The following is a 57,671-nucleotide window of genomic DNA, read 5'->3' as shown; positions in this document are numbered from 1 at the left end:
TTCTTACTGTGAAAGTTTCTCTGGTGCTTCCACCCTGTCTTTTAAGAACTGTTCCCTCGAAGATCTGAATTCTCTCGCGGTTTCCTTCTTTAATCAGTGCGTGTACTCTTACTGTGTCACCTACACGGAATTCCGGTACTTCTGCTTTTAACTGAGCAGACTCGATGTTTTTAATGATGTCGTTCATTTTATTTTCTCCTATTCTTATCTGGATGTTCTTAATACATTGAACTGTAACAGAGGACCATCTTTTTTTACAACGCTATTGATTATACTATACATTCTGGTCCATTGCAAGCAGTTTTTTAGTTGTTTTCCGTGTTTTCTGCAGTCGTTGTATCCGTAGATGCGCTGTTATCCGCAGTAGTATCATCATTACTGCTAAGAAGCTGATTCAGTTCATCGATCATTTCTTCATCTTTCAGCCGGAATTTAACCTCCACTCGTCTGGAAGCATCCTTATCTACATTTCCGTTTGCATCAAGAACCGGATTTGCCATGGAATGCCCATTGACTGTGAGATATTTTTCCAGATTCTGTGACTGCGTGGCATCCAGAAAGTTTCCCTGAATGTCAAGAAGGTACTGAGCCACTGCCAGTGATCTCTGCTGGGAAAGCTGCAGGTTATAGCTGTAGTCACCATCTGTATCTGTATATCCATCAATGATGATCTCTGCAAGATATTTCATATAATCATCCTGAAGAAGTACCTTACAGTAAATCGGAAGGATCTGCTCCAGAGCCTGTTTACCGGCATCTGTCAGTTCTGCCTGATCATAGTCAAACATAACACTTGCTTCCAGTGTCAGCGCGCCAGTCTGTGCATCAATATCTACATTAATATTATTTTTGGAAAATTCATTTTTCAGTGCCTCAATTACGTCTGCCTTCACACCGATGATCTGGTCGATCTGCGCCTGCTGATCTTTTAACTGCGCGGTCTTTTCGTCCAATGCCGACTGCTGTGCATTCAGTGTAGATTCCTGCTCTTTCAGTTTGGCAGCGAGTGCTGCAAGCTGTTGTTCCTGCTCTGCAAGTTTTTCATCCTGGGTTTTTAACTGAGCATCCTGATTCTGCAGTGTCTCATCTTTTTTGTCCAGCGCATTCTGTTTATCCAGCAGTTCCTGTGTGTATTCTTCCTGAAGAGCGATTTTTTCATCTCTTTCCTGAAGACTTTCATTATAGCTTTTCTGCGCCTGAAAAAGAGTCACACACATAATCAGCACAAAAAGCAGAAGCACACCTGCCATCATATCGGAATAAGAACGCCAGACATTAAATCCATTGTTCTCTGATTTTTTCTTTCTGCGCATCTGTTTCTCCTCTTACCTAAACAAACCGAATTTGCCTTTCTGAACTCCTTTGGAAAGTTCTCTGATGTTTTTGGAGATTTCTTCCAGAAGTTCCTGCTGCATCTCGCTCTGTGTCTGCATGGTTTCCTGAAGCTTCTCAAGTGATTCTTTCTGTAAATTGCGTCCTGCTGTCAGCTGAACCCGGTCACTGCTTCCCGCTGCTGAAATGTCCGTCAGAAGACGACGAACCTGTTCCATTGTCTTACAGGATAACTTCTGATACTGAGCAAACTCCTGAAGTTTCTGATCAAATTCTTCTACTACCTGACGGTTTGCAGCCGCAACATCTGCATTGCTCTTTCCGGACGCAGAAATACGTTCCATTCCCTGTGCCGCAGCTTCAACATATTTCTGCATGGTCTGGTTACATGCAACCCAGAACTTGGCAGATGACATCTCTGCTTCTTTGAGATAATCTGCAAGATGCTGATAATCTGCCTGCTGCTGTTTCTGAATCGTCTGGTTGTCCAGCAGGATACGGTTCGCAGCCGTAATGTATTCTTTCTGAAGGCCAGTGGATTCTTCGATCATTTTTTTCATTGTCTGCTCATGCTCCACATATGCGTCACTGAGCTGTTTACTCATCGCCTGATACAGATTTGTCGTATAATTGGTATTATCTGTCTGTGCATCTTTCAGCTGTGTAAGTGCCTTTCCAAAATCTGCGAACTGTATTTCAAAAGATGTGTTCATCTCTTTCAGAAAAGCATCCAGAATTTCTTTAACTGCATCTTCCTGACATTTCGTCACAGAAGAGACCAGTGTATCCAAAGAGTCATTCATCTTCTTGAACGTCGGAGTAATGACTTTTTCAAAACTGTCTGCCATTTTTACAGAAAACTGTTCTGCCATCTGGTTCATGGCAGCAGTCTGATTCTTCTGACTTGCAACCAGAAGATTCATGGATTCTGTCTCTGCACTTGGCATCACATATGTATGGAATTTATCCAGAAACAGTTGAAGATTCTCTGTAAGAGCGGAATATTCGCTCTTCATTCCCGAAGTATAAACAATAGAAAATGCAATACCATAGATCGAAGTAAGGAACGCAACCTTAATACCATCTACCAGCGAAGAAACTGAACTGGTCATTGCTTCGTAGTTTGCCGGCTGAAAATCTTTGAGTCCCCATACCAGTCCCACGAATGTGCCAAGAATACCGATACTGGTAAAAAGGTCCGGTGCCATTTCCAGAAGTTTCTTGTGGATATGAAGATCCAGGTCTTCTTCATTGATATATTCCTCGATGTCCACAATTCCTTCCTGGCTCTTGGCAATCCCATCTGTAAATGCCTTCATTTTTGCATCCAGATAGTGGTTATGGAAAATCCCGTTCATGGATTCAATCTTGTCCGGAGCAACTCTTCCCGGCATCTTGAACATATCTTCCAGTTCCTGTGCCGCATCTCCAAGCGACTGTGCAAGTCTGTTCATCCGGAACATTCCTCCGAACAGTCCGACAACATAAACCACTGCTATAATACCAAGAAAAATAAAGTTATAGAGCAATACGCTCATCGCATTGTTTCCTACATAAAAAGTCATTCCAAGTGCTGCCGCAAGCACAGCCAGAAACAATACAACATTCACGATTTTTTTCTTCATAGCCGACCTCCTTAGAGTATTTTTGCCTGTTTTTATGATATCATATCATATTTTTGCGAACAAGCTGTTTTCTCCACTTTACCCGCCCTTCACAAAGAATTCATAAACACAAAAACAGACAGCTCCTGTAAAGGAACTGCCTGTCATCTGTTTCTTATGCATATACTTTATCATCTTCCAGAAGAACGGCCTGTCCGTCTGTCACCTCAACCACATTCACACTGCAGTTCGGGGGTACAAAACCATGCCAGAAATCCTCATGGTCTTTGTACACATTATGAAGGAGTGCCCTTACTGCACATCCATGAGATGCGATCAGGATCGTCTTGTCCTGAAGTTTTGGGTTATGGATGAGTTCCTCCCAGAACTCTTTTGTCCGTGCAAGAACATCCCTAATACTTTCACCATCCTTTGGGCGGTCAAAATTCCATGGATCTGTAAAAAACTTCTTCATCTGCGGATCCAGATATTCGCGTGCATCGTTCATGCACACAACGCCTTCCAGCACACCGAAATTAATTTCCCGGATCCTTATATCCTCTTTTACAGGTACTTTATGCGCCTGTTTTGCAAGAATTAATTCTGCAGTCTTTCTGGCTCTCACCAGCGGACTGGTAATGCAGAGATCAAAGAAAACATTTTTTAATGCTTCCCCTGTCTTCTCTGCAAGAAGGATTCCATTTTCAGCAAGCGGGATATCCGCCACGCCCTGTACCTTATGATGCCTATTCCACACGGTCTCGCCGTGTCTCACAATATATAATTTCATCAGCTTCTCAGCTCGATTCCCAGTGCTGTCAGACCATTCAGGATTTTCTTCATGGTCGCTGTGATTTCAGCCTCTTCCAGAGTTTTTTCATGATCACGGAATACAACAGAATAAGCCATGGATTTGTATCCTGGTTTGATCTGAGCACCCTCATAGATATCAAAGAGCTGATAAGACTCCAGGATCTTGCCGCCTCTCTGCTCCAGAACATCTTCGATCTGTCCTGCAAGAATATGTTTCGGAACAACCATACTTAAGTCACGGGTAACTGCCGGATATTTTGCAATTCCTGTAAATTTATGGTTGAATCCGCAGAATTCAAGGATATCCTGAATATCAATCACTGCAACATAAGTTCTCTCTCCGATTCCATAATTATCCGCAACAAGTGGATGCACTTCCCCGAGATATCCGACTACTTTGCCTTCATAGCTGATATTCGCCTGTCTGCCCGGGTGCAGATAAGTTTTGTTGCTGTCTGGTGTATAGTGAACTTTTTTCTTCATTCCGGATTTTTCGAAAAATTCTTCGATCACACCCTTCATATCAAAGAAATCGCCTGCTCCGTACATACCAAGTGTAAAGTGTGTTCTCTCATCTGGAAGCTCTGTCAGCGGAAGTGCCTTTGGCAGATATACTTTACCGATTTCATACAGACGGACTGCTTTATTTCTTCTGTTATAGTTTGTTGCCAGAGAAGAAAGCATACCATTCAGAGTCGTTGTACGCATGATACTGTAATCCTCGCCAAGCGGGTTACTGATCGTGATCACTTTACGGAGATCACTGTTCTCTGGAATGCGAAGTTTATCAAACACCTTCGGGCTTTCGAAAGAATATGTCATTCCTTCTGAGAATCCACAGTATTCAGCAATATCTCTTGCCACGTTCTCAATACGAAGTTTGAATGGAAGTTTACCTGTCGTAGCTTCTCCATTCGGAAGTGTGGTAGGAATCTTGTCATATCCAAAGAATCTTGCAACTTCCTCTGCAACATCTGCCATGCAATGGATATCCTGGCGGAAAGTAGGAGCTACGATCTCATTTGTTTCCGGATCAAGAGTAAGCTCTACTTTTGCAAGGTATGCAAGCATTTCTTCTTTTGTAAGATCTGTTCCCAGAAGTGCATTGATGCGTTCCGGCTCAAATGGTACTCTGGAAGGTTCTCTTACTTCATTGCAGATATCTACACATCCTCCTACAACTTCACCTGCTCCCAGTTCTTCCATCAGCTGGCATGCACGGTCAATTGCTGCTTTTGCATTATTCGGATCAAGCCCTTTTTCAAATTTACCGGATGCATCTGTACGAAGTCCGATTCTCTTGGAAGAAAGGCGAATGTTCGTTCCGTTGAAGCATGCTGCTTCAAAAAGTACTGTGTGTACATTATCAGTGATCATGGAGTTTTCTCCACCCATGATCCCGGCGATGCCGACTGCTTTCTTTCCGTCACAGATCATCAGAACCTGATCATCCATTTCACGTTCCTGGCCATCCAGTGTTACAAATTTTTCTCCGGCTTTTGCACGACGTACAACAATTTCTCTTCCTTCGATAGTATCCAGATCATATGCGTGCATTGGCTGACCGTATTCTTCCATAACATAGTTTGTGATATCAACAAGGTTGTTGATCGGGCGGATTCCGTTGGAAGCCAGACATCTCTGCATCCATTTCGGGGATGGTCCGATCTTGACGTTTTTGACAACTCTTGCTGTGTATCTCGGACAAAGTTCCGGATCTTCTACGGTTACTTTGACATAATCGGATGCTTTTTCATCATTTCCTGTCTCTTTGATTACAGGAGGAACGAATTTCTTATCAAAAGTAGCTGCTGCTTCTCTCGCGATTCCCAGCACACCATAGCAGTCTACACGGTTGGATGTGATCTCATATTCGATCACAACATCATCAAGACCGAGTGCTTTGATCGCACTCTCTCCTACAACCGCATCTTCCGGGAAAATATAGATACCGTATTCTGGTGCTTCCGGGTACATTTCTCTTGTGCTTCCAAGTTCTTCGATGGAGCACATCATACCGAAGGATTCTACACCTCTGAGTTTTCCTTTTTTGATTTTGATCCCACCAGGAGTCTTCTGTCCGTCATGTCCTCCGGCAACACGTCCGCCGTCCAGAACGACCGGTACTTTATCTCCTTCTTTGACATTCGGCGCACCTGTGACGATCTGTACAGTTTCTGTTCCGATGTTTACCTGGCAAATGATAAGTTTATCTGCATCAGGATGTTTTTCTATTTTTTCAATCTGTCCAATTACGATCTTGTCGAGATCTGCGTCCAGTTTTTCGAAGCCTTCCACTTTTGTTCCTGACAGTGTCATGGCATCTGTGTATTCCTGGGCTGTTACATCCAGATCCGGCACATACATTTTAATCCAGGACATTGATGTATTCATGTTTTATATCCACCTTTCGAATAAAGTTCATTTAAATTAATCAACCTGCACAGAAAGTAAATGCTCACTTCGTTCGCGCATCCTTTCTGCTGTGCAGAAATTTCGGAAATTCCCCGATATTCTATCAGGGAAGCTGTTCAATTCTGTTGAATTGAACTAGAATTGTTTCAAAAATCTGACGTCGTTCTCATAAAGAAGTCTCATATCATCGATCTCATATTTGAGAAGTGCAATACGCTCAAGGCCAACACCAAATGCGAATCCTGTGTATTCATCCGGATCGATACCGCACATTCTCAGTACGTTTGGATGCACCGTACCACATCCGAGGATTTCTATCCAACCAGAACCTTTACAGAAACGACATCCTTTACCACCACATTTGAAACAGGAAACATCTACCTCTGCACTTGGTTCTGTAAACGGGAAGTGATGCGGTCTGAATTTTGTCTTTGTCTCAGGTCCGAACAGTTCCTGTGCAAACTCCTGAAGAGTTCCTTTAAGATCTGCGAAAGTAATATTTTTATCGATGACCAGACCTTCGATCTGATGGAAGGACGGAGAATGTGTCGCATCTACTTCGTCTGAACGGAATACACGTCCCGGTGCGATCATACGGATCGGCAGATTGCCTTTTTCCATGGTACGTGCCTGTACCGGAGAAGTCTGAGAACGAAGAAGGATAGAATCATTGATAAAGAAAGTATCCTGTTCATCTCTTGCTGGATGATCTTCCGGAATATTCAGTTTTGTAAAGTTATAATCTGCATATTCTACTTCCGGACCTTCTACTACTTCATAGCCCATTCCGATAAAGATACGCTCTACTTCTTCCAGTGCAATGCTGTTCGGATGACGATGTCCGATCTTTGCTTTCTTTGCCGGAAGTGTAACATCGATCACTTCTGATTTCATTTTTTCTTCACGAAGAGCTTCTTCCAGTTTCTTTCTGGTCGCTTCCAGATGTTCTTCGATCTTTGCTCTTGTCTCATTTACCATCTGACCGACTTTTGGACGGTCTTCCGGAGCAACATCTTTCATACTTTTTAAGATTGCTGTCAATTCACCTTTTTTTCCAAGGTACGCAACTTTTACTTCGTTCAGTTTATCCGGACCATCTGATTCCTCGATCCGTTTTCTGGCTGCTTCTGCCAGTTCCTGAAGTCTTTCCTTCATATCCATGGTTTTACTCTCCTTTTTTTAACATAAAAAATCCGCCCCTGAAAAGGGACGGAATAATAACCGCGGTACCACCCTGTTTCCCGTGAACACTGATTCACAGGCACTTGAGTCATGCTTAACGCGCATCAACGTCACTTCCTACTGTATACTTTCAGAAATGAAGCTCTGGCGGGAAATTAAGATAATGTCTGAACTTAAGGGGGCTTACAGCCGATGACTCCCTCTCTCTGTAAGAAAACATTCTCCTGAAACGCCTTCACAGCTTATACCTTATAGTATCCACTCATTCTGCTGAGCAGTCACTTTCTTCTATTTACTATGCCACAGTGCCAAAAAACTGTCAAGAAGTTTTTTTATTCCCTGCCACAAAGACATCTGCGCCTGACGGAATTCTTTCTCGAAATATGCATTGATCTCAGCTCCATACAGAAGCAAATTCATACACACATACAGCCACAGCATAACCATGATCAATGCAGACAGACTGCCATACATATTGCTGAAATTCGGAAAGAATGTAAAATACAATGAAAAGAAATAGGAAAACAATGACCATGCAACTGCGATAATAAATGCCCCCGGTACCTGACTTTTCAGTGATGCCTTTCTGTTTGGAAGATATCTGTACAAAACGAGAAATACCAGAAACAACACAACAAACACCAGAAAGGTCTTTGCACTCAGCAGTCGTCCAAGCATTCTTCCAAGAAGAGGCGCATGAATGACGAGTGCCGCATGGATACGGTTACCCATAACCAGAAGAAGAAGGCTTATGATGATTGCGAGCACAAACAGAAACATATACAGCATAGAATACAATCTGTTTGTCAGCCAGTTTCGGGTTTCTTTTACATGATAGATCACATTGAGCCCCGCGATCAGTGACTGCATGCCTTTTCCCGATGACCACAATGCAAACAATCCGGAAATCGGTACAACTGCAGCGCTTTTGGTAAATACTTCTGCAATGATCTTAAGAACAAAATCCTGTAAATTCAATGGAACAAATCCCAGGATTGCCTGTCTGAGCATACGATATGTCAATGGTGTATACTGAACCAGTGCCGTAAGCACCAGCACAAAAGGAATAAACGACATGATCAAAAAATATGCCGCCTGTGCAGCGTAAGCACCAATATGGTCTTCCTGCATTCGTTTTACAAATCCCAGGATCAGGCCAACCGTACTTTTATCTGTTTTTTTTCCCATATTTTTTCTCCCGATAGTTACTACATTTCTGTCTATTTTACCATGAAATGTGTTCTGTGTCATCCCAGATTTTCTACCGTAATATTTCTGAAAAAATAGTCCAGTATTTCTCTGTAATCATACCCCTGCTCTGCCATCTTATCTGCTCCGGTCTGACTCATTCCGACACCATGTCCATATCCTTTTCCTCTGACCTGGAGATTTCCATTCTGCGTTCTCTCCAGTTCAAAATAAGCACTTGGAAGAAGACTTCCTCCTGCTGTTTCTGTTCCATCTTTTTCCGTGATCATACAATTTACAGGTGCCAGAAATTTACGAATCTCATATTCATTTTCTATTATGCAGGAATCTTTGTCTGACACAGCCTCGAGTGCTGTAGCTGCCCCGCTCTCACTGCGTCTGGTTACAGTAACCGATCTGAGTACTGTACCTTCCCCTTTCTCACGTATCCTGTCCTCCAGCATCTTCCACGGAAGTTCTACTATCCAGCTGCTCCATGGTTCTTCTTCATCAAATTTACACGGAACGCTCCTGAGATAAGGAGCTGCTTCATCGCTTCCCCATATCTCGTCTGTACTGGTCACACCTGCCGATGTGGAAAAATAATATGCCTCCACAGCTTCTCCATTCTGACACAGAATCTGTCCTTCCGTTTCTCTCACCGCTTCTGTCGCAGCTTTCTGTGGCTCCATATTCCCATATACCTGGAAGTCCACAGTATCATCTACGTCTGCTTCCAGTTCATGAAGACGTTGTTCCTGAATCTGTTTCCAGGCATATGTTCTTGCACACACAGCCTGTGCTTTCAGTGCCTCTTTTTCATAAGTTGCCGGCATCTCACTCGGGACTACTCTGGTCAGATATTTTTCAAGAAAAAGTTCATTTACTATTATCAGTCCTTCTTCTTTCGGAATAATTTCAATACTTCCGTCGTAGACCGGAGTTCCGGACTGCCTTTGTATGGACAGAATCCTGATTCCATCTTTTTGTGCAGGAATGCGGACCTTATCCCCCTGTTTTTTCACTTCTTCCGCCGTATATGTAATCTCTTTTCCATCATAAGATACTGTGATCTCCTGATGATATCTGGAGTTGAAATCCGTTGTTGTCAAAATGACACGTATCACCGGGTCTGCTGCTGATGCTTTCTCAGGCTGCATGCACCACATACCTGCCATCATTATGACGATCAGCACTTTCATCATCCGTTGCCTGCGACAATCATTATTCTTTTCTTCAAAACAAAAAAATCCGACTCTCTTCATACTGCATTATATGAAAAGAATCGGATTCATAACCACATTATTTATTTCTTCACAGAGAAACGATAGATTGTTTCGGAGTAATAACGCTCGCCCGCCTCCAGAATAGGAGAATGGAAATTTTCAACATTCACTGCATTCGGCTCAACCTGCGTCTCCAGACAGAATGCCTCACGTTTATTATAAACATGACCGTTTTTGCCATGTTCCTGATCAACAAAATTAGCAGCATAAAACTGTACACAAGGACAGTCGGTAAGTACATTCATCTGGATTCCAGTCTTCTCAGACCATGCCTCTGCGATTTCACGGATACTTGCTTTATTGTATCCATCCGTCACATAGTTATGGTCATATCCACCTGTGATCCTGAGCTGTTCAAAATCAGCCTCAATCTCATCCCCGATCTTGTGGGCCTTACGGAAATCCATCGGAGTTCCCTCTACCGCTGCATTCTCTCCCAGAGGAATAGATCCTTCACCAACCGGTGTATACTGTTCTGCATGAATCGTTAAATACTGATCCATCGCACTGCCGCTTCCTTCTCCTGCAAGGTTGAAATATGAATGATTTGTCATATTTGCTATTGTTGTCTGATCACAGACACCACCATAGACAATACGCAATTCGTTTTCTTCCGTCATTTCATATGTAACAGAAACATTAAATTCTCCCGGAAAACCATTCTCTCCATCCGGGCTGATCCTTGAAAAAGTAACTGCATTCTTGTCTTCGGAAATCTCTGAAGCTGTCCACATTTTTTTCTCAAATCCATCCGGACCGCTGTGAAGATTGTTCGCCCCCTCATTCGGTGTCAGGACTATTTCCTTACCGTCAAGTGTAAATCTGGACTGTGCAATGCGGTTTCCGCTTCTTCCGATCGTTGCCCCGAAAAAGCATCCATTGACCTCATATCCAGCCAGATCATCATATCCCAAAACAACGTCTGTAAGTCTGCCGTCTCTGTCCGGCACGCAAAGCTTTACAAGAATTGCACCAAACTGCAGAACCTCTGCGAACGCCCCTGATTTGTTTTCCAGATGATAGATCTGAACTTCTTCCCCCGATGGCAATGTACCAAATGTTCTCTGTGTTACCATGTTTCTTCCTCCAATACCTGAACTCTTATATTCCTTCAAAAAAAGAGCCATATCTCTATGACTCATTTCTTTTTTTACAGGTCCCGGAATGCCGTTCCCTTCCATTTGACGCCTAGCCGCAGCCAGGTTGGGTATCCGCAACTACAGATCTGCCTACCACAACGAGAGGTCTGACATCACTGCAGCGATGATAGGATTCCCTATTTGTCAATGTAGGTTCAAATTATGAAGGGGCCTCGCACATTCCAGGAGTTATCCCGTACGTTTTTTCTATCTTTATTTTACTCTATTGTATGTGATTTTTCAATACATAATACTGGAAAAAATATCAAGTTACTGTTCACTTCGTTCACAGCAACTTGGTCAAAATCCATTTCAAATCACCTGTGGTGATGGGATTTTGCCTCGCATGTCTCGGGATTTTGTCATTACTCATGACAAAACGCCTCGCGGGATACTACCTGTAAACAGTAACTGCAAATTTACGGTTACTGTTTATAAATCATTTGATTCCGAGGATTTTCTTTACAGTGTCCGGCATATCCGGGGCATCAACAACCGTATCATGCAGTACCGGTGCTGTACGGATTTCTTCTACTGCCTTCGGCACTTTAACACCGGAAATTTCTGAAAGTCTGTCTGCCAGTGCAAAATCATCCATATCTTCTGTATTTTCTGCAACTGCATCCATGACACTTCTCGTAAATTTGTACGGACTTGCTGTAGATGCAATTACGGTTGGCGTATGGTCATCCGTATCTGCAAGATATTTCTTATAAACACCTGCCGCAACCGCCGTATGAGGATCGATCACATAATCACTGCTCTTGTATGTTGCATGAATAGCTTCATTTGTTTCCTCTTCACTGCAGTAATTACCATAGAAATCAGCAAGACCTTTTTTCATATCCTCTGTGATCGTATATTCTCCGCCATCACTTAAAGCCTGCATCAGTTCTGCACATTTCTGTGCATCTTCGCCAGTAAGACGATAGATCAGACGTTCCAGATTGCTGGAAATCAGAATATCCATGGATGGAGAAGTTGTCAGAATAAAATCTCTCTTTCTGTCGTAGGTTCCTGTACGGAAGAAGTCAAACAGAACTTTATTCTCATTGGACGCACAGATCAGTTTATTGATTGGAAGTCCCATCTGTTTTGCATAATATGCTGCAAGAATATTACCAAAGTTTCCTGTCGGTACAACTACATTGATCTTTTCACCGGCTTTAACTGTTCCATTTCCAACAAGTCTTGAATATGCGTATACGTAATATACGATCTGTGGCACCAGTCTTCCGATATTGATAGAGTTTGCAGATGAAAACTGGAAGCCCGCCGCATTAAGTTCTGCAGACAGTTCACGATCATTGAACATTTTCTTAACTGCTGTCTGGGCATCATCGAAGTTTCCTGTGATTCCTACTACATAAGTATTATCACCTTTCTGTGTAACCATCTGTTTTTCCTGAATCGGACTTACTCCGTGTTTCGGATAGAATACGATGATCTTTGTACCCGGTACATCTGCAAAACCTGCCAGAGCAGCTTTACCTGTATCTCCGGATGTAGCAGTAAGAATCACAATGTCATTGCTGACCTGATTCTTTCTGGCTGCTGTCGTCATCAGATGTGGGAGGATAGAAAGTGCCATATCCTTGAATGCAATCGTTGCGCCGTGGAAAAGTTCCAGGAAATATTCACCATCTGCCTCATGAAGCGGTGCAATCTCTTTTGTGTCAAATTTTTCATCATATGCATTCGCAATACAGTTTTTCAGTTCATCTTCTGTAAAATCTGTAAGGAAACGACTCATAACTTCATATGCAGTCTCCTGATATGTCATCTGTGCAAGCTTCTCTACCGGCACATCCAGCTTCGGAATCTCAGTCGGGACAAACAGTCCTCCATCTTCAGAAAGTCCTTTTAAAATTGCCAGGGAAGCAGTTACTGTCTCACCTTTTCCTCTTGTGCTTTTATATAATACCTGCATGTATCCTTCCTTCCTTTCTTGGGGTTTTCTTAGGTTTTACTCACATTTTGCCTGCAGTCACCATTTTGCGTCATAGTATACCACGTTACCGTGTAAAATTCCATACCCAATTATACAAAAATCCCGAAGGAACTTTCTGATCCTTCGGGCTCTTTATAAATATCTAAACAATAACATAATTTTGAAGTTGCTTACATCTGCTACTGTTGTGCAGCCTCCGGATAAGTGTAAAATTCATGTACACCGTGCTTGAATAATTTTTTAAGATTTTTGTCAAACCACTGAATATTATTCTTCGCTGCCGCAGATCTCTGGATAAAGAACAGTGCTCCATCTGAATAATCCACGCCTTCCAGTGCCTGTTTCACTGCTTCTTTCGTCTCATCCGACGGAACTACTTCCGAAATCCTTCCATCCGCGATTGGAGAAAACTGTGCCACACCATCTATGTACTGCCAGATAACATCTGTTGCATTGTCCGGAAATTCCGGATATTTCACACGATTCATGATAACATTTGCAACCAGGATCCTTCCCTTCAGATCTTCTGTGCCCGCTTCTGCCTCTACAATCTGAAGTAGATTCTCATAATCCTCATCCGACATCAGTTTTGCGGAAGACGATGCAGAAACAACTTTTGCATCAAATGTATCCACAGTCGTCGCCATAGATTCACTGACATTCATTTCTACGGCACTGCTTGTAACTTTTCGCACACGCTGACCAACAATTACGTCATCGCAGGAAATTCCGATACGGTTTACGGTCGAACCTGCTGCCGGCGTTGCATTGACTCCGGAAACCACACCCGCAATCCCTGACGGAAGGTCATAATCCGCATCTTCACTGTACAGGCTGCTGCTTTCGTTCTCTGAAGCGGCATATACTTTATGTTTCTCAGTTCCTGCCAGCTTGCATCCACCTGTTACGGCGATCACTGTCAGGGCACAGACACTCAGAGAAACAAAGCTATGAAAAGACGAATTGTGTTCTCTGCCGCTTTTATCCTTATCGTTATGGGTTCCTGTCAATCTTGTTTTTCTCATACTTAAACATTCCTTGCATTTTCATTATGTCTTTTTTTCATAATTTATTTTTTTGTAACATTTCTGTAATGCATAAGCAAATTATATTTAATATGCGTAGATATGTCAAGTAATTTTTTCCAGTACTGTTTTTACTGACAGGAATATTATAGCTTTTTGCCATCTTTTCAGTCAAGAAAATTCGTTCGACCGTTTTCCACTGTGAGCGTTCTTTCTCGACAGAAACTATATTTTATCCTGTATAACGAAGCGCCTCGATTGATATGTTAATATTATATATATTATTTTTATTTTATTTAATATTTTTATTGAAATTATCCAAAAATTGTACTATGATAGAGACAAATAAAAAATGTATATTTCGAGAGGAGGAACCTGTATGAATAAACGTATTATCACAATCAATCGTATGTATGGAAGCAATGGACGAATCATCGGAAAAGCCCTTGCTAATGAAATGGGAATTGGTTTTTATGACAGGGAACTGATCGAAATGGCCAGCAATAAGAAAAATGTTCCTCTCGATCAGTTTGCAGAAGTTGATGAAAAGCGTCCGAGCCCGTGGGGATTTCCAATTGACAGCGAACTTCAGATTGGGGTCGATCGCTACCCTATTCCGATGAATGACGTTCTTTTTGGTATTCAAAGAGAGATCATTCTTTCGCTGAGTGACAGAGAAGATTGTGTCATTGTCGGCCGGTGTGCAAATCACATTCTGACAGGCGATGATACACTCCATATTTTTATCTATGCGCCATTTGAAACGCGTGTAAAAACCATCATGGAACGTCTTGACCGTGAAGAAAAGAGTGCACGGAAACTGGTAAAAAGGATGGATAAAGAACGTCGTGCTTATTATGAATTCTTTACCGATCAGAAATGGATGGACATGGGACAGTACGATCTGTGTATCGACAGCAGTAAATTCAGCCAGGATGCAATTATACAGATTATCAAGGAGGCCGCTGCGAAGAAATAGCAAAGTGGGGGAACGCACATTCCCCCACTTGTTTTATTTAGAGATATATTCTTTCAGGAATTCGTAGATCTGGTTTTCGGTTGGTGGACAGCCTTCTGTGTGGTGTTTGAAGTTTCTGGTGCAGTTACCGACGCCGAGTTCGCCTGTCTTTCCTCTATATCCCTGGCCGATACAGATTTTTTCGTGAAGTTTTTCGAGGAGTCCCTCCTGTTTCAGCATATCAAGTGCCGGAATGAGATAGCCATAACATGCGCTGCAGGAATCAACTTCTTCTACCGCATCTGCCACTTCTACCACTTTTCGTCTCTCTGGAATGTTCTGCTGAATGTCTTCTCCCAGTACACGAATATCTGCTTTAGTAATATCAGAACAACCTACACCAAGCTCACTCGCAAGTTTTACATATGGAACATCAGATACTTTGTAATGGAGCTGCTGACAGACATACGCATCTACCAGCACCGGGTCCATGGCAGTCCAGATACGGTTCATCACCACCGGATTTCCACCATCCTCAAAATCCAGGTCACCACAAATATTGTCAACTACAATAAAATCCTGATGGATACCAACATTTAAGTGCGCGATCGGTTTGTGTAGTCCCATAGAGTGAAAATGGCGTTTTTCTGTGTTCGGAATCAATCCCTTCATATTCTTAAGGGCACAGGTAATCTTTGTCTGACAATGTCCTTTCATGACTGGCACATTGATCAGGAAATCTACTTTTTTCACGCTCTCACAGATTTTCAGTTCCAGACCGTAGCAGTCTTTTGTATAGCTTTTGTCTTTCTGCGTATCATAAAACTCCACATCATAGTCCTCACAAAGCTGCCGGTAACCGCACACTTCGAATGCATCTGCAGTACGGTCGCCTACCCAGGAACCCTCGAGGATCATACTGTTTTTGAAACCGTTTTCTTTCAGATATTCCAGGATTCCCGCCACGATTTCCGGATGTGTTGTTCCTCCATTTGCCGGATCTGATGGGGATACCAGGTTGGGTTTGATACCTACCATTTTATTCTTATCACCAATCAGTTCTGCGAGATTGCTCTCTTCCAGAAGTTCCCTGGTCATTTTTTTGTATTTTGTACCAGTTTTTATAAAAATCTGATTTTTTTCCATAAGCGATCCTCCTGTTTCTTATATATCATAGATATAAATTCTCTTTTTACAGGATAACGCATTTAAACGAAATGTTCCAGTTAATTATTTTAAGAGCGGAATTAGTTTTTCTTCTAAAGTATCCAAAAATCAATGTTTATAGTGTCTCAAAACTCCTTCTTCTCCATAATCCTCTCGCTGGCCTTCACGGACACGGCCAGACAAATCATCATAACTACAATCAGTCCAACCGCTATCTGCCATCCGGAAAGGGTATTCAGAAACCGCAAGCCTTTCCCAAAGCTCTTCTGATACACATCATATAGTTCCTTACATGCAGCAGCCACCAGAAAGATTACTACTACCACCGCCACCATAACAATCCTGCTTTTCTCGGCTTCGTATTTCAAGCGAAGCGGAATCATTCCGCAAAGTATTATACAGGAAATAACGAGTGCAGTGCCTGCGCTTATCAAAAGGTCCTCTGCTTCCTGTTTTCCGGAAATCTGTATTCTTATCATCCCCAAAAGCAGGCTGATAACACTGACCAGTACTGCAAAACCAAAGCTGAGCAGATACTTTGACTGTACATATTGCTTTTTTGTGACCGGCAATGTCATTAGAAATTTCATTCCATGATGGTAACCATCATAGGAAATTGTTCCGACAGAGACACTAATACTCACAAAGATCGCATAAGCTACAAAAAATGTACTTCCGTTCTCCTGTGCAACCAGATAAATAATGCCTATCAGAAAAACTGCCAGATACATTTTCATATTTATTTTAATCAATTCCAGATCCTTCATCAATAATCCCCTCATAACAGTTCTCCCTTCACCAGCATGGAAATGACTTCATCTACACTTCCTTTTTCGACTATGATCCCCGGATAATTTTCCAGATAATAATTCTTCTGGTTTGTCAGACAGCTATAGCCGAAGGACTCTTTTCTCACACGCAGAAGATATTCTTTGTCAAGGGCTTCGTATTCCTGCTCTGATACCTTGAGGAATCCATATTCCTCAAGAATACGGTCCGTTTCTTCGTGAAGGACGATTTTGCCTTCATGGATCATATACAGGTCATCACAGAAATGTTCCAGATCACCGGAAATATGAGAGCTAATCACAATAGATCGTCCCGGGATCTCCATATATTCCCGCAGCAGATCAAGGATTTCTTCTCTTGCAACCACATCCAGCCCCGCCGTTGGCTCGTCAAGAATCAGTAATCTGCTGTCGTGGCTGAGTGCAAGAAGTACATTCAGCTTTGCTTTCATTCCGGTAGAAAACTCCTTGATCTGTTTATTCAGCGGAATCTTAAATCTCTCACATCTTCCACGAAACTCTTCTTCCTGAAAATCCGGATAAAAACGGCTCATGATTGGAATAAGCTGCTGTACTTTCAAATATTCGGAAAATCCGCTGTCGGAGAATGCGGCTCCAATCTTCTGTTTATCCTCTGCACCCATTTCCGCAGCATTTCTTCCAAATATCTCCACATTTCCTTCATCCGGACGGATAAGTCCAAGCATCAGTTTAAATGTCGTACTCTTTCCCGCTCCATTCGCCCCGATCAATCCGGTCACCTGATTCTCTGGAATCTCCATATTCAGTTCCAGTGCAAAACTGCCATATTTCTTCATTACACGATCCAGTTGTACTAACATACCTCATCCTCCATTATGATCTCAAATGACTCCCGGATTTCTTTCGCCGTCAATCCCCCGGTACGGGCTTTCTGTACAGCAGCTTCCAGTTCTTTCTCCAATTCCTTGCGCCGCTCTTCCATCAGAAGCTCCTGATTTGCTGCCGCAATAAAGCTTCCCTTTCCATGGACAGTCACAATCAATCCTTCTTCTTCCAAATTGTCATAGGCTTTTTTTACTGTCAGCGCACTGATCTTCAGCTCTCTTGAAAGTGCCCTCACCGATGGAAGCGCATCTCCGGCCGTCATTCTTCCTTCAATCACTTCTGCCTTGATCTGTGCTACAATCTGCTCATAGATTGGTTCCATGGAAGTATGATTTATAATAAGGTTCAACTTCATCCCTCCTTCTGCAAACAGTATATAACAGTGTATCACTGTTGTCAACTGTTATATACTGTTTATCTGCATTGTTTATTCATATCATTTCTTTATTTCACATTTCACTCTCAAAATTATAAAAAGCCGTTACCCTGTCAGAATATCTCTAACACAAGATAACGGCTTTTGCTCATTTCTCTTATTTCAATAACGAATCTTTCTGGTCTCACCCTTCAGGTATCTATATTTAATATAATGAAGCAGCTTTTCTTCACCATGATCATTCAAAATCCTGAGAAGTGCTTCCAGTTCTTTATTGGTCTGAGGATGAATAAACCAAAGTTTTTCCTTACTCTTCAGAAAATACTCCAATGGCTGGCTGTCATTGTACGCATCCCCAAGATAGTTCCTGGATGCACTGATCCGGTCCATGACCATTTCTGCCACATATTTGCGCGGCATCTGCGCTCCCATGATCACATGCTCGCCATCATTTACAGAATAATCTACCCAATGCTCAAAATGATGTTTATTTCTCCCTTTGTGATGGAGCCATGAAGTTGATACTCCAATGTCTTCTCTCTCTGCATTATTCGGGCTTCTCGTCCCCTGATAGTATTTACAGCCAACCAGAAATTCTGTCGGTGAATATTTTGACAGGTCATGAAGCAGGCCCTGTTTGTAAAGTCCTATGCGAAAACAATATTTCATTACCAGCAGTTTATGCCTCGTTATTGTCTTGAAGTGCAGCCATGGATGCATGCCCTGATTCCTCCCGCTTTGCGATCAGTACCACGATCGTACGTGGATTGATCTTAATTGATTTTTTATATGTTTCTTCATATTCTCCAAACCACTGCTCTGGTGTCTGCCCGGAAGTATCCGCAACCTTTTTCCAGCCCAGTCCGTCAGGAAGGTTCGGAAGTGCAATATTTCGTTTTTCCCAGTGAAAATTCATTCCTATATAAATAAAATCATCTGCATTTCCATTTTCATTCTCTGCATAAGAGCCGCAGTACATCACGCCCAGAAGGCGGCTGGTATTATCACGGTTAAGAAACCATGCACGTTCCCCATGTACAGAAATATCCGGAAATCCCTTCGCCATGTAATCCACTCCACGCATTTCCTGTGGCATATGAAGGATTGGATGTTTTTTTCGGAAAGCAATTGCTTCCTTTACAAAAGAGGAAAGATTCTCCTGCTTCTTCGCATTTTTCCAGTCCGTCCATCCTACTGCATTATCCTGACACCATGCATTGTTGTTTCCCGCCTGTGAATTGGCAAATTCATCACCACCATAGATCATTGGCGTCCCCTGACTCAAAAGCAGCATCAGAAACGCATTCCTCATCTGCTGCTCACGCATTTTGCGAATTACCTGTTTGCGTGTTGCTCCCTCAATGCCACAGTTCCAGGAATAATTAAATTCACTGCCATCACGATTGTCCTCGCCATTCGCTTCGTTATGGCGATAATTATATGCCACTGTATCATACAGCGTAAACCCATCCTGATTTGCCATATAATTGATAGTTCCAAAAGAGCCCGTATTCCTTCGCACATGAAATTCTGCCCCTGAGATCATGCCTTCATCACTCTTAAGAAATCTTCTCATATCCTGCTTAAATCCTGCATTATATTCTGCAAGCATATTTTCCGTATCTGCATTGCCCGCGATCTCAGAAAACATTTTCTTTGTCCCATAAAGAATCGGATCCTGTTCAAGGACTTTCTGATGAACGCCATCTCCCATAAGATGAAATCCATCCACATGATAAAACAGTTTCCACATCCAGAGGGAACGCACTACCTGCAATGACGGCGTATTCTCCGGGAAATACATCTCCATGATACACTCGATTCCTGCCTGATGCAGTGCATGGACCATATCACGAAACTCCCGATCCGGTTCCCTGGTCGCACAGTAAGATGCTTTCGGCGCAAAATAAAATCCCTGTGCATATCCCCAGTAATTTATCCTGTCATCTTTTTTTGAACGGACTGCCATAATGCCCACCGTCTCTTTGCGTGTACATTCCTGAAACTCATATGCCGGCATCAGTTCGATTGCATTGATTCCCATCTCTTTCCAATAAGGAATCATCTCCACAAGTCCTGCAAAAGTACCTTTTTTTCTAGGCGAAAGTTTCGCCTGCTTTGTGTACCCACGTACATGAACTTTGTATAAGATCATTTCATTATATGGGATTTGCGGTGCAGTATCTTCCTTCCAGTCATACTCTTTTTCCGAAAGGAACCCACAGCGTACAGCATGTTCATCCTCTGATACCGGTGCTCCAAATTTCTCACGTCCGCGTATTACCCTGGCAAAAGGGTCCTGCATGATTTTTCCGGCCGCCCGGAAATTATATTCATATTTATCTGGTTTTAATCCAGATATCAGTATTGCGCACATTCTGCCTGTCCGGTGTTCTTCTGTAAAAGGAATTTCCACCTCCGGCAGCGCAGCACCCTTGCGATATAACACCAGTGACGCGGATATGCCACAGGGGATCTCCACTGCAAAATTTATTCCTGCGGTTTTCCTACTGACACCAGGATTTACAGGATCTCCCTTGTATGCACGTATTCTGTTCTGTTTTTCCATTTCCGATTCTCCTTGTAACTTTTGTATTTACTTCAAATCAATATCCAATTCGATCGGACAATGGTCTGATCCCATGATTTCCGTGTGAATTGCTGCTCCCTGCAGCTTTTCTTTCAAAGATGGAGAAGTTATAAAATAATCAATCCTCCATCCGGCATTCTTTTCACGTGCTTTAAACCGATAGGACCACCAGGAATAAATTCCCTCTTTATCCGGATAAAAGTAGCGGAATGTATCTATAAATCCACTCTCAAGCACTTTTGTAAAACATGCACGTTCCTCGTCTGTAAATCCGGCATTCTTTCGGTTTGTTTTTGGATTTTTTAAATCAATCTCCTCATGTGCCACATTCAGATCACCACAACAGATCACCGGCTTGCTCTCCTGTAATTTCAGAAGATATGCAAGAAAATCCCTTTCCCATTCCATACGGTACTCCAGACGTCTTAATTCACTCTGAGAATTTGGAGTATACACAGTTACAAAATAAAACTCCTTAAATTCCAGTGTGATCACACGTCCTTCCTTATCATGTTCTTCAATTCCGATACCATTTTTCACAGAGATCGGCTCTTTCTTTGTAAATACCGCAGTTCCTGAATAGCCACGTCTGTTTGCATAATTCCAGTACTGATGATAGCCCGGAAGTTCCAGTTCCACCTGACCCTGCTGGCATTTCGTCTCCTGAAGGCAGAAAATGTCCGCATCCAGTTCTCTAAATCTATCTTCAAATCCTTTTGTGATACAGGCTCTGATTCCATTTACATTCCATGAAATACATTTCATTGTCTCATTTACTCCTTCAAATCGATCAAATGTCTGATATTTCTATTATACATGATTCATGAATCAGTTTAAACACATTTTTTTATTTTCGAGCTTTTTCGTTGTATTCACTGCTATTATCTGTTAAAATGGAATGACAACGAATACAAAGTGAGGATTATCAAATGAGTGATGAATTCAAAAACGGAACCTGTGCACCCAGCGACTGTGCTTCCTGCGGACTGGACTGCGGAAACACTTCTCCGGAAAGTCACAACACCATTACACTGACGCTGGACGATGACACTGAGATCGAATGTGCAATTCTGACCGTATTTCCAGTAGAAAAGCAGGAATACATTGCGCTGTTGCCGCTGGACGAAAATGGCCAGAATCAGAGTGGAGAGGTATATCTTTATAAATTCTCCCGTACAGAAACAGGAGATCCAATTCTTGCCAACATCGAAAGTGATGATGAATATGCAAAAGCTGCAGAGGCTTTTGACGTTGTTCTTGACAATGCACGTAAGGCAGAAGCCGCCGGAGAACCTCTGGAATAAAGATTTCCATAAACAATCAAATTTTTCTGCAAAATAAGCAAAACAAAATGGAGATTTAAGCCATATCGGCCTGAATCTCCATTTCATTTTGCTTATTTTATCTCTATAACAATTACTAATTCTTATTTTTTCTCGGTAGTACTTCCAAATCCGCCATTACGGATTCCGGTAGCTTCATCATCTACAGTAATACCATACTCAACAAAAATTCCCTGCATAAAACCTGTTCCGGCCTGAATATTCACAGTTTTACCTTCATTACTGTCATTGGTAATCTTCGCAAAGATATGACCTTCATTATCAGAATAAAAATAATCACTGTCAATGATACCTACTGTGTTATTCAGCTGCAGACGGAATTTAAATCCCAGTCCACTTCTCGGGTAGCATTTCAATACCCAGTCCTGCTCCATTTCCACACGGACTCCCGTTGGAATCTTGGCTGTTTCACCCGGATTCAGTACAATATCCGCAGGTGCAAAGAAATCATATCCTGCACTTCCGGCTGTTGCCCTTACAGGAAGAGAAATTTTCTCATAAGTGTCCTGTATTTCTTTATCATCCGCTGCCGGGAATGTATCTTTCCAGTCCTTTGCAAACTGCTCCGGACTTACTTTATGAAATTTTGCAATTCGTTTCATGCTGCCTCCTGTTTATTCGCCTGTTCCTGCTCTTTAATTATCACAATGCAGAACGACTTTGCCTTCACGAAGTGTAGAAGGAACATCTATCACACGCTGATTGGATGAGCCCTTCCAGCGAAGAGAAGTATCTCTTTTATCAATCTGAAATTCACCGTCCACACAGACATCCAAATACTGTACAATCTCTTCATTACAGATTTCTTCCCATAAGGAACCTGTATACAGCCAGATCGTCTTATTTGGATATTTCTCACGAATTTTTTTTGCGAAAGCAGTAACCGTAGAAATATTGGATGGATGCAGCGGATCACCTCCCGAAAAAGTGATGCCGCCGATATAATCCTTATCCAGTTCTGTAAAGATCTCTGCTTCTTCTGCTTCCGTAAACGGAAGGCCTCCGTTTGGATCCCAGGTGATCGGATTCTGGCATTCCCGACAGCAGTGATTGCAGCCGGCAACCCAGAGTACTACCCGAAGTCCGTCTCCGTTCAGCATATCATCCTTGGTTATATTATGATATCTCATAGTTATACTTCTTCCGGTACATCCTTAATACTGAAGCTCATTCTTCCCATCTTGTCTTTACCCATGCAGATAACTTTTACCTTATCGCCAAGCGTCAGAACATCTTCTACACGATTGATTCTGTGATCACTGATCTTGGAAATATGAACCATTCCTTCTTTGCCAGGAGCAAACTCAACAAATGCACCAAATTCTTTAATGCTGACAACTGTACCTTCAAAGATCTGTCCTGCTTCAAAATCAGTTGCAATTGTTTTGATCATTTTCTTTGCTTCATCCATACCATGCTGGTCAACGCCACAGATAGATACTGCACCTTCATCTGTGATGTCGATCTGAACACCTGTACGTTCGATGATTGCATTGATCGTTTTTCCTCTCTGTCCGACTACATCACCGATTTTCTGAGGGTCGATCTGAATCTGTACGATCTTCGGCGCATATTTGTTGACATGATCACGAGGAGCTGCAATGCATTTCTCCATAACTTCTGTAAGAATATATTCTCTTGCTTCTTTTGTTCTGCGGATAGCTTCTTCTACGATCTGTCTTGTCAGACCATGAATCTTGATATCCATCTGAATTGCAGTGATACCATCATGTGTACCTGCAACCTTAAAGTCCATATCTCCAAAGAAATCTTCCAGGCCCTGAATATCTGTCAGAACGATGTAGTCATCATCTGTAGCGCCTGTTACCAGGCCACAGGAAATACCTGCTACCGGTTTACGGATCGGCACACCTGCTGCCATCAGAGACATCGTAGATGCACAGATACTTGCCTGAGAAGTGGAACCATTGGATTCAAAAGTCTCAGATACTGTACGGATCGCATATGGGAACTCTTCTGCTGACGGAAGTACTGGAACAAGAGCTCTCTCTGCAAGTGCACCATGACCGATCTCACGACGTCCCGGTCCTCTGGATGGTTTTGTCTCACCTACAGAATAAGACGGGAAGTTGTAATGATGCATATATCTCTTGGATGTTTCAAACTCATCAAGTCCGTCAATTCTCTGAGCCTCAGAAAGAGGAGCCAGAGTTGTCATTGTGCAGATCTGAGTCTGTCCACGTGTAAACATGGCAGAGCCATGTACTCTTGGGATGATATCAACTTCTGCAGCCAGCGGACGAATCTGCGTGATCTGACGTCCATCCGGACGTTTGTGATCTTTAAGGATCATCTTACGAACAGTCTTCTTCTGATACTGATATACGGCTTCGCCAAGAACAGCCAGCCATTCTTCATTATCTGCAAATGCATCCTGAAGTCTTGCTGTGATCTCACGGATATTTTCTTCTCTTGTCTGCTTGTCATCTGTAAAAACAGCTTCTTCCATTTCTTCCGGAGGCACAATCTTCTTAATTGCTTCAAACAGTTCTTCCGGAACTGCACAGGAAGCATACAGATGTTTTTCTTTACCACATTCAGCTACGATCTTGTCGATAAAACGGATGATCTCCTGGTTTACATCATGTGCCTTATAGATTGCTTCAATCATAGTATCTTCCGGAACTTCATTTGCACCGGCTTCGATCATGATGACTTTTTCTCTTGTGGAAGCAACTGTCAGCTGAAGATCAGAAAGTTCTTTCTGAGCCAGAGACGGGTTGATAACGAATTCACCGTCGATCAGACCTACCTGTGTAGTTGCACACGGTCCGTCAAACGGAATATCAGAAATGCAGGTTGCAATAGAGGAACCAAGCATAGCCGGAATCTCCGGATTGCATTCCGGATCTACAGACATAACCATGTTGACCAGAGTTACATCATTTCTGTAATCCTTCGGGAACAGAGGACGCATCGGACGGTCAATAACACGGGAAGTCAGGATTGCATGCTCACTTGCCTTTCCTTCTCTCTTGTTGAATCCTCCCGGGATTTTGCCTACGGCATACATTTTTTCTTCGTATTCAACGCTCAGGGGGAAGAAATCGATTCCTTCTCTTGGCTCTTTGGATGCTGTTGCTGTGGAAAGTACAGTTGTGTCACCATAATGCATCAGGGCTGCACCATTTGCCTGCTTTGCAACACGACCAATATCTACAGTCAGTGTTCTGCCGGCTAATTCCATAGAATAACTTTTGTACATATTTTTTCTCCTTTAAATTCTGTGTTGATTATTACTGTTCACAGCAACCAGGTCATTCAGAAGCCCGAAACAACTGAAAAAGCCATTGCAATCAATGGACTTTTCAGTAGTCTCGGAAATAACTTCTTTTTTCCTGTCGCTATAAACCTATAAAACTGCAACATGTAAAAATGGGGCGGATGGTTATCCGCCCCGTCCGCATACTAATTATTTTCTTAAACCTAATTTTTCAATCAGTGCACGGTATCTTTCGATGTCTGTTTTCTTCAGGTATGCCAGAAGTCCACGTCTCTGACCAACCATTTTCAGCAGACCACGTCTGGAATGATGATCTTTGTGATGTGTCTGTAAATGCTCTGTCAGTTCCTGAATTCTTGCTGTAAGAACTGCAACCTGTACTTCCGGTGATCCTGTGTCACCCTCGCATCTTGCATATTCTTTCATGATTGCCTGTTTTTTTTCTTTTGAAATCATTGTGATTTCCTCCTTAAATAAAATATAATAATTAATGAACCGCCACATATTAAGAAACGGTTGGAGATTCCAATCTCTGAATATGGGCTGAATTACACCTCGACTAGTATAGCATAAAACATGCAGCATTGTAAACAACTATTTTTTGCCGAATGATAAAGTTTTTACCAGCTCTTTTTCTTCCTGAAACCAGTTCTTTCCGGACTCAATATCTCTGCGGATCTGTGCCTTCAGAGCCTCAAAAGAAGTGAACTTCTGTTCCGGACGAATATATTTATAAAAATCAACTCTACATTTCTGCCCATAAAGATCCAGATCACAATCAAACAGATTTGTTTCTACTCCAAGGAAATTCTCTCCGACTGTTGGTTTATATCCCACATTCGTGATTCCCGGATAATCTCCATCCTCAAGATGCGATACTGTCACATAGACCCCATTCGGAGGCATCAGCTTCGACTTCGGTGGAATGATATTCGCTGTTGGAAAAAAATCCCGATGCCCCATTCCTCTTCCATGTTCAATGACCCCTGCCGTGAAAAACGGACTTCCCAGAAGATCTGCAATCTTTTCCATATTTCCTTTTTTCAGTTCTTCACGGATATAAGTACTGCTGATCTTACGGTTGCCTTCCATTTCTTTTGCAATCACAATTGTTTCGTAGTCGTATTTTTCTCCATATTTTTCCAGAAGCTCCGGAGATCCCTTGCGCTCATGACCAAAACGGAAATCTTCTCCCACAACCACACAGGAAGCCTGAAGATCCCCTTTGAGTATCTGTCGGATAAAAACATCTGCTTTCATATGCTTTATCTGATCATTCAGAGGACATTCCAACAGTATGTCCACGCCCATTTTTTCCAGAAGTATACGACGTTCTTCTGAAGTAAGGAGCGTCTGTCTGTCGGAAACAAACGCCATGACCACTGCCAGTTCTCCATATTCTTTTTTTCTGTTCAGGATCGTCTGAATCAGTTTCCTGTGACCACGATGGATTCCATCGAATTTTCCAAGTGTTACCGCACAGTGGCTGAACTTTGGAAACTGTCCTTCAATCTTTACGTATTCCATATTGTGCTGTTACTCCTGACTTTTATAGCTCACCCGGAGCCTATAAAAACATTTTCTGTGGCTGATAGCGTTTTTTCACCTCATCCCACTGGTAAATTCCCTTGAATCCACCCTGGCTGTCACACATACGCACCCAGCCTTCTTTGTGCTCTCCTCTGACAAATCTCTCAGCAAGCGCATTTCCATTTTCCAGAAGGCGGTCGCCTTCCCGTGTACAAAAAATTTCCGGATAATCCTTCAGGACCTGCCCGATACTGATCACCCGGTCTCCAATTGTACCATTTCTTACCGCTTCCTCAACCTGCGCAAGTGTCATACTATCTTCCCAGACAAAATTCCCGGATCTGGTGCGAAGCAATTCTTCCATACAGCCGCCACATCCGAGTTTCTGTCCGATGTCATGACATAATGTACGGATATATGTTCCCTTACTACAGGTCACAGAAAATCGCACATATGGAAGCTCTATCTTTTTAATCTCAATCTCATAAAACTGTACAGCACGCGGCTTTCGCTCTACTGTCTTACCTTCACGGGCCAGTTCATAGAGTTTCTTCCCATCTACTTTCAGAGCAGAATACATCGGTGGAATCTGCTGCTGTTCCCCCAGGAAACTCCTGATCACCGTACGTACCTCTTCTTCTGTTACTTCGACAGGCTTTTCTTCAAGAACCGTTCCTGTCATATCCTGGGTATCTGTTTCCAGCCCCAGATGAAGAAGTGCCTCGTATGTTTTCTGTTTTTCCGTCAGAAGATCAACCAGCTTCGTTGCCTTTCCGAGAACGACCGGAAGCACACCTTCTGCTTCCGGATCCAGTGTCCCGGTATGTCCGATTTTCTTCATATGAAGGATTCCACGGAGTTTTGCAACAACATCAAAAGAAGTATATCCTTTTTCCTTACAGATATTCAATACGCCATCCATTATGCGTTCTCCTCTTCTGTCAGCTGTTTTTCAATTTCTGCTGTAATATTATTGATCACATCATACATAGAGCCCTGCAGGTCACAGCCCGCTGCTCTGGTGTGTCCACCGCCTCCAAAGAAGACTGCCACCTTGCTCACATCTACCCTGCCATTGGAGCGAAGGGATACTTTGAATGACTGTGTCTCCAGCTCATAAATAAAGATTGCTACTTCCACGCCTCGGGTAAGTCGGAGCTGACTGACAATGCCATCCAGATCGCTTCCTGTCACGCCATAAAAATCCATATCTTTCTTTCGAAGATATCCGATGATGCATGTACCGTTCTGAAGAAGAATACTTTCTGCAAGAACTCTTCCCATAACCTGATTCTGGATATATGTTTTCTGATAAAAAGATTCATCTATGATCCTGCTGAACGGGATTCCCGTCTTCATCAGTTCTCCTGCAATCCTCATGGTTTCCGGTGATGTAGAAGAATACTGAAAAACGCCTGTATCATGGATCATTCCTGTATAAACAGCCGTTGCAACCGCAAGATCCACTTTATCCGGATCCAGAATTCCATACAGTACTTCACAGCAGGAGCTAACCTCTCCACGGATATGATTCACATCTGCAAATCCCGAATTGCTCACATGATGATCGATGCATACTGTTTTCTTTGCATGCTCAAACAGATTGTCAGCAAGCGCCAGACGGTCTCTGGCACTTACATCACAGGTAATAAAAAGATCGAAGATTCTTTCTTCTTCCACTTCTGTTTTTATTTCATCGATAGATTCAATATGTCCGAAGATCGGCTTCGGATGGTCCAGATAAACATTCACATCAATATCCGGAAAATACTTTCTGATATACAGATACAGAGCCATACAGGAGCCGACACAGTCGCCATCCGGACGGATATGTCCACCGATTCCGACAGTTTTCACACCTTCCAGCACTTCTGCTATATTTTTCATGAACACACCTCTTACTCTTCCTCAGTCTTCCCTAAAGAAGCATCTCTTCTGGCAACATCATCAATCAGTTTTGACATATTCACACCATACTCAATCGATTCATCAAGAATGAAACGTATCTCCGGTGTATTTCTCAGATTGAGATTTTTTGCAAGTTGTCTTCTGATATATCCCTCTGCCTTATTCAGGACCTGGATCGTTGCGTCCTTTGCTTCTTTGTTGCCCAGGACACTGATAAATGCCTTGCAGGTCTTAAGATCAGGCGCAACTTCCACAGCCATGACTGAAGTCATTGGATGAATACGAGGATCTTTGACTTCATTTCTGATGATCGTACTGAGTTCTTTCTGAACCTCACCATTGATCCTTGTATTCTTAATACTGTTTTTTCTCATTTATGATTCACTCCTATCTCGGTATTTCCAATTACCTTGGCACTTCTACCATGATATAAGCTTCTACTTTATCTTCTTCTTTCACATCGTTGAATCCGTCAAATACAAGACCACATTCGTATCCTGCTTTTACTTCTTTAACATCATCCTTGAAGCGCTTCAGAGAAGCAAGTTCACCTTCGAATACCTGCTCGCCTTCACGTGTAATACGTACCTTGCAGTTTCTCTGGAAAATACCATCCAGAACATAACTTCCTGCAATTGTACCGACACCTGAAGCTTTGAACAGCTGACGAACCTCTGCATGGCCGATAACTTTTTCCTCGTATACCGGATCAAGCATACCTTTCATAGCAGCTTCCACATCTTCGATTGCCTGATAAATAACTTTGTAAAGACGAAGATCTACGCCCTCCTGATCAGCCAGCTGTTTTGCCATAGCATCCGGACGAACATTGAATCCGATAATGATCGCATTGGATGTAGCTGCCAGAGATACATCAGACTCATTGACAGCTCCAACACCGCCGTGGATCACACGAACAACAACTTCTTCATTGGACAGCTTGGTCAGACTCTGTTTAACAGCCTCGACAGAACCCTGTACGTCTGCTTTAACGATGATCGGAAGCTCTTTGAGGTCACTTGCCTGGATCTGATCAAACAGGTTATCCAGAGAAAGTTTGCCTTTTGTTTCTTCAAGCAGATGTTTCTTGTTTTCAGTAACGAATGTAGCTGCAAAGCTCTTGGCTTCCTTATCGCTCGGGAATGCCATCAGGATCTCACCTGCATTCGGAACATCACTGAGGCCAAGGATCTCAACCGGTGTAGAAGGGCCTGCTTCTTTGACACGTCTGCCTCTGTCATCCATCATTGCACGCACTTTACCACTGCATGCGCCTGCTGCAATAAAGTCGCCTACATGAAGTGTACCTTTCTGTACAAGAATTGTGGCAACCGGTCCCTTACCTTTATCAAGCTGAGCCTCAATAACAAGACCTCTTGCCGCACGATTCGGATTTGCCTTGAGTTCCAGTACCTCTGCAGAAAGAAGGATCATTTCAAGCAGTGTATCGATTCCCTCTCCTGTATGGGCAGATACCGGTACAAAAATAGTACTTCCACCCCAGTCTTCCGGAATCAGTTCATATTCGGAAAGTTCCTGTTTTACTCTTTCCACATTTGCACTTGGTTTATCGATCTTGTTGATTGCAACAATGATCTCAACACCCGCTGCTTTCGCATGGCTGATTGCCTCAACAGTCTGTGGCATAACACCATCATCTGCTGCAACAACAAGTACTGCGATATCTGTGGAGTTTGCACCACGCATACGCATTGCAGTAAATGCTTCATGTCCCGGTGTATCCAGGAATGTGATCTTCTGTCCATTGATCTCAACTACAGATGCACCAATGTGCTGTGTGATTCCACCTGCTTCCCCTCTGGTTACATGTGTATCACGGATTGCATCCAGAAGAGATGTTTTACCATGGTCAACGTGACCCATGACACAGACTACCGGCGGTCTCGAAACCATATCCGCTTCATCTTCTTCGTCTTCTTTCAGAAGTTCTTCGATAACGTCTACTTTCTCTTCCGGCTCTGCGATAATATCATAATCCAGTGCGATCTCCTGTGCTTTTTCAAAGTCGATCTCATGGTTTACCGTTACCATAGTTCCTTCCAGGAACAGTTTTTTAACGATTACAGACGGCTGCATCTTCATAGCTTCTGCGAGCTCACGGATTGTCATTTTCTCCGGAAGTGTGATTTCTTTTACTTCTGGTTTCTTCTCTTCCTGTTTTGGCTGAGGAGTCGGTTTCTGAAGAGCTTTCGGAATTCTGGAAAGATTTCTTCTTCCACCCTGGTTCGGTCTGTTATGACCTGCACCGGATTTCTCAAAGTCTTTCTTTTTGTTCTTATTCTCTCTGTCACGCTCTCTCTTGCTGTCTTTGGATGTTTTTGTCAGTTCTGGTGTAAATACAGCGTCATTCTCTCTTCTTCCGCCGCCATTTCTCTGTCCGCCACGGTTGTTTCCGCCAAAGCGTCCTTCACCTCTGTTATCCGGTCTTCCGTTTCCGCCCTGTCCTGGTCTTCCCTGGCCACCCTGCTGCGGGCGTCCACCCTGACCTCTCATCGGACGGCCATTTCCATCACCCTGACGTGCCGGACGACCTTCACCCTGTGGTCTGGCCGGACGATTTCCGTCACGATTCGGACGACCCTGTCCATTATTTCCATTGCGATCAGAAAATCTTTTTTCTCCGCCACGGAAATCACGGTTTCCTCTGTTATCTCCACCACGATTGTCACGGCCTGAATCTCTTCCGTCACGATTATTCTGGCGGTTCTGTCCTCTGTTATTATTGTAACCGGACTGTTCCTGTCTCTGCGGTCTTGCAGAATTGTTCTGTACCGGTGCTGCCTGTCTGATCTCTGTCGTTTTCTTTGTCTCCGGAGTCTCAGACGGTGCCGCTGCCTGCGGTTTCTTTGGTGCTGCTTCTGCAGCCGGTTTCTGCTGTACCGGTTCAGCCGGTTTTACAGCCTGTGGTTTCTGCTGCGGTCTTGCAGCCGGTTTTTTATCTGATGCCGGACGTTTCGGTCTGTTTTTGCCACCGTCACTTGCATTCTGTGCGTGATATACACGAATAATATTTTTTTTCTTTTTGGGAGCCTCTGTCTTCTCTGCTTCCGGTTTAGTTGTTACCATTTTTTCATCTGTTCTGGAATTATCCACGTTGGTAATCTGCTCCTTTCCCCTTTGTGATAAATGTTCTTTTATTCTGGCAGGTTCATGCTCTCTGCTCTTCGGCACATTGATTCCTCCTTTACGTCAATGACTTCGGATCTTGCTGATTCTGGATCACACTGTTTACATTTACTGTTCCATCTTCTCAAGTTCTTTCAGCATTGCTTTCGCAAAGTTCTCATCCTGTACCGCCAGACTGGCACGAAATTCCTTGCCGCAGAATTTTCCCAGTTCCTCTTTATCCGCGAGGAAATATACCGGTACTTCGTAAAACTCACACATATTACGGAATTTTTTCTTTGTATTTTCGGATGCGTCTGCCGCAACCAGTACCAGAAAACCTTTTCCGCTCTTCACAGATTTCTCTGTGGAGAATTCTCCGCTGGCTATCTTACCTGCTTTTGTGGCAAGCCCCAGCAGTGATAAAACTTTATTGTTGTTTTTCAATATCGTTTAACTCCTTTTTCAGGTCTTCATAGACCTCATCCGGTATTGCGGTCTTCAGTGACCGTTCCAGTCCCCGGGTTTTTACGGCTTTTTCCAGACATTCCTGGGAAAGACATACATACGCACCTCTTCCGTTTTTTCTGCCTGTTGCATCAAGCACGATCTCATTCTCCGGAGTTCTCAGTACACGGATCATTTCTTTCTTACTTTTCATTTCTCTGCAGCCGGTACACTGGCGCAGAGGTGTTTTATTCTTTGTCTTCATAGATTATTCTTCAACAGTAGTTTCTTCTGAAACTTCCTCTGTTTCTTCAGTCTCTGTTTCTTCTGACTCTACAGCACCTTCTTCACTGTACTCCTCTTCGTCGTAGTACTCATCCTCGTCATCATAGTCATACAGTTCTCCAGACTCTCTTGCCTGAGTCTCACTCTTGATATCGATCTTAAATCCGGTCAGACGAGCCGCAAGACGTGCATTCTGTCCTTCTTTACCAATTGCAAGAGACAACTGATAATCCGGAACGACTACCAGTGCAGTCTTTTCATCCGGATCCGCCATAACAGCGATAACCTTTGCCGGACTCAGTGCATTTTCAATCAGGATTGCCGGGTTTTCATCCCAGTTGATGATGTCGATCTTCTCACCACGCAGTTCCTCTACGATGGAATTGACTCTTGCACCGTTCATACCAACGCATGCACCTACCGGATCTACATCCGGATCATTGCTCCATACAGCAATCTTGGTACGGGAACCTGCTTCTCTGGCAATACTCTTGATCTCAACAGTTCCGTCTTTCACTTCGGCAACTTCAGATTCAAACAGACGTTTTACAAGTCCCGGATGTGTTCTGGACAGAAGGATACGAGGTCCTTTCGGTGTATCTTTGACTTCAAGGATATAAACCTTGATTCTTTCTGTAGGCTCAAATTCCTCACCTTTCACCTGCTCATTCTCACTCAAGATACCGTCTGCCTTGCCAAGATTTACACTGACATTTTTGCCCATTACACGCTGTACGATACCTGTGACAACTTCTTTTTCCATTCCATAATACTGATCATAAAGGACTTTACGTTCTTCCTCACGGATTTTCTGAAGAATTACGTTCTTTGCATTCTGCGTTGCAATACGGCCGAATTCTTTAGAATGGATCTCAACTTTGATCATATCTCCCAGTTCTGCATTTGTATTGATTTTCTGTGCATCCACCAGGGAAATTTCCAGTGCCGGATCATCTACGAATTCCTTTACTTCACGTTCTGCGTAAACGCTGAAATCACATGTTTCCGGATTGATCGTCACATGCACATTATCTGCTTTACCAAAATGGTTTTTGCAAGCCTGGATCAGGGACTGCTCAATCGCACCCAGTAATGTATCCTTGCTGATGTTTTTTTCTTTTTCCAGGATATCCAGGGCTTCCATTAACTCTTTGTTCATTTTTGTTATTTCCTCCTATTTTATCAAAGCATATCTGAATCGTATTTAAAACTCAATTGCCAGACGGATCAGGGCAATATCCTTTTTGTCAAATGTGCGTAACTGCCCGTCCTCATCGATCGTCACACTGCTTTCATCATATGCATTTAAAATCCCACAGAATTCTTTCTGCTTTTCGATTGGACGATAGGTCCGGATCTCTACCAGTTTACCCATGCTTCTGGCAAAATCCTTCTCCTTTTTCAGTGGTCTGTCAAGACCCGGCGAACTGATTTCCATGATATAGCTGTCTTCAATAAAATCGTTCTCATCCAGTTTATCACTGAACGCTCTGCTGACTGCCTCACAATCGTTAACAGTAATTCCACCCGGCTTGTCGATATATCCACGAAGATACCAGTTTCCTGCTTCCTTCACATATTCTACATCTACCAGTTCGAATCCCTGGCCCTCAACGATCGGTGCCAGCAATGCTTCTGCTTTCTGTTCATATTCATCCCGTCTGCTCATATTTCCACCTGCCTTTCGCACATCCGGAGCATCTCGCAAAAAGAGTGGACCGAAGTCCACTCTCTTGTTGTCCGTTATCATGTTAACCTCATTCTAGCACCTTACTTCCGGAAAAGCAAGGTTTTTTTTATATCCTCGGCTTTATGCCCTTCGTATCCCGCTTTGCAAGCCGCACTTTATTCAGTGCATATTCTTTATCATGATAGGAAATCGTATATTCCTGATGACCTGCCAGAAGGTATGCATGCTCCAGATAATCATCGTCTGCCAGTTTCATGCCCCGCACACCAAGTGCAGTTTTCTTCATTGTCGAAACTTCTTGTGTCAGGAATCGCAGGAAGCAGCCTCCATGGCTCTGGAGCACAATCTGCTCCATCTCGGAAGCACTGCCAATAAAGATCAGTTCATCTTCATCCGCCAGCTTTGTTGACGCGATCGTTCGTTTAGCCACATCAAATTCCGCACCTTCTACCAGTTTGCACATAGAAGTCTTTGTCACAAACAGCAACCTGTCTGAACGCAGTTGTCCTACCGGTGCCACATAAAGCATGCGTTCCTTGGAACTGTCATAATTACTGAGATTGTCCACCGGTGTTCCCTTGTCGCGGAAACGGCCAAGCGGTATATCAACGGCTTTGATCGTATGCATCTTGCCTGTATCTGTAAATATACAGATCTTGTCTGTATTCATACAGTTGAATACATATTTATTTTCATTATGAACAGCTTCTTTGTTTCGCTCATAAGCATTTTTATCTATAAGCTTCATATAACCAAAGCGATCCATCAGGAAGCAGACTTCCATCTCTTCCATCTTCTTCTCTTCATAGACAGCTTCTTCTGCATTTTCAATCGCTGTACGGCGTTTTCTTCCGTATTCTTTCTTGATGGCGTCCATGTCTTTGATGATCACGGCCGCCATGGAATCATAATTGTCCAGGATATCTTTATAAAGAGCAATGTTTTTCATCGTCTCTTCATGCTCAGCCTGCAGTGCTTCAATTTCCAGACCGATCAGTTTATACAGACGCATATCCAGAATGGCATTTGCCTGACGTTCTGTAAAAAGAAGTTTTGCAGCAGCCTTCTCACTGGCTTTTGACTTGAATTTAATTCCCTCTGTAATTCCTTCTACCAGACATTTCTTGACCTGTTCACGATTCTTACTGCCACGGAGGATCTCAATGATCAGGTCGATCACATCACACGCTTTGATCAGACCTTCCTGAACTTCCTGTTTTTCCAGTTCTTTGTCCAGCAGTGTGTGATATTTACGTGTTGTGATCTCAAACACAAAATCAACGTGATATTCAATAATCTGCTTCAGGCTTAATGTTTCCGGTCTGCCGTCAGCAACTGCCAGCATATTTACGCCAAACGTATCTTCCAGACGCGTTTTCTTATACAGCATATTGGTCAGATTTTCCACATCGGTATCTTTCTTAAGTTCCAGTACGATACGGATGCCTTCCTTGGAAGACTGATTGGAGATATCTACGATATCTGTTGTCTTCTTTGTTTCTATAAGAGATGCCACGTCATTCAGGAACTTGCCAATGTTTGCTCCCAGCATGGTATATGGAATCTCCGTAATGACAAGCTGTTTTCTTCCGCCTTTGAGTTTCTCTACTTCTACTTTTCCACGCAGGCGGATTTTGCCGCTCCCTGTCTCATAGATCTTATGGAGATCATCTTTATTGACCACAATACCTCCGGTCGGAAAATCCGGCCCTTTGATGTATCGCATCAGTCCTTTGACACTGATCGTGTTATCTTTCATATATGCTTTGACAGCATCGATGACTTCCCCTAGATTGTGTGGTGGAATACTGGTTGCCATGCCGACCGCAATACCATCTGCACCATTTACCAGAATGTTCGGGATGCGCACCGGAAGTACCGATGGTTCTTTTTCCGTCTCATCGAAGTTCGGAACAAAGTCCACTACATTCTTATCAAGATCACTCAAAAATACATCCTGTGTCAGTTTTTCCAGCCGTGCCTCTGTATAACGCATGGCAGCTGCGCCGTCACCCTCGATTGAACCGAAGTTACCATGTCCGTCTACAAGTGTTCTGCCTTTTTTGAAATCCTGTGTCATAACAACAAGTGCGTCATAAATGGAACTGTCACCATGTGGATGATATTTACCCATGGTATCACCGACAATACGTGCACATTTACGATACGGACGGTCATAGCGGATTCCCAGTTCATACATATCATACAACGTTCTTCTCTGTACCGGTTTCAGACCGTCACGCACATCCGGAAGAGCACGGGAAATGATAACACTCATTGCATAATCGATGTATGATTTCTGCATAATTTCCGAATAATCGGTACGAATTACATTTTCCTGTTTTGTTTCCATATCTTATCCCACCTTATACATCAAGTTCTGCATCGGCTGCATGCTCGTAAATAAATGCCTTACGCGGCGGAACTTCACTACCCATCAGAACTTCTGTCACATTGGATGCAAGACGTGCATCTTCTATCTCTACGCGTTTCATTCTTCGAGTCTCAGGATTCAACGTGGTCTCCCACAGCTGTTCTGCATCCATCTCTCCAAGACCTTTGTATCTCTGCAAAGTAAAGCTTCCCGGTTTATGTGTCTTACGATATTTTTCAAGTGCTTTATCATCATACAGATATTCTTCCGGTCCCTTTTTCGGCATTGCCTTATAGAGTGGCGGCATCGCAATATATACATGGCCTTCATAGATCAGTTCCGGCATAAAACGATAGAACAATGTCAGAAGCAGTGTGGAAATATGCGCACCGTCAACATCGGCATCCGCCATGATCACGATCTTGTCATAGCGAAGTTTGCTTATATCGAAATCATTTCCATATCCTTCAGAAAATCCGCATCCAAATGCATTGATCATAGTCTTGATCTCCGCATTGGCAAGCACTTTGTCAATGGTTGCTTTTTCAACATTCAGAATCTTGCCCCTGATTGGAAGGATTGCCTGATAATTACGGTTACGGGCTGTTTTTGCAGAACCGCCTGCGGAATCTCCCTCTACGATAAAGATCTCACACTGTGACGGATCCTTTTTCTCGCAGTTGGCAAGTTTTCCATTGGAATCAAATGAATATTTCTGTTTTGTAAGAAGATTCGTTTTGGCACGTTCCTCTGTCTTACGGATCTTCGCTGCCTTTTCCGCACAGGAAAGAATCGTTTTCAATGTTTCAAGATTACGGTCAAAATACAGGACCAGTTGCTCTCCCAGTACTTTTCCTGTTGCCTTGGCTGCATCCTGATTATCCAGCTTTGTCTTTGTCTGACCCTCAAAGCGAGGTGCCGGATGCTTGATTGATACGACTGCCGTCATTCCATTACGGATATCCGCACCGGTAAAATTCGGATCTTTATCTTTGAGAATACCGATCTCTCTGGCATACGTGTTCATAACTGTTGTAAATGTTGTCTTAAATCCGGTCAGGTGTGTACCACCTTCTGCATTGTAGATATTATTACAGAATCCAAGAACATTCTCACGGAATTCATTTGTATACTGAAAAGCAACTTCCACCTGAATCCCATCTGCTTCTCCTTTGAGATAAACAGGTTCATGAAGCGCCTCTGTACTGTGATTCATGTCACGGATATAGCCCACAATACCCTCCGGCTCATGGTACTCTTCTTTGACCGGCTCTGTTCCACGCAGATCTTCAAAAATGATCGTCAGCTCCGGATTCAGATAAGCAGTCTCATGAAGACGGCTCTTAACATCTGTAGCAGAAAAACGTGTTTTCTCAAAGATTTCCGGATCCGGCAGGAAATTGATGCAGGTTCCGGTCTCTTTTGTCCTGCCAAGTTTCGGAAGAAGTCCGTTCTCCAGTTCGATCGTAGGAATTCCACGTTCATAGTGGTCATGATGTACATATCCATCACGGCTTACCTTGATATCCAGATAAGTAGAAAGTGCATTCACAACGGAAGATCCGACTCCATGGAGCCCACCGCTTGTTTTATAAGCAGAATTGTCAAATTTACCACCTGCATGAAGTGTCGTAAATACCAGACGTTCCGCAGACATCCCTTTCTCATGCATATCCACCGGAATTCCCCGGCCATTATCTGTTACGGTACAGGAACCATCTTTTTCCAGCACCACATGGATCTGACTGCAGTATCCTGCCAGATGCTCATCCACTGCGTTATCAACAATCTCATAAATCAGATGATTCAGTCCTTTTCGAGAGACACTTCCGATATACATACCAGGACGTTTGCGGACTGCTTCCAGTCCTTCCAGAACAGATATGCTCCCCGCATCATAAGTTTCCTTTTTTGCCATGGCTCTTTTCCTTTCTTTCATATTTCCATCTTCAAACATTTGTTCTATATCATACATGATTTGTCCGTAAAAAGTCAAATACTATTCTTTTATGATTTTCGGGCAAAAAAATAACCCGAACCAACCGTTCGAGTCATCTTATTGTATATTTAGAGCAGCCAGTACGGGAATCGAACCCGTGTTTTCGCCGTGAGAGGGCGACGTCTTAACCCCTTGACCAACTGGCCTTGCGTCAACCGACTTGCTTAGTATATATCAGCTTATCGGAAAATGCAAGCCTTTTTTTAATTTTTTTTAAAAATTTCAAAAAAGCAGTTTTTTCGCTTATTTTAGCCCAGGTCTATCTTGAGATCACCCGGCTTGATAATTCCTCTGGCACGAAAAATCTTGCCGATCACCCATGTGATCAGAAGCGGAAGTACAAAGCAGATCAAAATCATGCCAATCCACTCAAACGCTCCTGTCTGGTATCCTTCCGGCATCTGTGTCCATCCGGTAACAACCCCGATTGGTCCTACCAGTCCGGAAGTACCCATTCCGGAAGAAATTGCCGGTCCGTTGTTTCTCATATGGAACACGCAGGTGGCAATCGGCCCTGTAATCGCAGAAGTAATCACCGGTGGCAGCCACAGGACAGGTTTCTTCATAAGATTCGGAACCTGGAGCATGGAAGTTCCAAGTCCCTGTGCCACAAATCCGCCAACTCCATTATCCGGAAAGCTTAGGATTGCAAAGCCAAGCATATGCGCACAACATCCTGCTGTCGCAGCTCCACCTGCAAGTGCCAGACCATTCCAGACTTCCATTGTCACACTGCCGTCAGCAAGTCCTGCAAGCACTGCTCCTCCACTGATTCCTACCGCAGCGCAGATTGCCGCTGAGCTGATTGGAAGTGTCAGCACGATTCCAACGACCACAGAGATGATCATTCCCATCCAGAACGGACGAAGATCTGTTGCCCATCCGATAAATGCTCCAAGTGCATCACAGATATTTTTGCAGACCGGTGCAAGAAGCATCGCAAGAACCACTCCAACAATCACAGTCACTGCCGGTGTCACTATGATATCTATTTTTGTTTCCTTAGATACCAGTTTACCGATCTCACATGTGATCACTGCGACAAAAAACACCGCCAACGGACCACCGGAACCACCAATTGCATTACAGGCAGCTCCGACCGCACACAGCGAATACATAACCAATGGTGGTGCCTGAAGTGCATGCCCAATTGCAAGTGCCATTGCCGCACCGGTCACGCTGGTCGCATAACCGCCAATCTCCAACAGCTTTTCTGACACAAAACTTCCCGGACACACATTCTGTCCGATCGTATTTATGATCGTACCGATCAGAAGTGACGCAAAAAGGCCCAATGCCATAGAGCCCATTGCATCAATGCCATACCTTTTGAAGGATATGATCACGTTCTTTCTTTTCAGAAAGCTTTCTTTTTCGTTATTCATTTTTTCTCTTTCCTCTCATTCATTTCTGATTCGAAAATCATTCTTCCGGATCAGCCACAGGTTCTGCCGGGATAAATACACGAGCATGTTTTTTCTCTTCATGCTTCTGTTTTTTGGCTTTTGCCTGTGCTTCCTTACAGAATTCCATCTGGGAATTCACAATAACCTTTCCTCTCTTGTCCTGTTTTTCATAAGTGCCGTCCGGCTGCAGAATATGCGCCTTTACATTATCACGGAATTCCAGATCCAGTACATGCAGGATTTCTTTCTTAATACGTTCATCTTCCACCGGAAATACAATTTCCACACGGCGGTCAAGATTTCGTGGCATCCAGTCAGCGCTTCCCATATAGATTTCATCAATTCCATTATTTTTGAAATAGAAAATACGGCTGTGTTCCAGAAATTCTCCAACGATCGAACGCACGTGGATATTTTCACTGATACCTGGTATACCGGTTCTCAGGCAGCAGATACCCCGAACAAGCAGATTGATCTGTACTCCACAGGAAGATGCATAATAGAGTGCCGCAATGATTGCAGGATCACACAGAGAATTCATCTTCGCCGTGATCTCCGCTGGTTTACCCTGTTTTACATGTTCTGCTTCCCGTTCAATCAGCTGCAGAAAACGGTTTTTCATCCAGATTGGTGCAACGATCAGACGATTCCATTTCTTCGGCTCCGAATATCCGGAAAGCATATTAAATACAGCCGTCGCATCTTCTCCAAAACGTTCATCACAGGTAAAAATACCACAGTCTGTATATAGTTTTGCTGTAGAATCATTATAGTTACCGGTTGCCAGATGTACATATCTTCGGATTCCTGTCTCTTCTCTGCGTACCACCAGTGTGATCTTACTGTGCGTCTTTAAGCCAACCAGTCCATAAATAACATGGCATCCTGCCTTTTCCAGCATTTTGGCCCAGACAATATTATTCTCTTCGTCAAATCTTGCTTTCAGTTCCACCAGAACAGAAACCTGTTTGCCATTTTCCGCCGCCAGCGCCAACGCTGCAATGATCGGAGAATGTCCACTAACTCGATACAGAGTCTGTTTGATTGCAAGTACACCCGGATCTTTTGCTGCCTGCCGTACAAAATCTACAACCGGATCAAAGCTCATATATGGATGATGCAAAAATACATCTCCTTCTCGGATCACCTGAAAAATATCTTTATCATTCTGAAATTCCGGAACCGGAGCCGGTGTATATTTCGGACTCTTGTATTCATCAAAGCCCTCCATTCCGTAAACCTTCATCAGCATAGTCAAATCCAGCGGACCCGGAATATTATAAATGTCTGTATCCTTAATCTCAAACTCTTCTTTAAGAATACCCAGAAGACGTTTATCCATCTTTTCTTCCGCTTCCAGGCGAATCACTTCACCCCACTGACGCTTTTTCAGCTGTTTCTGGATCTCAACCAGCAGATCTTCTGCTTCATCCTCGTCAATCGTCAGATCTGCATTTCTCATAATTCTGTATGGATGCGCACAGACTACATCATTACTCAGAAACAGCTTACCAATATTGCGCTCAATGATCTCTTCCAGAAGGATCACGGTTCTCTCACCGTTCTTTTCAGAAGGGATCTCTACGATTCTCGGCAGCACAGACGGTACCTGGACTGTTGCAAATTCCAGTTCTTTGGCATGCTTTTTGTTACTTTTCTTGGCGATCAGCGCACCGATATTCAATGTCTTGTTGCGGATCAGTGGGAATGGTCTGGAAGAATCCATTGCCATCGGTGTCAGCACAGGATATACGTTATCTTCAAAATAGCGATCCACGAATTCTGCCTGTTTCACTGTCAGGTCTTCATGTTCTGCTACAAGATGAAGGCCCACTTTTTCCAGTGCCGGAAGTACAGAACGGTTAAACGTGCTGTATTGCACACGTACAAGCTCATGTGTCTGGCTGCTGATTTCCTTCAGCTGTTCCTCCGAAGACATGCCTGCAATGTCTTTTTTCTTATAGCCTGCATGTACCTGATCTTTCAGTGATGCCACACGCACCATAAAGAATTCATCCAGATTGGAAGATGTAATGCTTAAAAATTTCAGCCGTTCAAATAATGGCAGACTTTTATCACGTGCTTCACTCAGAACACGCTCATCAAATTTCAGCCAGCTCAGTTCACGGTTCACATAGTATTCCGGTTTTTCATATCTGCTAAGATCCATATTTATCCTCCTCCGCTTACGCTCTGCGTTTCCGTTTTAAAACAAGGCGAATTCCAAAGACTTCTTCAAAGAACTTCACTTTATCACGAAGCAAACCAAGCTCCAGTGAAATATCACGGCTGGAATCTATGATCATCTGCAGTTCTCTGTCCTTCAGTACCACTCTCAACGATTCCACCTTCTGATAATGGCTGCGGTCCATGGCATTTGCAAGACGAAGGATCGCAGTCAGTTTCGCAACCAAAAGGTATCTTTCCCGGTCAATTTCCGGCCCGTCATCATAATTTCCATAATAGACAAACTCTGTCGTGTTGTATCTTACCGCACTGGCAATGACTTTACGTTCTTCCGTTGAAAGTCCAATGATCTCGGTTGCCATAATGATCCGATACGAACATTCAGCAACATCTGCCATACTGATGTATTTTCCACAGTCATGAAGCTGTACCGCAATCTGCAGAAGCAGCCGTTCTCTTGCGCCCATACCATGAACTTTTTTCATACTGTCAAAAATTGTAAGCGCAATATCTGTCGTTCCTTTAATATGGTCTTTACCAGTAGAATATCTTTTTGCAATATTTTTGGATGCTACCAGAATGTCATTTTCAAAATTATGCACACTCTTGATAAATTTCTTCTTTTCACCGTAATCATATGCAATTCCATCCAGAAGGGATACACCTGGAACCCACACAGACTCTGCCTGAAAGATTTCCAGAAAATTCTTGCAGATGACCATCGTCGGAATTACCAATGATGCATATTCCGGATCAATATCCATCTCCTGGGCAAGTGCCTGTTCTGTCTTGTAGATTGTCTTTTCGTAGCGTTTGGTAAATTCATCGCTGGTTATGATATGATCTCCCAGCTCTTCACGAAAAATAGTATCTGTCAGGAAATCCCCCATCAGGATCACATTTTTGATATCACGGTCTTTCAGATACAGTCTCTGAAATGCAGTCAGATCATTTCGGATAAATTCCTTGATCAACTGGTCATAATGCGTTGTTGTTTTTTCCAGTTCCTTCAGTCTTTCACGAATACGCATGCTTCCCATCTTAAAGCTCTGCGTTGTTACCAGCGCATCTTTATCAAACAGTGAAACCTGCAGATTACCACCGCCAACATCCAGAATTGCTGTTCCTTTCTGAATGATCTTCTTGAAGCCGGATTCAATAGCAGCTATGGATTTATACCCCAGAAAATGCTGTTCCGCATTACTCAGAATCTCAATCCGGATACCGGTCCGCTGATAGATCTGCTCCTGAACGATCACCGGATTTACGATTTCACGAAAAGCACTTGTGGCACACGCACGATACTCGGATACTCCAAATTCCTGCATCATGTTGCTGAAATCTTTCAGAATGACACATATGTCATCTACCATCTCCGGCTCCAGCCGTCCTCTTGAATATGCACCTTTTCCAATTTCCAAGCGATATCTTACATCATTCAGCTCTCGAAATCCGATTTTCTTTGAAAATTCAAAGATTTTCATGCTGATCTCATATGAGCCAATATCAATCGCAGCAAAAGTTGTTACTGCCATACCCCCAGCTCCTTCCCGTTTGTATTATGCGTTGTTATTACGCTTCCTGTGTTTCTTCCTTTCCAAGAAGATGATCAATAAACTGCTGTGCAGTACGTCCTGTAAGCCCACCATGAGAAATTTCCCATTTGCCAGCCTCCAGAAGAAGCTCATCCTCCGGCATTGTAATTCCGTTACGCTGTGCCAGCGTCTTAACGATAGTATGGAATTCTTTTCTGTCTGGTGCGCCGAAATAGATACGTACTCCGAAACGATATACAAGAGAAAGTTTCTCCTGTACGGTATCAGAGGAATGAATATCATCATCTGCTCCGACTTCCAGTTTATCTCCGGCTCTTTCTCTTACCAGATGGCGACGGTTGCTTGTTGCATAGATCAGGATATTTTCCGGTTTACGTTCCAGTCCGCCTTCGATAACAGCCTTCAGATATTTATATTCTATTTCGAACTCTTCAAAAGAAAGATCGTCCATATAAATGATAAATTTATAATTACGGTCTTTGATCTGTGCGATGATCTGGTTCAGATCTACAAACTGATGTTTATACACTTCTATGATTCGCAGGCCTTCATCATAATATTTATTCAAAATCCCCTTAATACTGGAAGATTTACCGGTTCCCGCATCTCCAAAGAGCAGACAGTTGTTCGCCTTTCTGCCTCTGACAAAGGCTTCTGTATTCTCAACCAGTTTCTGTTTTGGAATCTCATATCCAACCAGATCCTCCAGCTGTACATGTGCAATTCTCGTTACCGGTACGATCACTGCTCTGCCGTTCTGGTCATGATCAATACGGAAAGCCTTGTGAAGTCCGAGCTTACCTACACCAAAATCCTTGTAAAACTGTACCATGTCCGCCATAAATTCATTGGTGTCTTTGGCTACTGCCAGCGTCTTACTCATATCACAGATTCTGTCACGGATACGTTTGTTGAACATTTTTCCCGTATCCTGCGGTGCCTCATAATTACAGAGAATGCTGCAGCAGGAAGTATGGAATAATTTATCCAGTACTGTCAGGTCAAAATCATACAGTTCTTTAAAAATTGCGAAATCATGAAGTGCCAGCTGATTGATGCTTCCCTCGATCGCACCGCGGATCTCGCTTGCCATACTGAATGCATTCTCATGATTTACAAGAAGCAGTGTCAGATAGTCATGCCACAGGTTTCCTGTAAATCCATAAGATCCTGCAATTTCGATCAATCCATTTACACATTCATAAAACTCTTCTTCCATTTCGCTTGCATTGACTGCTGATCTCTCACTTGCATCCATCAGTGCAGTCATTTTATCTAAAATATCTCCGTGCTCAAAACCTCTGTAAAGCACACATTCTTTTACTCTCGTCATCTTACTGTTCCTCCTGCTGTCCATAATTGCCAAGCACTCTCATCCGATTGGCTTCCGCTTCTAATCCTCGCAGGGCATTTTTAACTGCCGGTTCTTCCAGATTTCCTTCAAAATCCACAAAAAATCTGTATTCCCACTTTTTACCTGTGATTGGGCGAGATTCAATTTTTGTCATACTCAGTCCATTGTAAATAAAATGAGAAAGCATATTATACAAAGTTCCGCTTTCGTGTGGAAGTTCGAAACAAACACTTACCTTAGCCGCACTTTTCTCATAGACCGGATGCGCACTGACAATGATAAATCTGGTCACGTTCTGGTCATTGTAGCAGATATTCTCTGCCATTACAGAAAGTCCGTAAAGCTCTCCTGCCGCCCGGCTCGCAATTGCTGCCTGTGACCGATTCATCTCTTCATGAACTTTTTTGGCAGCTCCCGCGGTGTTCTCCGTCTTTACGATTTTCCAGTCCGGATGGCTTTCCAGATATTTTTTACACTGTGCCAACGCCTGTGGGTGAGAATAGACTGTTTTAATCTCATCCAGAGAAGTCTCCGGAATTCCAAGCAGAACATGCTCCACTTTCACGCCCTGTTCCCCGACGATATACAACTGATATTCCGTCAGAAGATCGTAAATATCCGTCACAATACCCTCTGTAGAGTTTTCGATCGGCAGTACTGCATAATCTGCTTTTCCCGATGCAACTTCTTCCATAGCATCTCGGAATGTTTTTACATGGTAACTATTGACCGCATCAGAAAAATACGCACGCATGGCAGCATAACTGTAAGCACCTTCTACTCCCTGAAAAACAACATTCACCCCTGTCATAGGAAGTGCATCTACCATCTTATAATCTTTTGTATCGTTTTCAACTCCATTTTTGGTCAGTAACTGATACTGTCTCTTTCTGCTGATCGCCATGATCTGCTGAAAAAGCTCCTGTGCCCCAAGTTCATTGAATTCCCCATGAGCAGATTCTTTCAGGACTTCTATTTTGTCCTGCTCGCGTTTTGGATCCAGAACCTTTTTTCCTGTATGTATCTTGTATTCTGCAACATCTTCGCAGACTTTCATTCTTTTTTCAAAAAGTCGCAAGATTTCTTTGTCTATCACATCAATTTCCTTACGACATTCCAGTAAATCTGTCATGAATTCTTTTCCTCCTGAGTTTTGACAATTGTTGTAATTTCCCCGATAAAAGACAGGGACCCAAAAGAAAGGATGACATCCTCCCGTCCTGCCATTGCAAATATTTTATCTACCGCATCCGGAATGCTGTCCGCGGCCTGCACGTGCGGATTACATTTTTTTACTTCTTCCGCAAGTTCCTGCGCCGGCAGGGCACGTGGATTATCCGGTGTCTCAATCGTAATGATCTGCTCTGCATAGGGGCAGAGTTTCCGAATAATATAAGGATAATCCTTATCACGAAAAACTCCCATGATAAAGAACAGTTTGCGTCCTTTAAAATACTTCCGCACAGAATCCTCCAACATATCTGCCGCAGCCGGATTATGTGCTCCGTCCACAATAAACAAAGGCTCTCTGTGAATGATTGTCAGACGTCCATTCCATTTCGTATCCTTCAGACCTTTTTTTCGCTGTTCAACTGTTGTCGGATATCCGACTCGTCCCAACACCTCAAGTGCCTCCAGTGCAAGTGCTGCATTCTCCGTCTGATAAGATCCTGCCAGTGCCAACTCATAGTTTTCTCCCCGGTACTCCAGCGTCTGTCCCGCAAAATCTTCTTTCACTGCTTTTGCTTCATGCAGGTCTGCCTCTGTCAGATCTGCACCGTTTTCACGGCACACTCGCTCTATTACAGCCATAGTCTCCGGCTGTTGGCCGACCGTTACAACACTGCATCCAGGTTTGATGATTCCTGCCTTCTTTTCTGCAATTTCAGAAAGCGTGTTTCCAAGAAATGCCTGATGATCCATACTGATCGGAACGAGCACTGCAAGAACTGTATTTCGAATGATGTTTGTTGCATCCAGATTTCCACCCATTCCAACTTCCAGAATTACCAGATCACATTTTTCTTCGGCAAAAAATAAAAAAGCCACCGCCGTTTCTATTTCAAATGGGGTGGGATGTGCAAGACCTTCTGTAGTCATTTCTTTAATTGCTGCAGCAACCCTGGTCACATATCCCGCAAATTGTTCTCTGCTCACCGCACTGCCGGCCACTTCCATCTTCTCACGATAAGAATATACGGATGGGGAAATATATCTTCCGACACGATATCCAGCTTCCGAAAGTGTAGTATACAGATAAGCAATTACGGATCCCTTGCCATTGGTTCCTGCTACGTGAACATATTTTAACTGATCCTGGGGATTTCCCAGTCGTTTCATCAGCTCTTTTATATTTGTAAGATCCAGAGCACCGCCCGCATAACGGTCCGCGTCTTTTACATATGCTCTGCTTTGTTGATAGTCCATTTGCTATGTCTCCTGTGTTTCATAAATAATTGTGTATTTATACAAATATAGCATTTACGTATGTTTTTTTCAAGACTGGGAGATACTTATTTACGTATTCTTAACACGTTTTTATCAGGAATCAGGAGTAGCTGCCATGAATCAGAATATCTCAAATTTTTTACTGTGCGGTTCTGCCGGATGGTGCATGGAGATTTTCTGGACCGGTCTTCATTCACTTTTTACCGGTCAGAAGACTCTTACAGGAAAGACTTCTCTTTTGATGTTTCCCATCTACGGCTGTGCCGCTGTTATTGCTCCACTGTCCGTAAAATTATCTTCCTTCCCATTCTTTTACCGTGGAATCCTGTATACTGCCGGATTCTATCTTGTGGAATTCATCAGTGGAAGCTTCCTGAAGCAGTTCGGAATGTGTCCCTGGGATTACAGCGGTGTACCATTGCAATGTCATGGTGTCATCCGTCTGGACTATGCGCCACTGTGGTTTACTGCCGGACTGATTTTCGAAAAAATTCTGACCGTCCATCGCTGATATTTTATTATGAATATGGCAAAATCATCTTGAAAAATCAATTCTACTAGTATATGATTGTGCAAGAGAGAATTTTCGTAACTATTCACAGTACTACGAATTTTCCGTACCACAAGTCAATAAGGGAGGTTTCACATGAGACATTTAATGAGCCCGCTGGATCTTTCTAAAGAAGAGCTTGATGATCTTCTTACTCTGGCCAGCGACATTGAAAAAAATCCAAAAAAATACGCGCATGTCTGCGATGATAAGCGACTTGCCACCTGTTTTTACGAACCAAGTACACGTACACGTTTAAGTTTTGAAGCAGCCATGATGAATCTTGGCGGCAAGGTTTTAGGTTTCTCTTCAGCCGGTTCCAGTTCCGCTGCCAAAGGCGAAAGTGTTGCCGATACAATTCGTGTTGTTTCCTGTTATGCTGATATCTGTGCTATGCGTCATCCAAAAGAAGGTGCTCCGCTCGTAGCTTCTATGGCTTCTTCTATTCCTGTTATCAACGCCGGTGACGGTGGTCATCAGCATCCTACTCAGACCCTCACTGATCTTCTTACTATTCGTTCCCTTAAAGGAAGACTTGACAATCTTACGATCGGTCTGTGCGGCGATCTGAAATTCGGACGTACCGTTCATTCTCTGATTGAAGCTCTGGTACTCCGTTATTCCAATGTAAAATTTGTTCTGATCTCACCGGAAGAGCTTCGTGTACCAAGCTACATCCGCGAAGATATCCTTGAGAAAAACAATGTAGAATTTGAAGAAGTAGAACGTCTGGAGGATGCTCTTCCAAAACTTGACATCCTCTACATGACTCGTGTACAGAAAGAACGTTTCTTCAACGAAGAAGACTATGTCCGTATGAAAGATTTCTACATACTTGACAAACAGAAAATGGAACTTGCTCCAAAGGACATGTATATTCTTCATCCGCTTCCTCGTGTAAACGAAATTGCTGTTGAAGTTGACGATGATCCTCGTGCAGCATATTTTAAACAGGCTCAGTACGGTGTATATGTCCGTATGGCACTGATTCTCAGACTACTGGAGGTAGAAGTATAATGTTAAATGTTGGAGCACTTCACGAAGGTTTCGTACTCGACCACATCAAAGCAGGCAAAGCCATGACCATCTATCATGACCTGAAGCTTGATAAGCTGGACTGCACCGTTGCGATTATCAAAAATGCCAAAAGTAATAAAATGGGCGTTAAAGATATCATCAAAGTAGAATGCCCTATTGAAAACCTCGATCTGGATATCCTTGGTTTTATCGATCACAACATCACAGTCAACATTATCAAAGATGAAAAAATTGTTGAAAAAAGGATTCTGAAACTTCCAAAACAGATCACAAACGTTATCAAATGCAAAAACCCTCGTTGCATTACTTCCATTGAGCAGGGGCTCGATCAGGTATTTATCCTTGCTGACCCGGAAAAAGAAGTTTACAGATGTAAATACTGTGAAGAGAAATACAGAGGAAAACGTAATAAATAAATTACATAAAAAAAGAAACGTCCGCAAAGACGTTTCTTTTTTTATGCAAGCAGACCGATAAGCCGGGTTATGTCGTTGAGTGATCATCTGTCTAGGCCAGCCGTTGCCAGCTGGCTCAAGCGACCCACCTGAAAGCACGACGGGCAGCCGTATTGCTTTCGTTTCGGTCTTGCTTCGAATGGAGTTTACATGTGCCCGTTCTGTTACCACAACGGCGGTAGTCTCTTACACTGCCTTTCCACCCTTACCTTCCATAAAGAAGGCGGTTTATTTCTGTTGCACTGGTCTGGGAGTCACCTCCACCGGACGTTATCCGGCATCCTGCCCTTTGAAGCCCGGACTTTCCTCGTCTGCACCCTTTCGTCTGTACAGCCGCGATCACCTGACCTGCTTGCACGAGTGTTATTCTAACACGAATATATTTTTAAGTAAAGAAAAAAATCATCAAGATTTCTATACATCAAAACAACTTCCGCCGACGAATTCCCTTAACAGTGAATTATGTGGAATATCCTCACTTGGAACAGAAATGAAATAATCCAGAAATTTCAAAAGGCGTTTTGCCTCCAGATACTCCGGTTCGCTCTTATCAATGCCAAATAACAGTGGCTCTGCATATACTTTAAGGCATGCCAGCTCATACACAAGTGCTGAATTAAACATGACATCTGCCTGCTCCTGATATGGAAAGATGTTCGCTCCTTCTCCACGACGTACAGACGGCCATCTGGCAATCGTATCTTTTGCCGAAGTTCCTCTGGTTCTTGCATCACGTACAATCCGTCGGAGCAGCCTGCCGTCCGTAGTCGGAATGCGGTTATGTTCATCAATATTCAGCTGAGTCAGTGCGCTGATATAGATCTTGAATTTACTTTCTGCCGGAAGTGCATAGCTCAGTTTATCATTCAGACCATGAATTCCCTCTATAACCAACACATCCTCCGGACCAAGCTGGAGAAAATCGCCTTTATACTCTCTGTGTCCTGTCTTAAAATTAAACACTGGCAATTCAATACGTTCTCCACGCAAAAGAGCAAGCATATCTTTGTTGAACTGCTCTACATCAATTGCTTCAAGACATTCATAATTTTTTTCTCCATATTCATCCAGCGGAGTCTCTTCTCTGTTCTTGAAATAATTATCAACTCCGATCGGATGCGGCTTCATTCCGTGCGCCAGAAGCTGAATAGACAAACGATGCGAAAAAGAAGTCTTTCCCGATGAAGACGGTCCCGCGATCATAATAAACTTCTTATTGCCTTCCAAGACAATTCTCTGTGCAATATCAGAAATCTTGGCTTCCTGAAGTGCCTCCTGAACCAGAAGAATATTGCTGATACCTTCTTTTGTAATGTGATCATTCAGATCTCCGACATAAGAGATATCCATCTTCTCTGCCCACTCCTGAGATTCTTTCTGCACCTGAAAGATTTTTCCTTCCGGGCGAAACGCTGAAATCACAGACGGATTTTTTCTTGTTGGAAGTTCCAGAACAAAACCTTCATCATAAAGTTTCAGATCAAAGTATTTTACATACCCTGCATGATCTGCCATATAACCATAAAAATAATCTTCATAGTAACCAATATTATAAATATTCACCTTGGATACCCGACGGAAACGAAACAGTTTTTCTTTGTCATACATTCTATGATGATGAAAAAGTGAAACTGCATCATCTGTATTTACAGAACGTTTTCCAATCGGTGTACACATATCTGCCAGTTCCTGCATCCGTGTTTTTACATTGTCAAGGAAATGCTGATCAAGAACTGCTTTGCCGGCCATGGTAAAATAATAGCCATTTCCGACGGAATAGTGGATCATGACTTTTTCTATATTTTCTTTTCCTGCCACATCATAGATTGCTCTCAGCAGTACCAGACAAACCGTTCTTTTATAGGTTTCGAATCCTATATGATCTTTTGTCGTTACAAATTCCAGTGTACAGTCACCTTTCAGTTTCTTCTGGAGTTCACGTAATTTTCCATCTGCCATTACCAGAATGACAGGCGCTTCTGCCACTTCTTCCTGATACTCATCCACGATTTCTCTGTATGTCGTACCAATTGCATATTCGTGCTCTTTCCCGTCAATCGTAACTTTAACCATTTCCTGATTCATAAAACAGCCCTCCTGTTACTATCCTGCTACAGTATCATATATGGACTTTTCATTTTCGCACATGTTATCTGAAGTGATGGATATTTTTCTTCCAGAATTTTACGCATTGCCTTCATAAAGATATATTCCGTACCATAATGTCCGGCATCTATGATCGGAAGTCCACTGGCAACAGCATCAATTCCCGTATGATGATCAATATCACCCGTCACATAGACATCCGCTCCTTTGGCAAGAACATCCGAAATCATGCTTTTGCCGCTTCCGGTGCAGATGGCAGCTTTTTCTACCATTGTATCCGGATCTCCGTAAATCCTGACATCATTCAGCGCCAGCGCCTCTTTTACAAATTCTCCGCATTCTTTCAGAGTCATCTTATACGGGAGGCAGCCAACCCGTCCAAATCCCTCTTCACCCTGCTCTGTATGAGCAGTTACCGAGAGGACTTCTCTGTCTGTAAGTTTCAGATAGTCTGCACTGAGTTCTGCCATACCAAGCACGTCGTAATTGGTATGCATCGCATAATACTGAATCCTGTTTCTGATCAGTTTCAGAATTCTGCGCCCTGTAAAAGAATGATTATTTATTTTTTTCTGTCCTTCAAAGATCATCGGATGATGCGTAATGATCATGTCTGCACCTGCAGAAATTGCTTCATCCAGCGTTTTCTCCGTAAGATCCAGTGCCAAAAGCACATGATGCACCTCCGCTTCATCATCACCGACCAGAAGGCCTACATTGTCCCAGTGTTCTGCCATGTCAGCCGGATAACGACCATCAAGCCAGTTTGTCAGTTCCTTTACCTTCATATCTCTGTAAAGCAGCCAAAATCAACCGCTTTTCCTCCTCTACTTCATCCAGGCGTTTCTTTGCGCCCTCTCCTGCTGCATTTTTCAATTGTCCGGAAATTTCTTCTCTGATTCGCAGTTCGCGTTGCAGATACTTATAAAGAACCGGATGCAGACGCTCCAACAGCAGTTTTCCAAACATTTCCTCTTCTCTCGTCCAGATTTCTCCTGGTGTTCTGCCCGAAACTGCTTTCATCATCGGATAATATTTCCCATCTTCCAGAATCATTTCTTCCTGAATAATACAGAATCCATGTTCCATAAGGAAATGACGAAAATGAGGAATATCCGACTGCGGTTGAAGAATCAGTTCCCGAAAGCCCGGCAATGCAGCCTTACCTTCTGTAAGGATTTTCTCCATCAAAGGGCCGCCCATCCCGGCAATAACCAATGTATCACCTTCTCCGGTGCGGACGCCCTGCAGTCCGTCACAGAGTCTCGCCTCTATGTATTTGCTCATCCCATACTCTGCAATATGTTCCTGTGCCCTGGCCAGCGGTCCTTTTCCTACATCGGTCGCGATCGCACCCGGAATCTTATGATTCAGCATAAGGTATACCGGCAGATATCCATGATCACATCCCACATCTACCAGCCGGTTTCCCTCCGTCACCATGTCTGCAATAGCTTTGAGGCGTCTGGACAGCTGTACATGATTCCCTGCCATTAATCCAGATAATCCTTCAGCTTGCGGCTGCGGCTCGGATGGCGGAGTTTACGAAGTGCCTTTGCTTCGATCTGACGAATACGCTCTCTCGTAACGTTGAATTCTTTACCAACTTCTTCCAGTGTACGTGCACGTCCGTCATCCAGGCCAAAACGAAGGCGAAGTACCTTCTGTTCTCTTTCTGTCAGTGTTCCCAGTACTTCGATCAGCTGTTCTTTCAGAAGCGTAAATGCAGCTGCATCTGCCGGAACCGGAACATTATCATCCTGAATAAAGTCACCAAGATGGCTATCTTCCTCTTCACCGATCGGAGTTTCCAGTGATACCGGTTCCTGTGAGATCTTAAGGATTTCACGAACACGATCTACCGGCATTTTCATTTCTTCTGCAATTTCTTCCGGAGTAGGTTCGCGTCCTAACTCCTGAAGCAGCTGACGGGAAACTCGAATCAGTTTGTTGATCGTTTCTACCATATGCACCGGAATACGAATGGTACGTGCCTGATCGGCAATCGCACGTGTAATTGCCTGACGAATCCACCAGGTAGCATACGTACTGAATTTGTATCCTTTACGATAATCAAATTTCTCCACTGCTTTGATCAGGCCAAGATTTCCTTCCTGAATGAGGTCAAGGAACAACATTCCCCTTCCGACATATCTCTTGGCAATGCTTACAACCAAACGAAGATTCGCCTCTGCAAGACGTTTCTTTGCCTCTTCATCACCCTGTTCCATACGTTTTGCCAGTTCAATTTCTTCATCTGCTGTCAGAAGACTTACTTTACCGATCTCTTTCAGGTACATACGAACCGGATCTTCAATGCTGACACCTTCCGGCACAGACAGATCGATCTTATCCAGTTCAATTTCTTCCTCATCATCCATTTTTTCGATGTCTGCATCGTCATCCAGAATCAGCTCTTCATCATTTCCTGAAATACGAAGCACATCAACTCCACTGGCTTCCAGAAAATCCAGAACCTTTTCCATCTGTTCAACTTCCAGAGACTGGTCTTTAAAGAAATCGCTGATTTCCTGATATTCCAGTACATTTTTCTTCTTTTTTGCAAGCTCCAGAAGCTCTACCAGTTTCTCGCTGAATTTGCCCATATTCATTTCCATAGGTGCTCATTCCCTCCATATAGTGTTTATATTTTAACCTTATTCAAAAGAAATATGCAGTTCCCGGCGTTTTCGCCCAAGTTCTTCCAATTCTTTTTTTGCTTTGACTATCTGCTGCAATCCTGCCATATCCGTAGGATCCCAGTTACGGTTCCGTTCCGCAAGGCTTTCGGATTTTATCCTGAGAAGTGTATCTGCAAACGCCTGATCCTGTTCCTGTTGATTTTCCAGATGGATCGTCGCATTAAAAAGTGATGCCACTTCCCGCTGTTCTTCACTGTCTGTAAAACTATTCAGAAGTTTCGCAGGATTAACCTGTCCCTCTTCCCTCTGCTGAAACAGCATCTGCGCCACTTCTCTGTATAATGGGACCACAAAGTCCTCCGGTGTCAGATACTGTGCAACTTTATCAAAAACATTCGGATACGTTACCAGCCAGGTCAGCATCAGTTTCTGTGCCTGCTCTGAAGCGGTCTCTTTTTTCTTTTTATTCTGACTGCCACTCTTTGGCTGTATCCGATTTTCGGCCGGTGTTCCTTTAAGCGCCAGCGTATTCACCCGCTTACGCAGATCTTCTGTGCTGACACCGTATTGTCCCCGATACTTCTTGACAATCGCTTCTATATAAAGATTCCTTTCCAGTTCATCTTTCAGTTCCAGAAGCATTTCTGCACATCGCTCGAAGAAACGATTCTGCCCCTGTGGTTCCTCCATCGGAAACTCGCTTTCTGCAATACTCACACGAAACATAAAGCTGTCGGATGCCTGGTTCAGCCGTTCTTCAAATGCCTCTGCTCCCATGTTTTTGATAAACTCATCCGGGTCTTTGTAGGGTTTCAGATCAACAACTCTTGAATTCACTCCCGCTTCCCGAAGAATCGGAATTCCACGAAGTGCCGCCCGAATGCCAGCCTCATCGCTGTCATACAGAAGCAATACTTCCTGTGTATACCGCTTCAAAAGACTGGCATGGCCTGATGTCAGTGCAGTTCCAAGCGATGCCACCGCATTGGTAAATCCCGCCTGATGCATGGAGATCACATCCATGTATCCCTCACACAGGATCAGATATTTCTTTCTTGTTGTTCTGGCGATATTTAATCCATATAAATTCCGGCTTTTGTCAAAAATCTTCGTCTCCGGTGAGTTCAGATATTTGGGCTTTCCGTCTCCCATAACACGGCCGCCAAAACCGATCACACGATTATTGACATCCATGATCGGAAAAATAACCCTGTTCCAGAACTTATCATACATTCCATGCCGTTCATCCACGTTGAACAGTCCCGATTCACGGAGTCTCTCATCGCTGTATCCTTTGGATTTGAGATATTTATACAGGCCGCTGCCAAACTTGTCCGAATAACCAAGCCCAAACTTCCGCATCGTCTCTTCACTCAGTTGACGCCCTGCGAGGTATTCATGTCCCTGCCTGCCGCCTTCTGTACGGAGCTGATAATAATAATACTGCGCCGCCTGCTTATTGATTTCCAGAAGTTCTGCCTTCTGCTCTGCTTTTTCTCTCACTTCTCTGGAATATTCAATCTTTGGAAGTTCTACTCCCGCTCTGTCCGCAAGATGCTTTAACGCTTCTCCGAACGAATAATTTTCATATTCCATAATAAAATTAAATACATTTCCTCCTGCACCACAGCCAAAGCAATAATACATCTGCTTGCCGGGTGTTACAGAAAAAGAAGGAGTTTTCTCATTATGAAAAGGGCACAGTCCAAAATAGGAACTTCCCTTTCTTGTCAGTTTCACGTATTGCGATACTACATCTACAATATCATTTTTCTGTCGGACTTCCTCAATGATATCGTCCGAATAACGCATACCCATCCTCCTCTGTCATTACTGTTCACTCCGTTCACAGTAATCCTCTATCATTTTATCAGTAAACTTCCCATGCTTTTGGTATATAGATCTTTCGAAACTTTGCCATGGAATACTGGTCTGTCATACCGGCCAGATAATCGCAGACCACTTGTGTCTTCGATTCTCCTTTTTTCATCAGCTGCCGGTATTCTGCTGACATCTCATCTGGATTTTCTATATAATATGTATAAAGCTTTTTCAGCATTTTGATTGCTTTTTTTTCTTCTTTTTTTGCCTCCGGATGATCATAGACATTTTGAAACATGATCTTCCTGAGATCCATCATTGCCTCATAAATCTCCGAAGACATTTCAATATGATTCTTCTCCATGCTGCTCTCTATGATATCATGTACAAATGTATTCAAACGTTCTCTCGTTGTATACCCCAGCAGCATTCGAAGTGTCACCGGTATATCGTCTTCTGTAATAATGCCGGCTCTTTGCGCATCATCCATATCATGATGGATATAAGCAAGCTTATCCGCCAGGCGGACCACCTGTCCTTCCATCGTAGACGGATTTCCACTGATCCGGTGATTCAGGATCCCATCCCTTACTTCCCATGTAAGATTCAGTCCTTCACCATTCTTCTCCAGCACCTGCACTACACGGATGCTTTGTCGATAATGTGCAAAACCTCCCGGATGGATCTCATCCAGTGCCTTCTCCCCGGCATGTCCGAACGGAGTATGCCCCAGGTCATGCCCCAGTGCGATTGCTTCCACCAGATCTTCATTCAGGCGCAATGCCTTCGCAATCGTCCTTGCAATCTGAGATACCTCAAGCGTATGTGTAAGACGGTTTCTGTAATGGTCTCCCTGTGGTGCAAGAAAAACCTGTGTCTTGTCCTTCATTCTCCGAAATGCCTTACAGTGCAAAATTCTGTCCCGGTCTCTCTGATAGACTGTGCGGACATCACATTCTTCCTCCTGCCGTTCTCTGCCTCTGGAATGACCACTGTGTGCCGCATAAGGACTTAAAAGTTCCAGTTCTCTCTGTTCCATACTTTCTCTGATATTCATAGGCACGCCCTCCACAGAATGACAAAATACCTCTTATTAATTATATTCTGTGTCAAGCAGCAAATTCCTCTTTTTTTCAAAAAAAACATGCAGATAAATTTTTTCGACATTCGCAAACACAATTCGAGATGTGCACATAAAACAAAAAGCCCTGTACGGGCAAAAAGAAAAGCCCTTGAATCATCAAGGGCTCTGCATGCGGAAGATGGGACTTGAACCCACACGAGCGCAATGCTCACAAGATCCTTAGTCTTGCTCGTCTGCCAGTTCCGACACTTCCGCATATCGCATTTCGTGGAAATCGACTTCCTCGCGATAACAGATATTATACCCAAAGACTTGACATCTGTCAATACCTTTTTTTGTATTATGCGGAAGATGGGACTTGAACCCACACGAGCGCAATGCTCACAAGATCCTTAGT

At 43.3% G+C, this 57,671-nt stretch carries 50 protein-coding genes, 2 tRNA genes, 1 other RNA gene and 1 other annotated feature (1 of these 54 running past the window's edge); of the genes, 5 read left to right on the top strand and 48 right to left on the bottom strand.

Features of this window, described 5'->3' with window-relative positions:
• The 11 genes from rplS to LI112_RS11875 form a co-directional block, all read right to left on the bottom strand.
• On the bottom strand, window positions 1–187 hold the 5' portion of the coding sequence (gene rplS / locus LI112_RS11925) for a 50S ribosomal protein L19 (RefSeq protein WP_005425019.1). It extends 161 nt beyond the left edge of the window; the window shows 187 of its 348 coding nt (coding positions 1–187); its start codon is at window positions 185–187; its stop codon lies beyond the left edge, outside the window.
• 118 nt (window positions 188–305) lie between these two features.
• On the bottom strand, window positions 306–1,313 hold the full coding sequence (locus LI112_RS11920; RefSeq protein WP_055055599.1) for an OmpA family protein: 1,008 nt from the start codon (window positions 1,311–1,313) through the stop codon (window positions 306–308).
• Between the two features lie 12 nt (window positions 1,314–1,325).
• On the bottom strand, window positions 1,326–2,957 hold the full coding sequence (locus LI112_RS11915) for a MotA/TolQ/ExbB proton channel family protein (RefSeq protein ID WP_227190780.1): 1,632 nt from the start codon (window positions 2,955–2,957) through the stop codon (window positions 1,326–1,328).
• A gap of 154 nt (window positions 2,958–3,111) precedes the next feature.
• A complete protein-coding gene (locus tag LI112_RS11910; RefSeq protein ID WP_227190779.1) occupies window positions 3,112–3,726 on the bottom strand; it encodes a histidine phosphatase family protein in 615 nt (204 codons plus the stop codon).
• Window positions 3,726–6,143 (bottom strand): phenylalanine--tRNA ligase subunit beta, encoded by a 2,418-nt coding sequence (gene pheT, locus LI112_RS11905; protein ID WP_144369649.1) that lies wholly within the window; start codon window positions 6,141–6,143, stop codon window positions 3,726–3,728. Before pheT ends, LI112_RS11910 begins: the two co-directional genes overlap by 1 nt.
• A gap of 156 nt (window positions 6,144–6,299) precedes the next feature.
• Complete coding sequence (gene pheS / locus LI112_RS11900) at window positions 6,300–7,319, bottom strand: phenylalanine--tRNA ligase subunit alpha (RefSeq protein WP_044925703.1); 1,020 nt, start codon at window positions 7,317–7,319, stop codon at window positions 6,300–6,302.
• A gap of 47 nt (window positions 7,320–7,366) precedes the next feature.
• Window positions 7,367–7,594, bottom strand: a binding site (T-box leader).
• A gap of 40 nt (window positions 7,595–7,634) precedes the next feature.
• Complete coding sequence (locus LI112_RS11895; protein ID WP_227190778.1) at window positions 7,635–8,534, bottom strand: YihY/virulence factor BrkB family protein; 900 nt, start codon at window positions 8,532–8,534, stop codon at window positions 7,635–7,637.
• A 59-nt stretch (window positions 8,535–8,593) separates the two neighbouring features.
• Complete coding sequence (locus LI112_RS11890; RefSeq protein WP_227190777.1) at window positions 8,594–9,739, bottom strand: SpoIID/LytB domain-containing protein; 1,146 nt, start codon at window positions 9,737–9,739, stop codon at window positions 8,594–8,596.
• Between the two features lie 101 nt (window positions 9,740–9,840).
• Window positions 9,841–10,896 carry an aldose epimerase family protein gene (locus tag LI112_RS11885; protein WP_044925707.1) on the bottom strand — a complete coding sequence of 352 codons (1,056 nt, stop codon included), beginning with the start codon at window positions 10,894–10,896 and terminating at the stop codon, window positions 9,841–9,843.
• A 502-nt stretch (window positions 10,897–11,398) separates the two neighbouring features.
• On the bottom strand, window positions 11,399–12,889 hold the full coding sequence (gene thrC, locus LI112_RS11880) for a threonine synthase (RefSeq protein WP_227190776.1): 1,491 nt from the start codon (window positions 12,887–12,889) through the stop codon (window positions 11,399–11,401).
• A 200-nt stretch (window positions 12,890–13,089) separates the two neighbouring features.
• A complete protein-coding gene (locus LI112_RS11875) occupies window positions 13,090–13,935 on the bottom strand; it encodes a cell wall hydrolase (protein ID WP_005425050.1) in 846 nt (281 codons plus the stop codon).
• Between the two features lie 379 nt (window positions 13,936–14,314).
• On the opposite strand from LI112_RS11875, the gene LI112_RS11870 reads away from it, so the two are divergent.
• A complete protein-coding gene (locus LI112_RS11870; protein ID WP_118031312.1) occupies window positions 14,315–14,914 on the top strand; it encodes an AAA family ATPase in 600 nt (199 codons plus the stop codon).
• 33 nt (window positions 14,915–14,947) lie between these two features.
• Here the strand turns inward: LI112_RS11870 and LI112_RS11865 are convergent, their stop codons facing one another.
• The 7 genes from LI112_RS11865 to LI112_RS11835 form a co-directional block, all read right to left on the bottom strand.
• Entirely contained in the window at window positions 14,948–16,039 is a 1,092-nt protein-coding gene (locus tag LI112_RS11865) for a DUF362 domain-containing protein (RefSeq protein ID WP_173899455.1), read from the bottom strand.
• Between the two features lie 146 nt (window positions 16,040–16,185).
• Complete coding sequence (locus LI112_RS11860) at window positions 16,186–16,842, bottom strand: ABC-2 transporter permease (protein WP_005425061.1); 657 nt, start codon at window positions 16,840–16,842, stop codon at window positions 16,186–16,188.
• Entirely contained in the window at window positions 16,839–17,690 is an 852-nt protein-coding gene (locus tag LI112_RS11855) for an ABC transporter ATP-binding protein (protein ID WP_005425063.1), read from the bottom strand. The genes LI112_RS11860 and LI112_RS11855 overlap by 4 nt, the downstream gene beginning before the upstream one ends.
• A complete protein-coding gene (locus tag LI112_RS11850) occupies window positions 17,684–18,064 on the bottom strand; it encodes a GntR family transcriptional regulator (protein ID WP_022388076.1) in 381 nt (126 codons plus the stop codon). The genes LI112_RS11855 and LI112_RS11850 overlap by 7 nt, the downstream gene beginning before the upstream one ends.
• Window positions 18,065–18,253: 189 nt before the next feature.
• Window positions 18,254–18,811, bottom strand: a complete 558-nt coding sequence (locus LI112_RS11845; protein WP_022388077.1) for a DUF5662 family protein — start codon at window positions 18,809–18,811, stop codon at window positions 18,254–18,256.
• A complete protein-coding gene (locus LI112_RS11840) occupies window positions 18,771–20,660 on the bottom strand; it encodes a hypothetical protein (protein ID WP_005425067.1) in 1,890 nt (629 codons plus the stop codon). Before LI112_RS11840 ends, LI112_RS11845 begins: the two co-directional genes overlap by 41 nt.
• Before the next feature lie 27 nt (window positions 20,661–20,687).
• Window positions 20,688–21,446: an exodeoxyribonuclease III gene (locus tag LI112_RS11835; protein WP_005425068.1), complete on the bottom strand. Its 759-nt coding sequence runs from the start codon at window positions 21,444–21,446 to the stop codon at window positions 20,688–20,690.
• 164 nt (window positions 21,447–21,610) lie between these two features.
• Between LI112_RS11835 and LI112_RS11830 the strand changes: the two genes are divergently transcribed.
• On the top strand, window positions 21,611–21,985 hold the full coding sequence (locus LI112_RS11830; protein WP_005425069.1) for a DUF1292 domain-containing protein: 375 nt from the start codon (window positions 21,611–21,613) through the stop codon (window positions 21,983–21,985).
• Window positions 21,986–22,107: 122 nt separating this feature from the next.
• Here LI112_RS11830 and LI112_RS11825 read toward each other — a convergent pair whose 3' ends face one another.
• The 22 genes from LI112_RS11825 to LI112_RS11720 form a co-directional block, all read right to left on the bottom strand.
• Window positions 22,108–22,626, bottom strand: coding sequence for a deoxyuridine 5'-triphosphate nucleotidohydrolase (locus LI112_RS11825; protein ID WP_005425070.1), 519 nt, complete (start codon window positions 22,624–22,626; stop codon window positions 22,108–22,110).
• 33 nt (window positions 22,627–22,659) lie between these two features.
• Window positions 22,660–23,154: an anaerobic ribonucleoside-triphosphate reductase activating protein gene (nrdG, locus tag LI112_RS11820; protein WP_005425071.1), complete on the bottom strand. Its 495-nt coding sequence runs from the start codon at window positions 23,152–23,154 to the stop codon at window positions 22,660–22,662.
• A gap of 2 nt (window positions 23,155–23,156) precedes the next feature.
• The gene (locus LI112_RS11815) at window positions 23,157–25,250 is read right to left on the bottom strand and encodes a polyribonucleotide nucleotidyltransferase (protein WP_022388082.1); all 2,094 of its coding nucleotides are present in this window, start codon (window positions 25,248–25,250) and stop codon (window positions 23,157–23,159) included.
• Window positions 25,251–25,457: 207 nt separating this feature from the next.
• On the bottom strand, window positions 25,458–25,724 hold the full coding sequence (gene rpsO / locus LI112_RS11810; protein WP_015542977.1) for a 30S ribosomal protein S15: 267 nt from the start codon (window positions 25,722–25,724) through the stop codon (window positions 25,458–25,460).
• Between the two features lie 138 nt (window positions 25,725–25,862).
• Window positions 25,863–26,795, bottom strand: coding sequence for a bifunctional riboflavin kinase/FAD synthetase (locus tag LI112_RS11805; protein WP_138344147.1), 933 nt, complete (start codon window positions 26,793–26,795; stop codon window positions 25,863–25,865).
• Window positions 26,796–26,835: 40 nt separating this feature from the next.
• A complete protein-coding gene (gene truB, locus LI112_RS11800) occupies window positions 26,836–27,720 on the bottom strand; it encodes a tRNA pseudouridine(55) synthase TruB (protein WP_138344146.1) in 885 nt (294 codons plus the stop codon).
• On the bottom strand, window positions 27,720–28,685 hold the full coding sequence (locus LI112_RS11795; RefSeq protein WP_005425082.1) for a bifunctional oligoribonuclease/PAP phosphatase NrnA: 966 nt from the start codon (window positions 28,683–28,685) through the stop codon (window positions 27,720–27,722). The genes truB and LI112_RS11795 overlap by 1 nt, the downstream gene beginning before the upstream one ends.
• Window positions 28,686–28,696: 11 nt before the next feature.
• Complete coding sequence (rbfA, locus tag LI112_RS11790; RefSeq protein ID WP_138344145.1) at window positions 28,697–29,080, bottom strand: 30S ribosome-binding factor RbfA; 384 nt, start codon at window positions 29,078–29,080, stop codon at window positions 28,697–28,699.
• A gap of 31 nt (window positions 29,081–29,111) precedes the next feature.
• Window positions 29,112–31,793: a translation initiation factor IF-2 gene (gene infB, locus LI112_RS11785; protein ID WP_227190792.1), complete on the bottom strand. Its 2,682-nt coding sequence runs from the start codon at window positions 31,791–31,793 to the stop codon at window positions 29,112–29,114.
• Window positions 31,794–31,961: 168 nt separating this feature from the next.
• Entirely contained in the window at window positions 31,962–32,279 is a 318-nt protein-coding gene (locus tag LI112_RS11780; RefSeq protein ID WP_022388945.1) for a ribosomal L7Ae/L30e/S12e/Gadd45 family protein, read from the bottom strand.
• Window positions 32,263–32,544: an RNase P modulator RnpM gene (gene rnpM / locus LI112_RS11775; protein ID WP_005425089.1), complete on the bottom strand. Its 282-nt coding sequence runs from the start codon at window positions 32,542–32,544 to the stop codon at window positions 32,263–32,265. The genes LI112_RS11780 and rnpM overlap by 17 nt, the downstream gene beginning before the upstream one ends.
• A 3-nt stretch (window positions 32,545–32,547) precedes the next feature.
• Window positions 32,548–33,723, bottom strand: coding sequence for a transcription termination factor NusA (gene nusA, locus LI112_RS11770; protein WP_022388946.1), 1,176 nt, complete (start codon window positions 33,721–33,723; stop codon window positions 32,548–32,550).
• 45 nt (window positions 33,724–33,768) lie between these two features.
• Window positions 33,769–34,233 (bottom strand): ribosome maturation factor RimP, encoded by a 465-nt coding sequence (rimP, locus tag LI112_RS11765; RefSeq protein WP_055055652.1) that lies wholly within the window; start codon window positions 34,231–34,233, stop codon window positions 33,769–33,771.
• Window positions 34,234–34,360: 127 nt separating this feature from the next.
• Window positions 34,361–36,607, bottom strand: a complete 2,247-nt coding sequence (locus tag LI112_RS11760) for a DNA topoisomerase (ATP-hydrolyzing) subunit A (protein WP_227190775.1) — start codon at window positions 36,605–36,607, stop codon at window positions 34,361–34,363.
• Between the two features lie 13 nt (window positions 36,608–36,620).
• The gene (locus tag LI112_RS11755; RefSeq protein ID WP_138344143.1) at window positions 36,621–38,546 is read right to left on the bottom strand and encodes a type IIA DNA topoisomerase subunit B; all 1,926 of its coding nucleotides are present in this window, start codon (window positions 38,544–38,546) and stop codon (window positions 36,621–36,623) included.
• A gap of 155 nt (window positions 38,547–38,701) precedes the next feature.
• Window positions 38,702–38,773, bottom strand: a tRNA-Glu gene (locus LI112_RS11750).
• A gap of 102 nt (window positions 38,774–38,875) precedes the next feature.
• Complete coding sequence (locus LI112_RS11745) at window positions 38,876–40,012, bottom strand: PTS transporter subunit IIC (RefSeq protein WP_005425098.1); 1,137 nt, start codon at window positions 40,010–40,012, stop codon at window positions 38,876–38,878.
• Between the two features lie 37 nt (window positions 40,013–40,049).
• Window positions 40,050–42,203, bottom strand: coding sequence for an RNA degradosome polyphosphate kinase (locus LI112_RS11740; protein WP_227190774.1), 2,154 nt, complete (start codon window positions 42,201–42,203; stop codon window positions 40,050–40,052).
• Window positions 42,204–42,219: 16 nt separating this feature from the next.
• Complete coding sequence (locus LI112_RS11735) at window positions 42,220–43,755, bottom strand: HD domain-containing protein (RefSeq protein WP_022388952.1); 1,536 nt, start codon at window positions 43,753–43,755, stop codon at window positions 42,220–42,222.
• Window positions 43,756–43,792: 37 nt separating this feature from the next.
• A complete protein-coding gene (locus tag LI112_RS11730) occupies window positions 43,793–45,109 on the bottom strand; it encodes an ATP-binding protein (RefSeq protein WP_005425108.1) in 1,317 nt (438 codons plus the stop codon).
• 1 nt (window position 45,110) lies between these two features.
• Window positions 45,111–46,262: a prephenate dehydratase gene (gene pheA / locus LI112_RS11725; protein ID WP_022388954.1), complete on the bottom strand. Its 1,152-nt coding sequence runs from the start codon at window positions 46,260–46,262 to the stop codon at window positions 45,111–45,113.
• Window positions 46,259–47,557, bottom strand: coding sequence for a folylpolyglutamate synthase/dihydrofolate synthase family protein (locus tag LI112_RS11720; protein WP_055055614.1), 1,299 nt, complete (start codon window positions 47,555–47,557; stop codon window positions 46,259–46,261). Before LI112_RS11720 ends, pheA begins: the two co-directional genes overlap by 4 nt.
• Before the next feature lie 136 nt (window positions 47,558–47,693).
• Here LI112_RS11720 and LI112_RS11715 point away from each other — a divergent pair, with 136 nt between their 5' ends.
• The 3 genes from LI112_RS11715 to LI112_RS11705 all read left to right on the top strand — a co-directional run bounded on the left by LI112_RS11715 (window position 47,694) and on the right by LI112_RS11705 (window position 49,582).
• Window positions 47,694–48,089, top strand: coding sequence for a hypothetical protein (locus tag LI112_RS11715; protein WP_005425118.1), 396 nt, complete (start codon window positions 47,694–47,696; stop codon window positions 48,087–48,089).
• A 135-nt stretch (window positions 48,090–48,224) separates the two neighbouring features.
• The gene (gene pyrB, locus LI112_RS11710) at window positions 48,225–49,145 is read left to right on the top strand and encodes an aspartate carbamoyltransferase (RefSeq protein ID WP_022388956.1); all 921 of its coding nucleotides are present in this window, start codon (window positions 48,225–48,227) and stop codon (window positions 49,143–49,145) included.
• Complete coding sequence (locus tag LI112_RS11705) at window positions 49,145–49,582, top strand: aspartate carbamoyltransferase regulatory subunit (RefSeq protein WP_005425617.1); 438 nt, start codon at window positions 49,145–49,147, stop codon at window positions 49,580–49,582. The genes pyrB and LI112_RS11705 overlap by 1 nt, the downstream gene beginning before the upstream one ends.
• 42 nt (window positions 49,583–49,624) lie before the next feature.
• On the opposite strand, the gene rnpB is transcribed toward LI112_RS11705, so the two are convergent.
• From rnpB to LI112_RS11665, 8 genes are all read right to left on the bottom strand, one after another.
• Window positions 49,625–49,976: RNase P RNA component class A (rnpB, locus tag LI112_RS11700), an RNA gene on the bottom strand.
• Between the two features lie 59 nt (window positions 49,977–50,035).
• Window positions 50,036–51,706, bottom strand: a complete 1,671-nt coding sequence (locus LI112_RS11695; RefSeq protein WP_138344141.1) for a nucleoside kinase — start codon at window positions 51,704–51,706, stop codon at window positions 50,036–50,038.
• Between the two features lie 26 nt (window positions 51,707–51,732).
• Window positions 51,733–52,515, bottom strand: a complete 783-nt coding sequence (locus tag LI112_RS11690) for a Nif3-like dinuclear metal center hexameric protein (protein WP_118051052.1) — start codon at window positions 52,513–52,515, stop codon at window positions 51,733–51,735.
• The gene (locus tag LI112_RS11685; RefSeq protein ID WP_005425623.1) at window positions 52,484–53,221 is read right to left on the bottom strand and encodes a class I SAM-dependent methyltransferase; all 738 of its coding nucleotides are present in this window, start codon (window positions 53,219–53,221) and stop codon (window positions 52,484–52,486) included. Before LI112_RS11685 ends, LI112_RS11690 begins: the two co-directional genes overlap by 32 nt.
• Window positions 53,221–54,345, bottom strand: a complete 1,125-nt coding sequence (gene rpoD, locus LI112_RS11680) for an RNA polymerase sigma factor RpoD (RefSeq protein WP_022388323.1) — start codon at window positions 54,343–54,345, stop codon at window positions 53,221–53,223. Before rpoD ends, LI112_RS11685 begins: the two co-directional genes overlap by 1 nt.
• 39 nt (window positions 54,346–54,384) lie before the next feature.
• Window positions 54,385–56,181 carry a DNA primase gene (gene dnaG / locus LI112_RS11675; protein ID WP_022388324.1) on the bottom strand — a complete coding sequence of 599 codons (1,797 nt, stop codon included), beginning with the start codon at window positions 56,179–56,181 and terminating at the stop codon, window positions 54,385–54,387.
• 58 nt (window positions 56,182–56,239) lie between these two features.
• A complete protein-coding gene (locus LI112_RS11670; protein WP_055055619.1) occupies window positions 56,240–57,247 on the bottom strand; it encodes a deoxyguanosinetriphosphate triphosphohydrolase in 1,008 nt (335 codons plus the stop codon).
• A 197-nt stretch (window positions 57,248–57,444) separates the two neighbouring features.
• Window positions 57,445–57,529: transfer RNA gene (locus LI112_RS11665), tRNA-Leu, on the bottom strand.
• Window positions 57,530–57,671 lie beyond the last annotated feature (142 nt).

The organism is Blautia sp. 210820-DFI.6.14 (genome assembly GCF_020558815.1).
Taxonomy (GTDB): Bacteria; Bacillota; Clostridia; order Lachnospirales; family Lachnospiraceae; genus Blautia_A; species Blautia_A obeum.
The sequence above is the reverse complement of the archived record's forward strand: the minus strand, read 5'-3'. Positions and strand labels throughout refer to the sequence as shown.

Bases quoted from the DNA above. Each gene is read 5' to 3' on its own strand.
- LI112_RS11840 (WP_005425067.1), bottom strand. From the start codon at position 20,660: ATGGAAAAACAGAACAGAATACGTGCATACAAGGGAGATCCTGTAAAT.
- LI112_RS11730 (WP_005425108.1), bottom strand. From the start codon at position 45,109: ATGACGAGAGTAAAAGAATGTGTGCTTTACAGAGGTTTTGAGCACGGA.
- LI112_RS11740 (WP_227190774.1), bottom strand. From the start codon at position 42,203: ATGGATCTTAGCAGATATGAAAAACCGGAATACTATGTGAACCGTGAA.
- LI112_RS11745 (WP_005425098.1), bottom strand. From the start codon at position 40,012: ATGAATAACGAAAAAGAAAGCTTTCTGAAAAGAAAGAACGTGATCATA.
- LI112_RS11845 (WP_022388077.1), bottom strand. From the start codon at position 18,811: ATGCATCCATGGCTGCACTTCAAGACAATAACGAGGCATAAACTGCTG.
- LI112_RS11720 (WP_055055614.1), bottom strand. From the start codon at position 47,557: ATGGACTATCAACAAAGCAGAGCATATGTAAAAGACGCGGACCGTTAT.
- LI112_RS11870 (WP_118031312.1), top strand. From the start codon at position 14,315: ATGAATAAACGTATTATCACAATCAATCGTATGTATGGAAGCAATGGA.
- LI112_RS11855 (WP_005425063.1), bottom strand. From the start codon at position 17,690: ATGTTAGTACAACTGGATCGTGTAATGAAGAAATATGGCAGTTTTGCA.
- truB (WP_138344146.1), bottom strand. From the start codon at position 27,720: ATGGATGGCGTATTGAATATCTGTAAGGAAAAAGGATATACTTCTTTT.
- LI112_RS11755 (WP_138344143.1), bottom strand. From the start codon at position 38,546: ATGGCAAAAAAGGAAACTTATGATGCGGGGAGCATATCTGTTCTGGAA.
- LI112_RS11920 (WP_055055599.1), bottom strand. From the start codon at position 1,313: ATGCGCAGAAAGAAAAAATCAGAGAACAATGGATTTAATGTCTGGCGT.
- rpsO (WP_015542977.1), bottom strand. From the start codon at position 25,724: ATGATTTCAAAAGAAAAAAAACAGGCAATCATGAAAGAATATGCAAGA.
- LI112_RS11760 (WP_227190775.1), bottom strand. From the start codon at position 36,607: ATGGAAACAAAACAGGAAAATGTAATTCGTACCGATTATTCGGAAATT.
- LI112_RS11715 (WP_005425118.1), top strand. From the start codon at position 47,694: ATGAATCAGAATATCTCAAATTTTTTACTGTGCGGTTCTGCCGGATGG.
- LI112_RS11690 (WP_118051052.1), bottom strand. From the start codon at position 52,515: ATGAAGGTAAAGGAACTGACAAACTGGCTTGATGGTCGTTATCCGGCT.
- rbfA (WP_138344145.1), bottom strand. From the start codon at position 29,080: ATGAGAAAAAACAGTATTAAGAATACAAGGATCAATGGTGAGGTTCAG.
- LI112_RS11685 (WP_005425623.1), bottom strand. From the start codon at position 53,221: ATGGCAGGGAATCATGTACAGCTGTCCAGACGCCTCAAAGCTATTGCA.
- rpoD (WP_022388323.1), bottom strand. From the start codon at position 54,345: ATGGAAATGAATATGGGCAAATTCAGCGAGAAACTGGTAGAGCTTCTG.
- rimP (WP_055055652.1), bottom strand. From the start codon at position 34,233: ATGAGCAGACGGGATGAATATGAACAGAAAGCAGAAGCATTGCTGGCA.
- LI112_RS11805 (WP_138344147.1), bottom strand. From the start codon at position 26,795: ATGGAATACGTAAAGATTGAAGGACAGTTTCCAAAGTTCAGCCACTGT.
- nusA (WP_022388946.1), bottom strand. From the start codon at position 33,723: ATGAACAAAGAGTTAATGGAAGCCCTGGATATCCTGGAAAAAGAAAAA.
- LI112_RS11795 (WP_005425082.1), bottom strand. From the start codon at position 28,685: ATGAAAAATATAGCAGAAGTGCTGGAAGGTGTGAAAACTGTCGGAATC.
- LI112_RS11695 (WP_138344141.1), bottom strand. From the start codon at position 51,706: ATGAATCAGGAAATGGTTAAAGTTACGATTGACGGGAAAGAGCACGAA.
- pheS (WP_044925703.1), bottom strand. From the start codon at position 7,319: ATGAAGGAAAGACTTCAGGAACTGGCAGAAGCAGCCAGAAAACGGATC.
- pyrB (WP_022388956.1), top strand. From the start codon at position 48,225: ATGAGACATTTAATGAGCCCGCTGGATCTTTCTAAAGAAGAGCTTGAT.
- LI112_RS11865 (WP_173899455.1), bottom strand. From the start codon at position 16,039: ATGGAAAAAAATCAGATTTTTATAAAAACTGGTACAAAATACAAAAAA.
- LI112_RS11895 (WP_227190778.1), bottom strand. From the start codon at position 8,534: ATGGGAAAAAAAACAGATAAAAGTACGGTTGGCCTGATCCTGGGATTT.
- LI112_RS11830 (WP_005425069.1), top strand. From the start codon at position 21,611: ATGAGTGATGAATTCAAAAACGGAACCTGTGCACCCAGCGACTGTGCT.
- LI112_RS11705 (WP_005425617.1), top strand. From the start codon at position 49,145: ATGTTAAATGTTGGAGCACTTCACGAAGGTTTCGTACTCGACCACATC.
- pheT (WP_144369649.1), bottom strand. From the start codon at position 6,143: ATGAATACATCAATGTCCTGGATTAAAATGTATGTGCCGGATCTGGAT.
- LI112_RS11915 (WP_227190780.1), bottom strand. From the start codon at position 2,957: ATGAAGAAAAAAATCGTGAATGTTGTATTGTTTCTGGCTGTGCTTGCG.
- LI112_RS11875 (WP_005425050.1), bottom strand. From the start codon at position 13,935: ATGAGAAAAACAAGATTGACAGGAACCCATAACGATAAGGATAAAAGC.
- dnaG (WP_022388324.1), bottom strand. From the start codon at position 56,181: ATGCGTTATTCGGACGATATCATTGAGGAAGTCCGACAGAAAAATGAT.
- LI112_RS11835 (WP_005425068.1), bottom strand. From the start codon at position 21,446: ATGAAATGTATTTCATGGAATGTAAATGGAATCAGAGCCTGTATCACA.
- infB (WP_227190792.1), bottom strand. From the start codon at position 31,793: ATGGTAACAACTAAACCGGAAGCAGAGAAGACAGAGGCTCCCAAAAAG.
- pheA (WP_022388954.1), bottom strand. From the start codon at position 46,262: ATGACAGATTTACTGGAATGTCGTAAGGAAATTGATGTGATAGACAAA.
- LI112_RS11910 (WP_227190779.1), bottom strand. From the start codon at position 3,726: ATGAAATTATATATTGTGAGACACGGCGAGACCGTGTGGAATAGGCAT.
- LI112_RS11670 (WP_055055619.1), bottom strand. From the start codon at position 57,247: ATGAATATCAGAGAAAGTATGGAACAGAGAGAACTGGAACTTTTAAGT.
- nrdG (WP_005425071.1), bottom strand. From the start codon at position 23,154: ATGAGATATCATAATATAACCAAGGATGATATGCTGAACGGAGACGGA.
- rnpM (WP_005425089.1), bottom strand. From the start codon at position 32,544: ATGAAGACAAAGAATAAAACACCTCTGCGCCAGTGTACCGGCTGCAGA.
- LI112_RS11890 (WP_227190777.1), bottom strand. From the start codon at position 9,739: ATGATGAAAGTGCTGATCGTCATAATGATGGCAGGTATGTGGTGCATG.
- thrC (WP_227190776.1), bottom strand. From the start codon at position 12,889: ATGCAGGTATTATATAAAAGCACAAGAGGAAAAGGTGAGACAGTAACT.
- LI112_RS11825 (WP_005425070.1), bottom strand. From the start codon at position 22,626: ATGAAACGAATTGCAAAATTTCATAAAGTAAGTCCGGAGCAGTTTGCA.
- LI112_RS11735 (WP_022388952.1), bottom strand. From the start codon at position 43,755: ATGGCAGTAACAACTTTTGCTGCGATTGATATTGGCTCATATGAGATC.
- LI112_RS11885 (WP_044925707.1), bottom strand. From the start codon at position 10,896: ATGGTAACACAGAGAACATTTGGTACATTGCCATCGGGGGAAGAAGTT.
- LI112_RS11815 (WP_022388082.1), bottom strand. From the start codon at position 25,250: ATGTACAAAAGTTATTCTATGGAATTAGCCGGCAGAACACTGACTGTA.
- LI112_RS11860 (WP_005425061.1), bottom strand. From the start codon at position 16,842: ATGAGGGGATTATTGATGAAGGATCTGGAATTGATTAAAATAAATATG.